The sequence below is a fragment of the Tatumella sp. UCD-D_suzukii genome, assembly GCF_000611875.2.
Classification (GTDB): domain Bacteria; phylum Pseudomonadota; class Gammaproteobacteria; order Enterobacterales; family Enterobacteriaceae; genus Tatumella; species Tatumella ptyseos.
Genome location: NZ_JFJX01000064.1, coordinates 115,344 through 173,014 on the forward strand (window position 1 = coordinate 115,344; position 57,671 = coordinate 173,014).

General features: G+C 51.4%; 53 protein-coding genes (1 of these 53 only partly in view). 5 read left to right on the forward strand and 48 right to left on the reverse strand.

The genetic code is table 11. The features are described 5' to 3' along the window. Together CG67_RS18425 and CG67_RS14435 are read left to right on the forward strand one after the other, a co-directional pair. A protein-coding gene (locus CG67_RS18425; protein ID WP_200910043.1) for a hypothetical protein crosses the window boundary here: on the forward strand, positions 1-226 show its final stretch. It extends 848 nt beyond the left edge of the window; only the last 226 of its 1,074 coding nucleotides appear in the window; the start codon falls outside the window, past its left edge; it ends in the stop codon at positions 224-226. A gap of 35 nt (positions 227-261) precedes the next feature. Then, entirely contained in the window at positions 262-741 is a 480-nt protein-coding gene (locus tag CG67_RS14435) for a hypothetical protein (protein WP_025903643.1), read from the forward strand. 378 nt (positions 742-1,119) lie between these two features. Here CG67_RS14435 and guaA read toward each other — a convergent pair whose 3' ends face one another. Together guaA and guaB are read right to left on the reverse strand one after the other, a co-directional pair. Further along, the gene (gene guaA, locus CG67_RS14440) at positions 1,120-2,700 is read right to left on the reverse strand and encodes a glutamine-hydrolyzing GMP synthase (protein ID WP_025903644.1); all 1,581 of its coding nucleotides are present in this window, start codon (positions 2,698-2,700) and stop codon (positions 1,120-1,122) included. 69 nt (positions 2,701-2,769) lie between these two features. Continuing rightward, entirely contained in the window at positions 2,770-4,236 is a 1,467-nt protein-coding gene (gene guaB / locus CG67_RS14445) for an IMP dehydrogenase (protein WP_025903645.1), read from the reverse strand. A gap of 158 nt (positions 4,237-4,394) precedes the next feature. Here guaB and xseA point away from each other — a divergent pair, with 158 nt between their 5' ends. After that, positions 4,395-5,786, forward strand: coding sequence for an exodeoxyribonuclease VII large subunit (gene xseA, locus CG67_RS14450; protein WP_025903646.1), 1,392 nt, complete (start codon positions 4,395-4,397; stop codon positions 5,784-5,786). A 98-nt stretch (positions 5,787-5,884) separates the two neighbouring features. Here xseA and CG67_RS14455 read toward each other — a convergent pair whose 3' ends face one another. The 11 genes from CG67_RS14455 to ndk all read right to left on the reverse strand — a co-directional run bounded on the left by CG67_RS14455 (position 5,885) and on the right by ndk (position 16,372). Then, positions 5,885-6,373, reverse strand: coding sequence for a DinB family protein (locus CG67_RS14455; protein ID WP_025903647.1), 489 nt, complete (start codon positions 6,371-6,373; stop codon positions 5,885-5,887). Next, entirely contained in the window at positions 6,373-6,630 is a 258-nt protein-coding gene (locus CG67_RS14460; RefSeq protein WP_235501141.1) for a zinc-ribbon domain-containing protein, read from the reverse strand. Before CG67_RS14460 ends, CG67_RS14455 begins: the two co-directional genes overlap by 1 nt. Before the next feature lie 47 nt (positions 6,631-6,677). After that, the gene (der, locus tag CG67_RS14465) at positions 6,678-8,165 is read right to left on the reverse strand and encodes a ribosome biogenesis GTPase Der (protein WP_025903649.1); all 1,488 of its coding nucleotides are present in this window, start codon (positions 8,163-8,165) and stop codon (positions 6,678-6,680) included. A 171-nt stretch (positions 8,166-8,336) separates the two neighbouring features. Continuing rightward, positions 8,337-9,518, reverse strand: coding sequence for an outer membrane protein assembly factor BamB (bamB, locus tag CG67_RS14470; RefSeq protein WP_025903650.1), 1,182 nt, complete (start codon positions 9,516-9,518; stop codon positions 8,337-8,339). Between the two features lie 19 nt (positions 9,519-9,537). Next, the gene (locus CG67_RS14475) at positions 9,538-10,155 is read right to left on the reverse strand and encodes a YfgM family protein (RefSeq protein ID WP_025903651.1); all 618 of its coding nucleotides are present in this window, start codon (positions 10,153-10,155) and stop codon (positions 9,538-9,540) included. A gap of 40 nt (positions 10,156-10,195) precedes the next feature. Then, complete coding sequence (gene hisS, locus CG67_RS14480) at positions 10,196-11,470, reverse strand: histidine--tRNA ligase (RefSeq protein WP_025903652.1); 1,275 nt, start codon at positions 11,468-11,470, stop codon at positions 10,196-10,198. Between the two features lie 110 nt (positions 11,471-11,580). Further along, complete coding sequence (ispG, locus tag CG67_RS14485; RefSeq protein ID WP_025903653.1) at positions 11,581-12,702, reverse strand: flavodoxin-dependent (E)-4-hydroxy-3-methylbut-2-enyl-diphosphate synthase; 1,122 nt, start codon at positions 12,700-12,702, stop codon at positions 11,581-11,583. Between the two features lie 32 nt (positions 12,703-12,734). After that, the gene (gene rodZ / locus CG67_RS14490; protein ID WP_025903654.1) at positions 12,735-13,775 is read right to left on the reverse strand and encodes a cytoskeleton protein RodZ; all 1,041 of its coding nucleotides are present in this window, start codon (positions 13,773-13,775) and stop codon (positions 12,735-12,737) included. Continuing rightward, positions 13,765-14,505, reverse strand: coding sequence for a type IV pilus biogenesis/stability protein PilW (gene pilW / locus CG67_RS14495; RefSeq protein WP_111678624.1), 741 nt, complete (start codon positions 14,503-14,505; stop codon positions 13,765-13,767). Before pilW ends, rodZ begins: the two co-directional genes overlap by 11 nt. A 74-nt stretch (positions 14,506-14,579) precedes the next feature. Beyond that, positions 14,580-15,755, reverse strand: coding sequence for a bifunctional tRNA (adenosine(37)-C2)-methyltransferase TrmG/ribosomal RNA large subunit methyltransferase RlmN (locus CG67_RS14500; protein WP_025903656.1), 1,176 nt, complete (start codon positions 15,753-15,755; stop codon positions 14,580-14,582). A gap of 185 nt (positions 15,756-15,940) precedes the next feature. Further along, a complete protein-coding gene (gene ndk, locus CG67_RS14505) occupies positions 15,941-16,372 on the reverse strand; it encodes a nucleoside-diphosphate kinase (RefSeq protein ID WP_025903657.1) in 432 nt (143 codons plus the stop codon). 323 nt (positions 16,373-16,695) lie between these two features. Between ndk and sseA the strand changes: the two genes are divergently transcribed. Continuing rightward, positions 16,696-17,538 carry a 3-mercaptopyruvate sulfurtransferase gene (gene sseA / locus CG67_RS14510; protein WP_025903658.1) on the forward strand — a complete coding sequence of 281 codons (843 nt, stop codon included), beginning with the start codon at positions 16,696-16,698 and terminating at the stop codon, positions 17,536-17,538. A 197-nt stretch (positions 17,539-17,735) separates the two neighbouring features. Here the strand turns inward: sseA and CG67_RS14515 are convergent, their stop codons facing one another. From CG67_RS14515 to trmJ, 35 genes are all read right to left on the reverse strand, one after another. Continuing rightward, positions 17,736-18,065, reverse strand: coding sequence for a chorismate mutase (locus tag CG67_RS14515; protein WP_235501142.1), 330 nt, complete (start codon positions 18,063-18,065; stop codon positions 17,736-17,738). Between the two features lie 95 nt (positions 18,066-18,160). Further along, positions 18,161-19,285 carry a VasL domain-containing protein gene (locus tag CG67_RS14520; RefSeq protein WP_025903660.1) on the reverse strand — a complete coding sequence of 375 codons (1,125 nt, stop codon included), beginning with the start codon at positions 19,283-19,285 and terminating at the stop codon, positions 18,161-18,163. Continuing rightward, a complete protein-coding gene (tssH, locus tag CG67_RS14525; protein WP_025903661.1) occupies positions 19,272-21,806 on the reverse strand; it encodes a type VI secretion system ATPase TssH in 2,535 nt (844 codons plus the stop codon). The genes CG67_RS14520 and tssH overlap by 14 nt, the downstream gene beginning before the upstream one ends. 19 nt (positions 21,807-21,825) lie before the next feature. Further along, positions 21,826-25,260, reverse strand: a complete 3,435-nt coding sequence (locus CG67_RS14530) for a type VI secretion protein IcmF/TssM N-terminal domain-containing protein (RefSeq protein ID WP_025903662.1) — start codon at positions 25,258-25,260, stop codon at positions 21,826-21,828. A 6-nt stretch (positions 25,261-25,266) separates the two neighbouring features. Next, positions 25,267-25,881 carry a DotU family type IV/VI secretion system protein gene (locus CG67_RS14535; RefSeq protein ID WP_025903663.1) on the reverse strand — a complete coding sequence of 205 codons (615 nt, stop codon included), beginning with the start codon at positions 25,879-25,881 and terminating at the stop codon, positions 25,267-25,269. Further along, positions 25,878-27,257 carry a type VI secretion system baseplate subunit TssK gene (gene tssK / locus CG67_RS14540; RefSeq protein ID WP_025903664.1) on the reverse strand — a complete coding sequence of 460 codons (1,380 nt, stop codon included), beginning with the start codon at positions 27,255-27,257 and terminating at the stop codon, positions 25,878-25,880. The genes CG67_RS14535 and tssK overlap by 4 nt, the downstream gene beginning before the upstream one ends. 1 nt (position 27,258) lies before the next feature. Beyond that, positions 27,259-27,912: a type VI secretion lipoprotein TssJ gene (locus CG67_RS14545; protein WP_025903665.1), complete on the reverse strand. Its 654-nt coding sequence runs from the start codon at positions 27,910-27,912 to the stop codon at positions 27,259-27,261. Continuing rightward, positions 27,909-28,988: a type VI secretion system protein TssA gene (gene tssA / locus CG67_RS14550; protein ID WP_025903666.1), complete on the reverse strand. Its 1,080-nt coding sequence runs from the start codon at positions 28,986-28,988 to the stop codon at positions 27,909-27,911. The genes CG67_RS14545 and tssA overlap by 4 nt, the downstream gene beginning before the upstream one ends. A gap of 24 nt (positions 28,989-29,012) precedes the next feature. Beyond that, a complete protein-coding gene (locus CG67_RS14555; protein ID WP_025903667.1) occupies positions 29,013-29,309 on the reverse strand; it encodes a PAAR domain-containing protein in 297 nt (98 codons plus the stop codon). Further along, on the reverse strand, positions 29,309-29,758 hold the full coding sequence (locus CG67_RS14560) for a hypothetical protein (RefSeq protein WP_025903668.1): 450 nt from the start codon (positions 29,756-29,758) through the stop codon (positions 29,309-29,311). The genes CG67_RS14555 and CG67_RS14560 overlap by 1 nt, the downstream gene beginning before the upstream one ends. A gap of 23 nt (positions 29,759-29,781) precedes the next feature. Then, positions 29,782-31,743 carry a type VI secretion system Vgr family protein gene (locus tag CG67_RS14565; protein WP_025903669.1) on the reverse strand — a complete coding sequence of 654 codons (1,962 nt, stop codon included), beginning with the start codon at positions 31,741-31,743 and terminating at the stop codon, positions 29,782-29,784. Positions 31,744-31,808: 65 nt separating this feature from the next. Then, positions 31,809-32,747 carry a type VI secretion system baseplate subunit TssG gene (gene tssG, locus CG67_RS14570; protein WP_025903670.1) on the reverse strand — a complete coding sequence of 313 codons (939 nt, stop codon included), beginning with the start codon at positions 32,745-32,747 and terminating at the stop codon, positions 31,809-31,811. Continuing rightward, positions 32,738-34,534 (reverse strand): type VI secretion system baseplate subunit TssF, encoded by a 1,797-nt coding sequence (tssF, locus tag CG67_RS14575; RefSeq protein WP_025903671.1) that lies wholly within the window; start codon positions 34,532-34,534, stop codon positions 32,738-32,740. The genes tssG and tssF overlap by 10 nt, the downstream gene beginning before the upstream one ends. Next, complete coding sequence (locus CG67_RS14580; RefSeq protein ID WP_025903672.1) at positions 34,527-34,943, reverse strand: type VI secretion system baseplate subunit TssE; 417 nt, start codon at positions 34,941-34,943, stop codon at positions 34,527-34,529. Before CG67_RS14580 ends, tssF begins: the two co-directional genes overlap by 8 nt. Positions 34,944-34,996: 53 nt before the next feature. Next, complete coding sequence (locus CG67_RS14585; RefSeq protein ID WP_025903673.1) at positions 34,997-35,479, reverse strand: hypothetical protein; 483 nt, start codon at positions 35,477-35,479, stop codon at positions 34,997-34,999. Positions 35,480-35,506: 27 nt separating this feature from the next. Beyond that, positions 35,507-36,988, reverse strand: a complete 1,482-nt coding sequence (gene tssC, locus CG67_RS14590) for a type VI secretion system contractile sheath large subunit (protein ID WP_025903674.1) — start codon at positions 36,986-36,988, stop codon at positions 35,507-35,509. Further along, on the reverse strand, positions 36,985-37,473 hold the full coding sequence (gene tssB / locus CG67_RS14595; protein ID WP_025903675.1) for a type VI secretion system contractile sheath small subunit: 489 nt from the start codon (positions 37,471-37,473) through the stop codon (positions 36,985-36,987). Before tssB ends, tssC begins: the two co-directional genes overlap by 4 nt. 728 nt (positions 37,474-38,201) lie before the next feature. Beyond that, positions 38,202-38,927 (reverse strand): hypothetical protein, encoded by a 726-nt coding sequence (locus CG67_RS14600; protein WP_152975072.1) that lies wholly within the window; start codon positions 38,925-38,927, stop codon positions 38,202-38,204. Between the two features lie 173 nt (positions 38,928-39,100). Next, positions 39,101-39,643: a fimbrial protein gene (locus tag CG67_RS14605; RefSeq protein ID WP_025903677.1), complete on the reverse strand. Its 543-nt coding sequence runs from the start codon at positions 39,641-39,643 to the stop codon at positions 39,101-39,103. Between the two features lie 54 nt (positions 39,644-39,697). Next, on the reverse strand, positions 39,698-42,421 hold the full coding sequence (locus CG67_RS14610; protein WP_025903678.1) for a fimbria/pilus outer membrane usher protein: 2,724 nt from the start codon (positions 42,419-42,421) through the stop codon (positions 39,698-39,700). A 32-nt stretch (positions 42,422-42,453) separates the two neighbouring features. Continuing rightward, complete coding sequence (locus CG67_RS14615; RefSeq protein ID WP_025903679.1) at positions 42,454-43,155, reverse strand: fimbria/pilus periplasmic chaperone; 702 nt, start codon at positions 43,153-43,155, stop codon at positions 42,454-42,456. Between the two features lie 104 nt (positions 43,156-43,259). Further along, positions 43,260-43,850, reverse strand: coding sequence for a fimbrial protein (locus tag CG67_RS14620; RefSeq protein ID WP_025903680.1), 591 nt, complete (start codon positions 43,848-43,850; stop codon positions 43,260-43,262). 503 nt (positions 43,851-44,353) lie between these two features. Next, positions 44,354-45,091 (reverse strand): hypothetical protein, encoded by a 738-nt coding sequence (locus tag CG67_RS14625; protein ID WP_025903681.1) that lies wholly within the window; start codon positions 45,089-45,091, stop codon positions 44,354-44,356. 182 nt (positions 45,092-45,273) lie between these two features. Beyond that, positions 45,274-45,888 (reverse strand): Crp/Fnr family transcriptional regulator, encoded by a 615-nt coding sequence (locus CG67_RS14630; protein ID WP_025903682.1) that lies wholly within the window; start codon positions 45,886-45,888, stop codon positions 45,274-45,276. Positions 45,889-47,692: 1,804 nt separating this feature from the next. Further along, entirely contained in the window at positions 47,693-48,442 is a 750-nt protein-coding gene (locus CG67_RS14640) for an enhanced serine sensitivity protein SseB C-terminal domain-containing protein (protein ID WP_025903684.1), read from the reverse strand. Between the two features lie 60 nt (positions 48,443-48,502). Continuing rightward, on the reverse strand, positions 48,503-49,786 hold the full coding sequence (gene pepB / locus CG67_RS14645) for an aminopeptidase PepB (RefSeq protein WP_025903685.1): 1,284 nt from the start codon (positions 49,784-49,786) through the stop codon (positions 48,503-48,505). Between the two features lie 18 nt (positions 49,787-49,804). After that, on the reverse strand, positions 49,805-50,005 hold the full coding sequence (gene iscX / locus CG67_RS14650) for a Fe-S cluster assembly protein IscX (protein ID WP_025903686.1): 201 nt from the start codon (positions 50,003-50,005) through the stop codon (positions 49,805-49,807). 51 nt (positions 50,006-50,056) lie between these two features. After that, positions 50,057-50,392 carry an ISC system 2Fe-2S type ferredoxin gene (fdx, locus tag CG67_RS14655; RefSeq protein ID WP_025903687.1) on the reverse strand — a complete coding sequence of 112 codons (336 nt, stop codon included), beginning with the start codon at positions 50,390-50,392 and terminating at the stop codon, positions 50,057-50,059. Positions 50,393-50,394: 2 nt separating this feature from the next. Beyond that, positions 50,395-52,245: a Fe-S protein assembly chaperone HscA gene (gene hscA, locus CG67_RS14660; protein WP_025903688.1), complete on the reverse strand. Its 1,851-nt coding sequence runs from the start codon at positions 52,243-52,245 to the stop codon at positions 50,395-50,397. 14 nt (positions 52,246-52,259) lie between these two features. Continuing rightward, positions 52,260-52,775, reverse strand: a complete 516-nt coding sequence (gene hscB / locus CG67_RS14665; protein WP_025903689.1) for a co-chaperone HscB — start codon at positions 52,773-52,775, stop codon at positions 52,260-52,262. A gap of 77 nt (positions 52,776-52,852) precedes the next feature. Further along, complete coding sequence (gene iscA, locus CG67_RS14670; protein ID WP_025903690.1) at positions 52,853-53,176, reverse strand: iron-sulfur cluster assembly protein IscA; 324 nt, start codon at positions 53,174-53,176, stop codon at positions 52,853-52,855. A 13-nt stretch (positions 53,177-53,189) separates the two neighbouring features. Next, positions 53,190-53,576 carry a Fe-S cluster assembly scaffold IscU gene (gene iscU / locus CG67_RS14675; protein WP_025903691.1) on the reverse strand — a complete coding sequence of 129 codons (387 nt, stop codon included), beginning with the start codon at positions 53,574-53,576 and terminating at the stop codon, positions 53,190-53,192. Positions 53,577-53,597: 21 nt separating this feature from the next. Then, positions 53,598-54,812 carry an IscS subfamily cysteine desulfurase gene (locus tag CG67_RS14680; RefSeq protein WP_025903692.1) on the reverse strand — a complete coding sequence of 405 codons (1,215 nt, stop codon included), beginning with the start codon at positions 54,810-54,812 and terminating at the stop codon, positions 53,598-53,600. An 86-nt stretch (positions 54,813-54,898) separates the two neighbouring features. Next, positions 54,899-55,399 carry a Fe-S cluster assembly transcriptional regulator IscR gene (iscR, locus tag CG67_RS14685; protein WP_025903693.1) on the reverse strand — a complete coding sequence of 167 codons (501 nt, stop codon included), beginning with the start codon at positions 55,397-55,399 and terminating at the stop codon, positions 54,899-54,901. Between the two features lie 154 nt (positions 55,400-55,553). Continuing rightward, positions 55,554-56,291 carry a tRNA (cytosine(32)/uridine(32)-2'-O)-methyltransferase TrmJ gene (trmJ, locus tag CG67_RS14690; protein ID WP_025903694.1) on the reverse strand — a complete coding sequence of 246 codons (738 nt, stop codon included), beginning with the start codon at positions 56,289-56,291 and terminating at the stop codon, positions 55,554-55,556. Positions 56,292-56,411: 120 nt separating this feature from the next. Here trmJ and suhB point away from each other — a divergent pair, with 120 nt between their 5' ends. Further along, positions 56,412-57,215, forward strand: coding sequence for an inositol-1-monophosphatase (gene suhB, locus CG67_RS14695; RefSeq protein WP_025903695.1), 804 nt, complete (start codon positions 56,412-56,414; stop codon positions 57,213-57,215). The last annotated feature ends 456 nt before the right edge of the window (positions 57,216-57,671 follow it).

A 57,671-nucleotide genomic window follows, 5' to 3' on the forward strand; every position in this document is an offset into this window, starting at 1 on the left:
AGTTAATAACAGAACATATGGTGACAGTAGAGTAAGAGCTCCGTACAGAACAGACTATAAACGAGATTCAGTAAGAGTAAAAGGTGGAATTTATGACACTTACGTGATCGCTGAAGTTAACTATAAAGAACTTAGGAAGTTTCAAAATAAATTTAAAATGACAGATAAAGAATCCGAATTTAAACCCGTCCCCATTGGATTTAAAATGTCAAAATCCAGAAAATAGATTTATTTACAATCACATTAAATTAAAGGTTTTAAATGAAAAATTTAACATGTTTTAAAACTGGTTTGTCTGCTTTACTCGATATTAACCTCTGGGTTAAATGGATTAGTATTGCTTCCAATATTGCAACAGTGATAACAGTTATAGTTGCAATCATCGCTGCAGCTATCGCATATAAACAGTATCTGTCGAATATCAAAGAATCTAAAAATTCAACAGCAAATAGTATATACCAACAATATTTACAATTATGTATAACTTATTCAAAGTTTTCTTTCGGTTTGAAAAAACCTGCTGTTAGGAATGAGGAGTATTCAAAGTACTGTTGGTTTGTTTCTTCTATGCTTTTTTCATTTGAGCAAATTCTTGAAATAAATGAAAATGATGATAAGTGGGCGAAAGCTATCGAGTCACAATTAAAAAGACATGCAAATCACTTGAAAATTTCGAGTTCTGTTTCTGATGAGCACTGGAGTAGTAGTTTAGAAAAAATAATTGATAAAGTGATAAAGTGATAAACGTATAAGGTTTATTATATCAGGCTTAGCCTGGCAGTTATCGAGTATTTATACTAGTGCCTGTCAGATTACATCTAGACTAAATTAGTCTCCGCCCAGATATACTTTCCATCAAGTTACGTTTACATTAGTGTACGGCTGCAACATATTTTTCCTAGTGCGTTAGGTAGTTATTATAGTGCATGATATATTCATAATAATATGATTTTAATGCATCAGGATTGATATATAAAATTTTGCATAATGTAATTTGATAAAACTTTTCTAGTATAGTTTTATAAAAATTAATGAGGTGGTTAAGGGGTAAAAAAGCCCGCAATGCGGGCTTAGAGGTACTTTACTACTTTCACGTGCAGGCTATTGCCAGACGTCAAATCATTCCCACTCAATCGTGGCCGGGGGCTTACCGCTGATATCGTAAACCACACGGGAGATCCCGTCGATTTCGTTGATAATGCGGTTAGAAACACGACCCAGGAAATCGTAAGGCAGGTGTGCCCAGTGCGCCGTCATAAAGTCGATAGTTTCAACTGCACGCAGTGAAACCACCCAGTCATACTTACGGCCATCACCCATAACGCCTACCGAACGAACCGGCAGGAAGACCGTGAATGCCTGGCTGACTTTGTTATACAGGTCAGCTTTATGCAGTTCTTCAATAAAGATAGCATCGGCACGGCGCAGCAGGTCGCAGTACTCTTTCTTCACTTCACCCAGAACACGCACACCTAACCCCGGTCCAGGGAACGGATGACGGTACAGCATGTCGTAAGGCAGGCCCAGTTCCAGACCAATTTTACGGACTTCGTCTTTGAACAGTTCTTTCAGCGGCTCCACCAGCCCCATCTTCATTTCTTTCGGTAAACCGCCCACATTGTGGTGTGATTTAATCACATGCGCTTTACCGGTCGCGGATGCCGCAGATTCGATAACATCCGGGTAGATGGTGCCCTGGGCCAGCCATTTCACGTTGTCCAGTTTCAGTGCTTCTTCGTCGAAGACTTCAACAAAGACGCGACCGATGGTTTTACGTTTGGCTTCCGGCTCATCGATACCTGCCAGCGCGTCCAGGAAACGGTTTTCTGCAGGAACATGCACAATATTCAGACCGAAACGATCACCGAACATCTCCATGACCTGCTCAGCTTCATTCAGACGCAGCAGACCGTTATCCACAAACACACAGGTCAGGCGTGAACCGATAGCACGGTGCAGAAGCAGCGCCGTCACTGAAGAGTCAACTCCGCCGGATAATCCCAGAATGACCTGATCATCACCGACCTGCTCGCTCAGACGGGCAACCGCGTCATCGATAATTTTCGCCGGCGTCCATAAGGCTTCACACTGACAGATATCGATGATAAAGCGTTGTAACAGTGCCATCCCCTGACGGGTATGTGTCACTTCCGGGTGGAACTGTACGCCGTAGAAACGTTTCTCTTCGTTCGCCATAATGGCAAACGGGCAGGTTTCCGTGCTGGCAACAGTGACAAAATCATCAGGGATAGCGGTGACTTTATCGCCGTGGCTCATCCAGACATCCAGCTGAGGCTGCCCGGCCGCATTCAGGGTATCCTGGATATCCTTGACCAGTGCGCTGTCTGTTTTAATGTCGACCTGAGCAAAACCGAATTCACGCTCTGAAGATCCCTGAACTTTCCCCCCCAGCTGCATTGCCATGGTCTGCATACCATAACAAACACCCAGTACAGGAACGCCAGCGGTAAAGACATATTCAGGGGCACGCGGGCTGTTTTCTTCGGTGGTGCTTTCCGGGCCGCCGGAAAGAATAATGCCGTTTGGATTAAACTGGCGGATCTGCTCTTCGGTAACATCCCAGGCCCACAGTTCACAGTAAACGCCCAGTTCACGGACACGGCGTGCCACCAGCTGAGTGTACTGAGACCCGAAATCGAGGATCAGAATACGATGTTTATGAATATTTTCCGTCGTCATTACAGTTTTCCAGGCAATAAATTTACTTAAAACGCCCGGCATGACCGGGCGATGAGGATAAGAAAGAGATTAAGAGCCTGTACGGTAGTTAGGCGCTTCTTTGGTGATGGTCACATCATGGACGTGGCTTTCAGAGATACCCGCGCCGCTGATACGAACAAACTCAGCTTTGGTACGCAGGTCATCAATTGTCTGGCAACCGGTCAGGCCCATACATGAACGCAGTCCGCCCATCTGCTGATGGATAATCTCTTTCATACGGCCTTTGTAAGCCACACGGCCTTCAATACCTTCCGGAACCAGTTTGTCAGCCGCGTTATCAGACTGGAAGTAACGGTCAGAAGAGCCTTTAGACATGGCACCCAGTGAGCCCATACCACGGTAAGATTTGAATGAACGTCCCTGGTAGAGTTCAATCTCACCCGGAGATTCTTCTGTCCCGGCCAGCATTGAGCCTACCATGACACAGGAAGCACCCGCGGCAATCGCTTTAGCGATATCACCGGAGAAACGGATACCACCATCGGCAATCACAGGGATCCCGGTGCCCTCCAGCGCATCGACAGCGTCAGCCACGGCTGAAATCTGAGGAACACCGACACCAGTCACGATACGGGTGGTACAGATTGAACCAGGGCCGATACCCACTTTAACTGCGCTCACGCCTGCGTCAGCCAGCGCTTTCGCACCGTTTGCTGTCGCAACGTTACCGCCAATAATTTCCAGGTCAGGATATTTAGCGCGGGTTTCACGGATACGTTGCAGAACACCTTCAGAGTGACCGTGAGAGGAGTCGATCAGCAGAACATCAACACCTGCAGCCACCAGCGCATCCACACGCTCTTCGTTACCGGCACCGGCACCGACAGCGGCACCAACGCGTAAACGTCCCTGTGCATCTTTACAGGCGTTAGGTTTACGTTCGGCTTTCTGGAAGTCTTTTACGGTGATCATGCCTTTCAGATGGAATGCTGCATCCACCACCAGCGCTTTCTCGATACGCTTTTCATGCATTTTCTGCAGAACGACTTCGCGGGATTCGCCTTCTTTCACGGTGACCAGACGCTCTTTCGGCGTCATCACCGCAGAAACAGGCTGATTCAGGTCAGTAACGAAACGAACATCACGGCCGGTAATAATCCCTACCAGTTCGTTTTCGGCGTTCACCACCGGGTAACCGGCGAAACCGTTGATTTCGGTCAGGCGCTTAACATCCAGCAGTGAAGTGGTCGGCAGAACGGTCTGAGGTTCAGTCACCACACCACTTTCATATTTTTTGACTTTGCGAACTTCGTCGGCCTGACGTTCGATAGGCATGTTTTTATGAATAAAGCCGAGGCCACCTTCCTGTGCCAGCGCAATTGCCAGACGGGCTTCGGTGACGGTGTCCATTGCTGCGGAAACCATCGGAATGTTTAAACGTATATTTTTAGTCAGTTTTGTACCGAGTTCTGCGGTGTTCGGCAGGACGGTAGAGTGAGCAGGAACGAGTAAAACATCGTCAAATGTGAGGGCTTCTTTAATGATTCGTAGCATAGCAATATCTCGACCTGGAAGTGATAAAATATTGCCGCGGCATTATACAGGAGGGAACCGTTTGCCTCCAGCTTTTTTATAAAAAACTCTTGATACTTCGTTCAGGCAATGTAGTATCGGTCAATTAACCCGCTGATTTATTATTTGATCTTCATCACATGTTGAATGACGAAAACACTAAAATTTTCTCAGTCAGTCGCCTGAATGCGACCGTCCGTCGGTTGCTGGAACATGAGATGGGTCGTGTCTGGCTGACTGCCGAAATATCCAATTTTACCCGGCCGGCCTCCGGACATTGGTACTTTACCCTGAAAGACGATAACGCTCAGGTGCGCAGTGCCATGTTCCGTAACAGTAATCAGCGGGTCAGCTTTCGCCCGCAAAATGGCCAACAGGTACTGGTCCGGGCCACCGTTACCTTGTATGACCCGCGGGGTGACTACCAGCTGATTGTCGAAAGTATGCAACCCGCCGGCGAAGGACTCCTTCAGCAGCAATTTCTTGAACTGAAAACCCGTCTGGATACCGAAGGCCTGTTTGCGACACAGCATAAACAACCGCTGCCCTCGCCTGCCAGTCAGGTCGGGGTCATCACCTCTGCCAGCGGGGCTGCTCTGCATGATATTTTACAGGTGTTAGGTCGCAGGGACCCTTCTTTACCGGTGGTGATCTACCCTACCGCCGTGCAGGGTAACGAAGCCGCTGCCGGGATCGTCCGGGCCATTGAACTGGCTAACCAGCGCCGGGAATGTGATGTACTGATTGTCGGCCGGGGTGGCGGTTCTCTGGAAGATCTCTGGTGCTTCAACGATGAGCGTGTTGCCAGGGCTGTTTTTGCCAGCAAAATCCCGGTAGTGAGTGCGGTAGGCCATGAAACCGACATCACCATCTGTGATTTTGTGGCTGACCTGCGCGCACCGACCCCTTCCGCCGCAGCCGAACTGGTCAGCCGTAATCAGACCGAACTCCTGCGTCAGTTGCTGTCACAGCAACAGCAAATGGAAATGGCGATGGATTACTACCTTGCGCGTCGTCAGCAGAGTTTCAGCCAGCTCGGACACCGGCTTAACCAGCAACATCCGCAATTACGCCTTTCACGCCAGCAAACGCTGTTATTACAACAACAGCGTCAGTTACAGTCGGCCATCCAGCAACAGTTGCAACAGCATAGCCAGCATTTTGAACAGCTCTCACAACGGCTGCAACGCCGTCAGCCTCAACCCCTGATCTACCAGGGCTCCCGGCAATTGAGCGAGGCCCGCTACCGCTTGCAACAGGCGCTGGAAAAGCAACTCAGTGAGAGCAGGCAGCGCTTCGCTACCCTGGCCGTACAACTGGAAAGTGCCAGCCCGCTGGCAACGCTGGCGCGCGGGTTCAGTGTAACGACCGGAAGCAACGGGGATGTCATAAAAGAAACCCGGCAGGTACAGGCGGGGGAAACTCTGCGAACACGGCTGAATGATGGCTGGATAGAAAGTGAAATCACGGCGATCACACCACAAAAAGCAGCAAAACGTCCGCGCAAACCCCGCGCCCCCTCCGCAGACTAATCACGTCCCTGCTGAGATATGCGGCTGCCGGGAAACCCGCCCGGCGGCAGACCGGGGTCTTCCCTCCTTTCCTGCCTGACCAAGGATATCAGAAGGCCTTAAGACTGATAGTCACGAAGGAACACAGTCAGGACATCTTTCGGGGCGACACCTCCGCAACTCTGGATCAGCCAGCCAACCGCGCCGCGATGATAGGTTCCGTGGAACAAAATATGATTGACCATATCCATCAGCCGCATTTCGCCTTCACCGCCATCGACAAAGGTAAAGCGGATCACTTTCCCGAATTCATCCTCAGATAGCGTCGTGATAAAGGCTATATATTCGTCTGTACTCTCCCTGAACGCCGTGATCAGCGCTTCTGCGGTCGGGGTTTCCGGGGTATTCAATGCCTGGTATCCATGCGGCAGGCCAGCCATATTGGCCCGGAAGATCCTGTCCACCACATAAATATGATTCATCAGACGCAGCATCAGATGATGCTCTTTCGCAGACGAGGCCGGATCGATCCGTTTTATCGCCTCTAATGTTGCGGTATCAGCCCAGCGCTTATAAGCCAGTAATTTTATCAGGGTCTGTTTGTCCATCAGTCACCCCTTTTCATCTGTTGATCATGACAGATTTTCTCTGCACCTGCCTGATACAGAACCGTCGACCGGGACTGCAGACCGTCCTGCGGGCAAAAATAGTCTACGGCACCACACGCCTTAAGGACCTCCAGCGCCTGATGACAAACCGGACAACAGGGTTGCTTCAGATAGTGTCGCTGACACTGCAGACAGACAAACTCATTCTCTTTTTCCGACAACGGGGTCTGGCAGTGAATACAGACAGAATTCATCATTTCCTCCGGGGCATAAAAAAAGAGGACCCTCAGGCCCTCTTAATCAATTAACGCTTATTCTTTTTCAGATGCGACATCAGACGCTGACGTTTACGCTGCTGTGTTGGCGTCAGCAGGTTACGTTTTCCGGCGTACGGGTTTTCACCCTCTTTAAACTGAATACGGATCGGCGTACCCATAACGTTCAGCGAGCGACGGAAGTAATTCATCAGATAACGTTTATAAGAATCCGGCAGATCCTTCACCTGATTACCGTGGATAACCACAATCGGCGGGTTGTATCCACCGGCATGGGCATATTTCAGCTTCACACGACGACCACGCACCAGCGGGGGCTGATGGTCTTCTTCTGCCATTTTCATAATACGCGTCAGTAACGAGGTGTTCACACGACGCGTTGAGCTGTCGTAAGCCTCAGTAATGGATTCGAACAGGTTACCCACGCCGCTGCCATGCAGTGCAGAGATAAAGTGAACACGGGCAAAATCAATAAAGCCCAGACGATAATCCAGAGCTTCTTTAACTTCGTCTTTAATTTCCTGCGAAAGACCATCCCACTTATTGACCACAATCACCAGTGACCGGCCACTGTTCAGAATAAAGCCCAGCAGTGACAAGTCCTGATCGGAAATACCTTCACGCGCATCGATCACCAGCAGCACCACGTTGGCATCTTCAATCGCCTGCAACGTCTTGATCACGGAGAACTTCTCAACCGCATCATTGACTTTACCACGCTTACGTACCCCGGCGGTGTCGATCAGCACATACTCACGCTCATCACGTTCCATCGGGATATAAACGCTGTCACGGGTCGTCCCCGGCATATCGTAAACCACCACCCGGTCTTCACCGAGAATACGGTTAGTCAGTGTCGATTTACCCACGTTCGGACGTCCGACAATCGCCAGTTTGATCGGCAATGTGGTCGGGTCAAAGTCGTCTTCCTCATCTTCCGGGATCAGATCCTGCTCTTCAGCTTCCACCGCGGCCCAGTACGCTTCGTTCTCTTCTTCTTCAGTCAGTGGCTCGATGACCTCTTCCTCTGCCCAGGGTAAGAGTACCGTTTCGAGTAACTGAGTGACACCACGACCATGAGATGCGGCAATCGGGTGGATTTCACCCATTCCCAGTGAGTAGAAATCGACAACGGCATTATCCGGGTCCATTCCGTCGGTTTTGTTAGCCACCAGGAAGGTGGCTTTTTCACGGGCACGCAGATGACGGGCAATCTGCTCATCCGCGGGCATCACCCCGGCACGGGCGTCGACCATAAACAGTACGACATCCGCTTCTTCGATAGCCATCAGCGACTGTGCGGCCATCCGGGTTTCGACACCCTCTTCGGTGCCATCAATACCCCCGGTATCAATAACAATGTATTCCCTGCCTTCAACTTCAGCGCGCCCGTATTTACGATCACGTGTCAGACCAGGGAAATCCGCTACCAACGCATCACGGGTACGCGTTAAACGGTTAAAAAGTGTGGATTTTCCTACGTTGGGACGTCCAACCAGCGCGACCACAGGTACCATAATAAAGCCTCATGACAAAAAAATTCGACCGAATCCGGTGATTATAACGATTCCTGATACAGAGTTCAGGCTATTCACAGGAAAAACTGTCAGCCGAAGAAAAACGAAACGGCCCCTGCATCACAGGAGCCGCCATTAACAGGTATTTGACTACCGGATTTTTACTTACCCTTAACGGGTAAAGGCATAAACCTCGCCGTTTTTCGCCTGAATTAACAGCTTATCACCGGCGACGACCGGCTGGGTCTGGAACCCGGAACTGTCAACTTTCTGCTGAGCGACAAAACGACCATCGGTGGTATCCATCCAGTGCAGATAACCCTCACCGTCACCGACGACCAGATAGCCATTATACAGCACCGGGGAGGTCAGGTTACGGTGTAATAAACCGCTCTGACGCCAGATTTCCACACCACCGTCCATATTTAACGCATCGACGCGGTCATTCTGATCGACCAGGTAGATACGGCCGTTATCGACCACCAGGTTTTTAACCCCGCCGATATCACGTTTCCACAGGATCTGACCTGAACGCAGGTCCAGCGCAGACAAGGAACCGTTATAAGCTATCGCATAAACGACACCGTTAACGATAACCGGCGTGGTATCAACATCGCTCAGACGATCGATTTCGGTCGCACCGCTGGGCTGGGAGATACGTTGCTGCCAGATAATCTGTCCCTGGTTCATGATAACAGCACTCACGCGCCCGTTATCACCACCGATAATCGCACCGCCGTAAGCGGTCGCCGGGGCAGATTCACCGCGCAGAGAGAGTGCAGGCACATCCAGGTTGACCACCCATTTGCTGGCACCGGTGTTCTGGTCCAGGGCCTGGAACATACCATTACTGGTATGGATCAACACTAAACCATCGCTGACCACAGGACGTGACAGGGCTTCGCCGGCAACCTGAGTCTGCCAGGCGATCGAACCATCACTGCTGTTCAGTGCGAAGACTTTACCGTGTTCTGTACCAATATACAGCAGGTTACCCTGTACTGTGATCCCGCCGGATAACAGCGCCGGTATATTGGAAGAGAAGAAACCGGTACGGGTAGAAAGATCAACTTTCCATTTTTGTTTACCCGTGTTCGCATCCAGTGCTTCAACAATACCGTAGCGATCTGCCGCATAGACAGTATTATCCTGCCATGCCGGATGCAGATTCGAATAAAAATCACCCACACCATCGCCAACCGATTTATCCCACACCATTTTAGGGGTGAACTGATTTACAACTTTTGGCAGGGGTGCCATTTTTACGACATCTTCTTCGCCACTGAATAGCGAACAACCGCTGAGCAAAGTGACCGAAACGAGTCCCGGCAGCAGGTATTTACGTAATTCCATGCGCTCTCTCTTTACTGGCTTAGCTTAAATTATTCAATTTCATTTGCATCATCTGCTTCATTGCCGGTGATGCATCAGAATCAATACCTTTACTCCAGGCAGCGCGGGCACCCTGTTTGTCGCCTTTGCTGAGCAACGCTTCACCACGGATATCGGCCATCAGCGCCGTCCAGCCATCGCCTTTGATACTGTCCAACGTCTTCAGTGCATCATCCGGATGATTTTGTTGCAACTGCAGACGGGCAAGACGCAAACGCATCACTGCCTGCAGATTAGCATCATCGCTATCTTTCAGCCCCTGCTCCAGTTGCTGAGTCGCTTTATCCAGGTGGCCTCCGTCAACATAAACCTTAGCAAGGTTCATCGCTGCCAGAGCACCATAAGATCCGTGTGTCTGGTTCACAAAAGCAGCGAGCGCATCCAGCGTTTCCGGCTTATCTGCATTCATGGCTTCAGACAACTGTTGGTAACGGGCCGACGTTTCCAGGGCATTACTTTCCTGATGGCTGACCCAGATACGCCAGCCTCCCAGGGCAGCAATACCGATCACCAGGCCGGCGGCCAGCGCTTTACCGTTGCCGGTAAAGAAGTTTCTGAGAGCCGCAGTTTGCTCTTGTTCGTTACTGTAAACTTCCACGCAATCCTACTCCTGTTAAAACTTAATACTTATCCCTGGCTTACTGCAGTGCGCTCAGTAAAAACCTGGAGACGTCATTCCGGTTAACGGTTTGCTGGTCGCCGGAGCTCAGATTCTTGATAACAACCTGCTGGTTGCTGACTTCATCTTCGCCTAACACCAGAGCCAGTTTCGCTCCCCACTTATCCGCACGGGCAAACTGTTTTTTAAAGTTTCCGCCGCCAAAGTTGGTCATCAGTTTAATCTCCGGGGCTGCATCGCGGACTTCTTCCGCCAGCTTCATGGCCTCAGACTGAACCCCTGCGCCGGAAGAGATAACATAGACATCCACTTTACGGTTCGGTTCAAATTCCGGGTTAACGGCCTGCACTAAAAGTACCAGACGTTCCAGACCCATCGCAAAACCGACAGCAGGCGTAGCACGGCCACCCAGTTGTTCCACCAGACCGTCGTAACGGCCACCGGCACAGACTGTACCCTGGGAGCCCAGGCTGGTCGTCACCCACTCAAAGACCGTACGGTTATAATAATCCAGACCACGCACCAGGCGTTGATTCACCGTATAAGCGATACCCACGTCATCCAGCAGTGCACACAGGCCGTCAAAGTGTTCACGGGACTCTGCGTCCAGATAGTCACCCAGTTGAGGTGCATCGTTCAGGAGTTGCTGGATATCAGGGTTTTTACTGTCCAGTACCCGCAGCGGGTTGCTGTACATACGGCGCTGACAGTCATCGTCCAACGCTTCTTTATGTTCTTCCAGGAAGGCGACCAGCGCATCACGGTAGGCTGCACGGGCTTCCAGGGAACCAATGGAGTTCAGTTCCAGGCTGACATGGTCAGCAATACCCAGAGCCTTCCACCAGCGGGCGGTCATCATAATCAGTTCCGCATCAATATCCGGCCCGGTCAGGCCGAAAACTTCTGCGCCAATCTGATGGAACTGACGGTAACGGCCTTTTTGCGGACGTTCGTAGCGGAACATCGGTCCGATATACCACAGACGCTGTTCCTGATTGTACAACAGACCGTGTTCAATACCGGCACGTACGCACCCGGCAGTCCCTTCAGGGCGCAGAGTCAGGCTATCGCCGTTACGGTCGTCGAAAGTGTACATTTCTTTTTCGACCACGTCGGTCACTTCGCCGATCGCGCGTTTAAAAAGAGGCGTTTGTTCAACAATAGGCAGACGGATTTCACTGAATCCGTAACCTGCCAGTACCTGTTTCAGAACCTGTTCAATTCGTTGCCAGAGTGCGGTATCTGCTGGCAGATAATCGTTCATTCCGCGGATAGCCTGGATATTCTTTGCCACGTCAAAATCTCTTAACACAAAAAACCTGTCCGGCATCATACCTTAATAGGGCCAATACCGCACAGGTGCAATCATCAAAGAAATGTCTTCCCTGAGGAAGACATCAACCCTTATTTCTCAACCTGGCGGACATTAATTCGCTGGTTTTCGTCGAGCATCGAGGCTTTAGCCCGGATACGCGCTTCAAGCTGGTCGACCATATCGAGGTTATCCAGTCGCTCACGCTGACGGATACCATCTTCATAGAAGCCGCTCTTTTTATTGCCGCCGGTCACACCCAGTGTCGACACCGTGGCTTCGCCCGGGCCGTTCACGACACAACCAATAATGGAGACATCCATCGGGGTAATAATATCTTCCAGTCGCTGCTCAAGAGCATTCACGGTACCGATGACATCAAATTCCTGACGGGAACAGGTCGGGCAGGCGATAAAGTTGATACCGCGGGCGCGGATACGTAATGACTTCAGGATATCGAAACCGACTTTAATTTCTTCAACCGGATCGGCGGCCAGAGAAATACGCAGCGTATCGCCGATCCCTTCAGAAAGCAGTAAGCCCAGGCCGATAGCAGATTTTACTGAACCGGCACGGGCACCACCCGCTTCCGTGATCCCGAGGTGCAATGGCTGATCGATCTGTTTTGCCAGCAGCCGGTAAGACTCAACCGCCAGGAAAACGTCCGAAGCTTTAACGCTCACCTTGAACTGATGAAAGTTCAGACGATCCAGATGATCAACGTGGCGCATCGCGGACTCAAGTAAGGCCTGTGGCGTCGGTTCACCATATTTTTCCTGCAGATCCTTTTCCAGTGATCCTGCATTCACCCCGATGCGGATCGGGATATTTTTATCACGTGCGCAATCCACGACCTGGCGGATACGTTCATTATTGCCGATATTACCCGGGTTGATCCGCAGGCAATCAACGCCGTATTCAGCAACTTTCAGCGCAATACGGTAGTCGAAGTGAATATCAGCCACCAGCGGTACATCGACCTGCTGCTTAATCAGACGAAAAGCCTCAGCCGCATCCATCGTCGGAACTGAAACACGAACAATATCGGCACCCACACGTTCAAGTGCCTTGATCTGATTAACAGTAGCTTCCACATCGGTAGTGCGGGTATTCGTCATTGACTGAACGGCAATAGGCGCTCCGTCGCCGACTGGCACCTTACCAACATAAATCCGGGTAGATTTACGACGGTTTATTGGAGCCTGGTTATGCATATTTTCTCTCCACAAGTCCCCGGGATGGCGTATTAATGCGCGCCAATCGTCAGGCGAGCGACCTGGTTAGTACGAACAAAACGACTTAAATCAACGGGCTGACCTCGGAACTGTACAGAGACAACCGCAGGCGCACCGATTTTGACACGGTAAGGTGTTTTACCGTTAAGGTTCAGCTGACCGCCCTTATGCTGTAATCCGCTGAATAATTTTTTACCCTGAGCATCTGTCACTTCCAGCCAGCAATCGCCACGGAAATTCATCACCAGTGCATTGGTGGTGGCCACCGTTGCATCGGTCGTGACCGGAGAGGCTGCCGGTGCCGAAGGTGCCTGTGTTTCCGCAGGACTCTGTACCGCCGGTGTCGCTGGCTGAGTCGGCGCAGGGGCTGCCTGAGACGGTGTCACAACCGCAGACGGAGCCGCACTGCCGGCAGCATCAGAAGAGGCAGGTGTCGTGTTATCGGCTGCTGCCGCGTTACCGGTCGCAGCAGGTGCAGTCGTGTCCGTTGTGGCTGGCGCAGCACTCCCGGTATCCAGTGGGATCGCATTACCGCCGGCCGGGGCATCATCACTGCCATCAGATAACGGAATTGATTGTTCATTACCGCTGCCCGCCGTGGTACTGGTCATGGCATTAAGATCGGCCTGTGAGGCTTTATGATTTTGCCACCACCAGGCCACTGTCAGGCCGACAACCACAACGATGACCAGCAGAGTGAATGTCATTAACATTCCGTCACGCTTTTTCCGTCGTCCGCTGCTGCCGAGGGCGATGTTGTGCATCGGCGTAATTTTCGCCGCACAGATGGGGGCCTGTTTGGACAGCATCGGTAAAATTTCATCTTCCGGTACCTGCACAAGACGGGCGTAAGAACGGATATAACCGCGCAGAAACGTCGCTGCTAAATCGGCCGGAGACTTATCCTCCTCGATATCGCGTACCGTGGAAAGTTTCAGGCATAGACGTTCTGCAACATTTTGCTGACTCAGTCCTTTGGCTTCGCGCGCTAAACGCAGGCGCTCACCGGTGGACTGAACGGCTGATTTTTCTTGGGTGGCTTCAGTATTCATTAGCTAAATAACGCTGGTACTGTATCGAAAGTGGAAAGATCCGCGCTAACTGCTCACCATAACGTTTCACGTCACTGGCGTCATTCTGTTGCACGGCGTAAAGAATCTTTAACCATAAGCTTTCTGCACTGGCAGAACGAAACTGGTGATAAATCTCCAGCAGAAATCCGGCATCGGCAAACTTCTGTCGTTCAATGCGACGCCCCGCTTCTGCCAGTAACTTATCTGCTGCAGCGGGTTCACTACTGATCACAGCCGTCAGTTTTTCTGCTGCCTGGCCTCGTTTCCCCTCATCAAGAAAACAATACCCCGCTGACAGCATCGTCTGAGTCCGGCCGTCCCCTGTTGTTGCAAGAGTTGCCAGTAAAAAACGCGACTGCGCTTTATCATACTGCCTTAAAGCACAGAGAAACGCACCGTAATTATTTAGTACATAACCATTTTCAGGTGCCAGCTTCTCCGCCCGAGTGTAGCAGACTCCGGCCATCGCATCATGGCCCTGAGTCTGATAAAGCCTGGCAAGCCCCAGTAATGGGCGATAATCGTCCGGCGATGCCTTGACGGCACGCCGTAAATTACGTTCAGCTGCAGTATATTCGCCAGCCGCCAGATACTGCAGGCCCAATTGTAAGCGTATCTCTCCGGCCACGGGGCCGGGATGTGGCGTACAGGCGGTGAATAAAAACACCACCGGCAACCCACAAACTATCCCTGAATATCTGAGCATCATGCCTCTCCCTGCTGATGGTTACGGTGTCATCAGCAGAGTTACACAGCGCTCAGACCAGGGAAAGCCTGCTTTGGTTACGCCTGAACCGTCTTCACAGAGATTTCTTCCCCGGCGATTTTTTTACGCATTGTCCGCTTGGTCCGGTCAATAACGTCCCCGGCTAACTGACCACAGGCGGCATCAATATCATCACCACGGGTTTTACGCACAATGGTGGTAAAGCCATATTCCATCAGCACCTTAGAAAAACGGTCTACGCGGCTGTTAGAACTGCGGCCGTAAGGTGCGCCCGGGAAGGGGTTCCAGGGGATAAGGTTAATCTTGCAGGGCGTATCTTTCAGTACTTCAGCCAGCTGATGTGCATCATCAGTGCTGTCATTAACGTGGTCCAGCATGACGTATTCCACGGTCACGCGGCCCTGATTGGCATTCGATTTTTCCATGTAGCGTTTGACCGACTGCAGGAACGCTTCAATATTGTATTTTTTGTTGATCGGTACGATGTCATCACGCAGCGCGTCGTTCGGCGCATGCAGAGAAATAGCCAACGCAACATCGATCATATCGCCCAGTTTATCGAGTGCCGGCACCACACCGGAAGTCGATAACGTGACACGACGTTTAGACAGCCCGAATCCGAAGTCATCCAGCATGATTTCCATCGCCGGGACGACATTGGTCAGGTTCAGCAGGGGTTCACCCATTCCCATCATCACAACGTTAGTAATGGGGCGCTGACCGGTGACTTTCGCTGCACCGATAATTTTAGCCGCACGCCATACCTGACCGATAATTTCGGACACACGCAGGTTACGGTTAAAGCCCTGCTGAGCGGTTGAGCAGAATTTACACTCCAGTGCACACCCTACCTGCGAAGAAACACACAATGTCGCACGGTCGTCTTCCGGGATATATACCGTCTCGACTAACTGGTCACCCACGCGGATAGCCCACTTGATGGTACCGTCAGAAGAACGCATCTCTTCAGCCACTTCCGGCGCCCGGATTTCCGCAACCCGGGCCAGCTTCTGGCGCAGCACTTTGTTGATATCGGTCATTTGCTCGAAATCATCGCTGCAGTAGTGATACATCCATTTCATGACCTGGTCGGCACGGAAAGGTTTTTCACCCATTTCAAGGAAGAATTCACGCATCTGCTGACGGTTAAGGTCCAGCAAGTTGATTTTGGTGTTTTTAGGGGTCACGGTTACGGGGGTATCGGACACAGGAGTAGCTGCAGGTTCGGACATAATAATCTCTGGCCTCGTTGTTACACGTTATGGCGCGGTAATGGATAGTTAAAAAGGAACACCCCCGCAGAAAACTCTGCGGGGGTGTTCATTGTACATTATCTGTTGCGGGATGCCATCGGGGGTCCCCCTTTCGATGACAATTTTGTCACTGTATATTTACAGTGAATTCCCGCACCGACAGATTAACGGGTGCGTGCGCAGACTTCACCTTCACCGAAGAAGTAAGCAATTTCACGTGCTGCAGATTCTACAGAATCTGAACCGTGAGTTGCGTTTTCGGTGAAGCTGTCAGCGTAATCGGCACGTAAAGTTCCTGCCAGTGCGTTGTCCGGGTTAGTTGCACCCATCAGGTCACGGTGACGCTGGATAGCATTTTCACCTTCCAGAACTGAAACAACAACCGGGCCTGAAGTCATGAATTCAACCAGACCATCAAAGAAAGGACGTCCTTTGTGTTCTGCGTAGAAGCCTTCAGCCTGCTCTTTAGTCAGGTGCAGCATTTTAGCACCAACAATTTTGAAGCCAGCGCTTTCAAAACGGTTGTAGATAGCACCAATCACGTTTTTAGCAACAGCATTTGGCTTGATGATAGAAAAAGTACGTTCGATTGTCATTTTGACCTCAGTCTGAACTTCCAAAGTATGTCGCGTGGAATGGCCTGGTATTCTTATTAAAAGCGTACGAATTAACCATTCCGGCGAAGAAACGGCGCAAATTATAGGGGGCTAAGCGCTCATTGCCTACGGGTAATCACATTTTTTTTAAAAAAAAAGTCAGCAGACCGCCCGGGGAGGTCAATTAGTAAACAGCGCAGCCAGTCACCGGGATCAGGCCAACGCCTGTCGTCACCGTTGGCCTGCTTTTTTTGCGGCACAAGGCTTGAGCTGCCTCTTAAAATCACCGACACTCAAAAAAATGCTCATTCACAGGAGAGGCTATGAGTCAGACGCTTTTTGTTACCCCTGAATGGCTGGCAGAACATCAGCATGACCCACAGGTTCAGGTGCTCGATGCACGTATGTTACCGCCAGGACAGGAACAGACCCGCAATATTACTCAGGAGTATCTGGCGGAACACCTGCCTTCAGCTCCCTTCTTTGATATTGAAGCGTTGTCTGATCACACCAGTCCCTACCCGCATATGATGCCCCGACCGGAAGCATTCGCGGTTGCGATGCGTGAACTTGGCATCTGCAGTGATAAACATCTGGTGGTCTACGATGAAGGCAGTCTGTTTTCTGCCCCCAGAGCCTGGTGGATGCTGCGTTATTTCGGCGTGGCTGAAGTCTCTATCCTTGCGGGCGGGTTACAGGCCTGGAAAGCCGGCGGCTACGGGACAGAGCAGGGCCAACCGGCACTGACAGACGGTATTTTTGAGGCCCACCCGCAACCGGATCAAATTAAGCGTCTGAATGATGTGCTGCTGGTGAGCCATGAAGGGGGAGCACAGATACTGGATGCCCGTTCAGCCCCGCGTTTTCATGCTGAGGTGGATGAACCTCGCCCGGGACTGAAACGCGGCCATATTCCGGGCAGCCTGAATGTGCCCTGGAATACCCTGGTCAGTGACGGACGCCTGTCAGATAACGCCCGCCTGAAAACGGTCTTTGAATCGGCAGGCGTAGACCTGCAAAAACCGGTCATCGCGTCCTGCGGGTCCGGAGTGACTGCGGTTGTCCTGATTGCAGCCCTGACACAGCTCGGCCATAAACAGGTCTCGCTGTATGATGGTTCCTGGGGGGAATGGGGAAGCCGGGACGATTTACCTGGTGTTCAGTAACCGGTCAGTGATTTCCGCAGGGCGGTCTGCCGGTATCCGTCCGGGTTTTACTCAGCAACACCGGATGGGCAGCACCTTTATTACCGGGCGAACCGCCTGTCTCTCCCCTCTCCCGCCCATGATAATGATGCGGCGGGAGCGGGGAAAAGTATCGTGCGCCCAACCCGCATAGCGGCACTCTGCAACTGATGCCGGGATTATCGGTCAGCAGCAGACTGTTGCCGTGACCAGTGCGTCATTTCCTCTGAAATAAACCAACCCACGAGGTCGCGATACAGGGCCTCAATCACATCCGGTTCCAGACCGCACTCCACCGCCCATTCCCGACGCTGCCGGAGCATGGACTCAAACCGGGAGTTTGCCTGCACCTGATCCGCCGTTTTTTTAAATTTTGCCGCAGCTTTGACAAACTGATAGCGCTCTCCGATCAGCGAGATCACCTGCTGATCGATACGATCGATTTCGTGCCGGATTTCGGCCATGTCACGGCACGACTCCGGGGATATAATCGTTGCAGAAGACATCATTCAGGTTCCTTTTTCGCGGGAATTTTCGTTCCGATCACAAAACATCACGGACAACATACCAGAACGATGCTCCCCCGTCGAAGGTAAGTCCTGACCTATAAGAGATCATGTTCGCTTTTGAGCTCGGTTAAACGGCTGTTCAGCGCTTCTAAATGCTGTGAAATCGCGTTAATTTCCGTTTCGCTCACCGGATGATGGTTATCGAGTTTTCGTTGTACCTCATCAAGTTGCGCAAACACCGGCTGACCGCCCAACTGGAGTGTCTGACGCATCTGATAAATTGCGGTTTTCAGCTCTGAGATCGTCATATAGGACTTACGCTTTTGCTCGGCATCAAGCAGGCGTTGCTCCAGATGTTCAAGCTGACGATTTACCCTCACCCAGCTATTGATGGTCGGCAGACGGGCTCTTTGTTCAGCGAAATAGCTTTGCCAGCGGAGGGTCAACGGATTATCCGGCCACAGGACGTTTAAACGCACTGCTGCAGAAGGTTGCTCCAGCCAGTGAAAAATACTCATCGCGCAGAGAGTCAACGCGATCCCGGCCATACCACTGACAAGCCAGGACTTTCGGGAGCGGCAATGCGGCTGTACCACCACAGGCTCCGGAAGAGGCTCTCTGGCGGCCTGAACACCCGGCGATGCCGGTGCGGAAACCGCCGGGGTTACCGCCAGCGCCCGTTGTTGCAACGACCGGCGGCCTGAGCGGAGATAATCGAGCAGATGACTCAGCGCCGCCTGACTGCGCGATTGCAGGCTCAACGCATGGCTGAGCATCATCGATACGGCTTCTTCAAGCTGTGTCAGCGTGTCAGGTTCTGCACTGGTGAGCGGCAGGCTGTAAACACTGGTCGCAGCATTCGTGGCATACCATTCGATAATTTGCATGCGAAGATCTGTGGCGGCTAAGGGTGGCCAGCACTGGAGCTGTTTTCTGCCAAAGGCTTCCGCCAGCAATAACGTGGCATTGGCCATGCCAATCCAGCCGTGGCGATGGCCGCTGATCAGGCAATACCAGACCCCGCTTTGCAGGTCGTAACCGTGGCGTTGAAAGATCTCCAGGCACTGGTTCTCTTGCGTCAGCCACCATGACCGGTCGTGAACGTGGCGCTTCCAGCCATTGACGTGGTTACTGAGCAGCAAAAACTCATGGTGATGGCGAGGATCGTGGCAACTGATTTTCACATCAACAGGTTTTAAAATTGCATTAGCCTTTGTCATGGTGTTTCCGCGTCACGAGTTTATTTTTGCTGAGGGTAAGTTTCAGGCCGCCTTTCATGACCTTGTCTTCCTGAAACAGGTGATCTGCCAGCAATGGCAGTGTATGCCGGTTCAGTACCTGATCGATATCGCGGGCACCGCTCTGGTTCACCTGACACAGTCCGGCTATCCGGGTGACAACGCTTTCGCTGTAACTCAGTTGACCCTCGCCGTTGCTGGCGACGTGATAACGATGGCAGATTTTGTCCAGCTTAAGCCTGATGATCTGCGCAAGCGTTTGGGGTTTTAACGGCAGATACGGGATTAACGTGATGCGCCCCATCAGCGCCGGGCGGAAAACATGCTCGAACTCCGGGCGTATCAGCTCACAGAGTGCCTCTGGCGAGGTCTCTCCTCCCTCGCAGGCTGCGATGATCTTCGCACTCGCCAGGTTTGATGTCATAATAATCAGGGTATTACGGAAGTTGATGCGTTGACCTTCCGCATCCTCAATCATGCCTTTGTCGAACACCTGATAAAACATTTCCATCACATCCGGATGGGCTTTTTCCACTTCGTCGAGCAGGACCACGCTGTACGGATTGCGTTTCACTGCCTCGGTCAGCACACCGCCCTGACCATAACCTACATACCCCGGTGGCGACCCCCTCAGGCCAGAGACGCTGTGCGCCTCCTGATATTCTGACATATTGATCGTTACCAGACTTTGCTCACCACCGTACAGCAACTCCGCCAGCGCCAGCGCAGTTTCCGTTTTTCCGATACCGGAGGGGCCGGCTAACAGGTAGACGCCCGTAGGTTTTTGCGGGTCACTAAGGTTGGCGCGGCTGATACGGATTTGTGTGGCGATGGTTGCCAGTGCGTGACTCTGGCCGACGATGCGCTGTTCCAGCCGGTGATGTAACTCACTCAGTTGATGATGTTCTTTTTCCATCATCCGTCCCAGCGGGATGCCCGTCCATCCGGAGACCACATCGGCGATACAGGCGGTGTCTACACAATCAAATACCAGCGCGTGGGTTTCATGTAACTTCGCCAGTTCGCTGCGCCAGCGGGCAATGGCGCTTGCATCGTCGCTTTCCTGCAACTGTTGCACCAGCGCTTTTTGTTGCTTCCACAATTGCCGGAGATGGGTTCGTTCGGCCATCAGTTCAGTTTCCCGCTGAGCCAGCGTAGCCAGCCGCTTCCCGTGCTGCCCTTCTTTATTCAACGCATCACGTTCAGTGTGCAGATGAGTAAGCTGAGCCTCGATATCTTCAATCTCTTTCGGAGAATATGACCGGGATACTGCCACGCGGGCGCAGGCGGTATCGAGCAGGCTGACGGATTTGTCCGGTAACTGCCTGCCGGTAATGTAACGGGAAGAGAGGGTTACCGCGGCGTGAATAGCGCTTTCAAGGATCTGTACGCCGTGATGACGGGACATGGCGGGCGCGATGGCTCGCAGCATAGCGGTAGCGCTTTCTATGCACGGCTCGGCAACCTCCACCGGCTGGAAACGGCGGCTCAGGGCGGCATCTTTCCCGAAATACTTTTTATATTCTGCCCCGGTGGTCGCCGCCACGACGCGTAGCTCGCCGCGCGCCAGCGCGGGTTTCAGCAGATTCGCTGCATCGTTTTGGCCGGTCTGACCACCTGCGCCAATCAGCATGTGCGCTTCATCAATAAACAGGATGACAGGCTGCGGGGCACCGGTAATTTCCTCCATCAGCACCTTAAGGCGGTTCTCGAACTCACCTTTCACACTGGCCCCCGCCTGTAGCAGGCCGAGATCCAGCGTCAGGACTTCCATGGATTTCAGCACATCGGGGACGTTACCCGCAGCGATGCGCAGCGCCAGGCCTTCCACCAGCGCGGTTTTTCCCACACCTGGCTCGCCGGTCAGGATCGGATTGTTCTGACGGCGGCGCAACAGAATATCAATCATCTGGCGAATTTCTGCTTCCCGTCCCGGCACCGGATCCAGTTCGCCATTACGCGCCTGTTCAGTAAGGTTTCTGGTAAATGTAGAGAGGGTGCTGTGCTTCGTCTGTGCCGGTGAAAGCACACGACTTTCTGCGGGCTGGCAGGCGTTAAGCAACACATTTTCTGCAACCTCCGGTGTACAGTGAAGCGCTTTCCGTACGCCGCCGGCCAGCTCCGGTGCAGTATTTTCATCCAGCAGACACGCCAGTAATGCAGCGGGGGCCAGTTGCGTTAGTCCCCAGCCCGCACTGGCGCAAACCCAGGCTTTTTCCAGCCACTGAACCAGCCCAAAGGAGAACACTGGCGCATGGCTGTTACCGTTTCGCAGCGTGTTCAACGTTTGCTGTGTCGCACTGAGCAGGGCATCACCGGACAGCCCTGCACTCAGGCTGAGTGTTTCCATCAGGCTGCTGTGGCGAACAATGATCGCCAGTAAAAGATGTTCAACGTCGACTTCATGATGGGTACGGGAAATCGCCTGACTGACGGCGTCGTCCAGACACGCACGGCTTTCCGGGGTCAGTTTATCAACGATGTGTTTTAAATAGCGGCTCATAAATATTCCATTTCGTAAATTACCGGCATTCAGAGACAGTTTCCGGCAGGCCGGAGAGTCGGCCGCGTAGCGCGGCAGAAGGTTCGAGAGTTTGTTTTGTTGTTTCCAGACGCTGTTTTTGTTTTTTAAGATCCGCCAACTGACTGTCCAGCGCTTTCCAGCCCATCCATGCGTTTCGCAGTTGAGTCGGGTCGGAAATCCTGAAGCGCAGCAGTATTTGTCTGATATTCAGTGCCGCCATAGCATCCGCGTTGTCATCAAAATCACGGACGTCAATCAACGCTTCGCCACGCACAAAATCGTTAAGGAAGTCAGGCCAGGCGCTGTTACCGTTATAGTGGTAGGCAGAGGTGAAATCAGGGAATTTCACTTCCAGTGTCACTCGCTTGCACTGTCCCGGCCGCCAGATAAATTGCGTTTTCTCGGCAAAATTCATGCTATCAAGCACGCTGACACCACTCTGACATTCCAGTGTCAGGCGCGAGCCTGTCGGGATCAGGCGTGCGCCTTCCGGCACGGTCGCCGGCTGGCTGACGATGCTGATACTGTAGGGGGTGCTCTCCATGGCCTTTTGCTGCAGGGTCAGTTGTGCCATCTGATCATTGAGCACTGCCAGCCGATCGGCATTCTCAGTGAACGGTCGCTGCGGGACGTCAAGCACATCTTCCGGATTTAGCAGGTGACGGGCAATGTTCAGAAACTCGTCACTCAGCGGTAACGTCTGCCCCTGATATGAGCCGGCCTGTGGTCCCTGCTCATTAATGATCAGTAAGTTTTTGGCCGGGCCACGGAAGAAGTCCGCCAGATACTGCCCCGTCAGCACCACCTGAGCGTCGTATTCAAGTCTCTGAGTATTTTTGCGTATCGGCCACAGCACGTTACTTTGCCACTGCTCGTTGAGCCAGCAGCCAGAGCGAGACAGTGAGTGGGCCAGAAGCGCCCCGGCCTCGCTTTGATATAACGACCAGACCGCATCCACACCGATTTCCTGGCTGCGGGGATCTGACGTTTTACGCAACTGTTCAAAACCGGCGAAGAGTGTGACCAGCGGATTGTTTTTTTGGGCGTCCGTCTGCGCGGCGAAAAGACCGTCGGTCAGCGCCGGGCTCAGGGCCCCCTGATTCAGAGCCTGACTGATCACCGTATTCAACGCCGCCTGCCATTTCTGCCATGCGATAATCACAGGCGAACCGGGCGTGGCGGCAGAGAGTGATTGACCGCCTCCCAGCCATGCCCTCAATCCCTGACGAAATGTCGCGTCAACGCCCTTTAATGTCTTCAGCGCAGGGTTTTCTGCAGCCTGTGCAGGCAGACGTTGTAAGCGTTGCAGTTCTGCCAGCCAGGGCTGGAGGCTTTGCTTCGGAATATCCTCCAGGTCGAGGGCAACACGCCTTGCAAACTGCATCGCGGGGCTTTGCCCTTGAGCCATATCAATCAGTTGGTTTTGCGACAGCGAACGCGGGGCCTGATCCTGAAGATAAGACGCCACGGAGAACAACATCCTGCGCCAGGCGTTTTGCCGCAGGACAGGCAGAGCCTGCATAAACTGTTGAAGTGCGGCCCCGGATGGCGATTTTCCTCCGGCCTGTACGATGAGGTTCACCCATTCGGTAAGCTGCACTTCGCCCTGTCGTGTCCAGATACCGGATAATCTGACGGTGTCAGGCAGTTGCGGCCAGTAGTCGCTGGCCAGGACATCATGCAGAGTGTCATCCGGCGCGGTCAGCCAGGCCAGCGTGTGGTCATCATTGATAAGCGCGGTTAGCAGACGATGCAGCGCCGCCAGATGTCTGGCACCGGTGGGTTGTTGCATCTCCCGGCGTTCAAGTGCCAGCCTCGCGTACGGGGATGCCGAAGGATCGACAGAGTAAAGCCGCAGGGCATCAGGGATGGCTGGTCTCAGGCTCAGCGCCGCCAGCGTGGCACCGTCACGCATCGCCTGACGGGTCAGCAGGGTCTGAGCCAGACTGAGCACCATCTGACGCTTCACGGGCAAGGACGCCGTCAAAAATTGCTGCTCATACGCCGGGAGCTGAGCATCGACGTTCAGTAACTGAGACGGTAGTGTCTTCCGCAGGCGTGCTTCAGCCAGCCTGTGCTGGTCGTTAAGCACGTGCGCAAAAGGCAGATATACCAGCGGGGAATCGTGGTGCGTTTCGTTTTTCATCAGTGCATCGACCAGTGCTCCCGGGGGCAGCGTCGCCATGTTGTGCTGCATCAGCAGGGTACTTTTCAGTGCGCTGTAACCCAGCGCCATCACGCAGCCCAGCAGTAACAGGCGGCCCGTCACTGCGCGCAGTTTCCTGCGGTAATGCCATTGCACATCGCGCGTTTTACTGAACGCCGGAAGGTGGTATGCCAGCAAGTCGTGAACAAATAAGGTGGTGCGGTGACTTTTATTTTTATCCTGTTGCTCACTTGCCGTGAACCACACGCCACCGAGCGTTGCCGGGGTGAAGTAAGCATTGGGTTCACACAGCGACCCCACAAAAAGCCGCAGCGGATCTTCCAGCCGGGCGAACGCTTCCGGGAACGCCAGCAGCGCGACCTTGTCCTGCACTGAATCGGGTGTGCTGACAATGCTGAGCCGGGCGAGATCAAACCCTTTTTTCAGCGCGGTAAAAAGCGGCAGCAACATCGAGGTGTCTTTACCATCGATTTCCGGCGGCGTCGGCCAGTAATATCCCAGCGCCTGCTGTTGCTGAGCGAAGGACAATTGCCTTGCCCACAGGCTGAACGCCGGAAATTTATCGCACTGCGTCACCGTAATGTAGAGCGGCAGCCGGCGCTTAAGTTTGCGGGTCAGAGGATCTATCCGGGTACGGATTTTGCGCGCCTTTTCATGTAGCGCGCTGATGTCTTCGTTCATGAGTTCGCTGACCGACAGGCAGATCAGGATCCCCGCAGGTGCGGGCGCTCGCGTGATCCAACCGACCATTTTCCCCCAGGCACGGTGGAATGCCGGAGCGCCGTTGAGGAAATTGCCGGAGATGTCCAGGAAGCCGGCGTTATGGAAAAACCACCAGCGCAAGGTGTGAGTCGGTACAACGTTATTGTCCTGTTTATTCCCGGAGAACACCGGCAGTCCCGATCCGGCCAGCAGTGACGTTTTGCCGCAGCGGTCGCCGAGCAGCAGATACCTCGGGATCGGGGGGCGTTTACGCTGTATGCGCCTGACCACCGCCGCCCCGGATTTCCAGTGTTCGAACAGCACAAACTCCCGGCGTGACAGGCGAAATTTACGGAAAAAACAGCGTGCTTTATTATCTTTAATCAGCTGTGTCAGCCAAAGCAGTGAGACCCACAGCAGGACGGCTGCGATCAGCACACTCACCCAGACCGCGAAAATGGTGACCGTACTCCACTCATGCCAAAGCCCGGTGATGCAGCAGAAGAGAAACACCAGACACAACAGCAACAGCCATCCGGCAAAAACGAATAATTTTTTCAGCATACGTTCTTATGAAAAATAAAGGGTCAGAAGAAGTACCAGAGCGGCGTAAAACAGCACCAGCCCGGGGATCGCAAATACCACGTTGTATCCGGAAGAGGTCATTAAGCGTTCACCGACATTGACCGGGGTAAGTGGCGCATCGTTCGGCCACGTCTGCCACGCGGGCGGCAGGCACAGCCGGAGCTGTTGTTCGATGAGGGCGTTGAGCGTCTGACGATCCTGCTCCCCGCCGTATTTCCCACAGAATCCGTTATGCAGACAAAACAAAAACACCTGCCGCGCCGCCTGCTCTTCTTCTTTCAGGTCACTCAGTCGGGAGAAAAAAAGCTCGCCGCCGATGGACGTCCGGAAATACTTGCGTTGCAGCAAGTCGGAACGCCAGTGTTGCACCAACGGTTGCGCCGAGCACAACAGGGTTTCATCGAGCCAAACGACCACGGCGAAGAACGCATGCTCCCGTTCGGATTCGGAAATATCATGACGGCAGGCCTCCTGCATCGACTCTTCGAGCCGGGTGATGCAGAGGGCGCGAAAGGTGTCGTAATCGGCAAAAATCTCAGGCTCATGGGCGAATCGGGCCGCCAGTTTGAATACCGGCAGATAGCAGTCGAGTAGTTTCATTGTGAAGGGTCCATAAAGACCAGTTGTACCTGTAAGTCATCGGGAGCATCAGCCCAGTAAAAGGCGATATTCTTTTCTGTTTCGGCCTGTTTCCACGCCTCCTCATGCTGGTTAAGCATAAAGTAGAAGAAATCTTTGCGATCAGGTACGCCGCGTGGTGAAGGGTTCATCCGGGTTGCGGTGATGCCCGGGAGTGCGTGCTGGATCAGCACATTGATGGTGTCCTGAGAGGCGATTTTAAATTCACAACCGGCGGAAAAGCTGACCTGCCGCGATGCCAGCTTTTCTGAACGTAACAGCAACAACACCCGGCTGGCTGGCTGCCTTTCGATAGCCAACATCTCGCAGCGATAGATCCTTTGCTCGTCGGATTGAAGCGTGACGTAAGTGTTATCTTCCAGTGCCAATCCGTTGAGCAAAGTGATCAGCGTATTTTTGACACGAGTAAAGGAATCGATCAGGCGATAGTGATCGTAAAGCAACGGTGACGCACCACCGTCGAGCCATTCGCCGGTGTACGAGCACATGTCGTTAAAGGACGAAATCTCCCCGACCACTTGTATCAGCAGGCCATAGATGTGCCACGGATGAAGGGTCGGCGCACGGCAGTAATGCTCAAGCAGGGGCAGTGCGCGGTTAAGAGAGCGCATCGCCAGAAGCTGCGTGATGTCACTGGCGCTTTTAATGCCATTGCTGAGCTGGTCGCGACGTTTATATTCTTCGAGTTTTCGGGCGCGACTGCTGAGTTCGGCGCGCAGTCCTTCAAGCAGATTTTTGAGTGCCGGGGAGCCCGCAAGCGCGACCGTTGGCGGACTGAAACGCGGATCAAATATAACCCGTTCGTTGTCATAAAGTAGCTGAAGTAACGGCAGACACTCACAATCGACTGCGGTTTCTTTTTCTTCGTCGCTCAGTATACGAACGTTATAGACGATGCGCGGCACGACACTTTCCGGGCCGTTGTGATAAACGTCTTTCATCACTCCGTCATCGGCAGGGTTGATCCAGCGGCTACAGGTGCCGGTACCCACATTCTGATGGCCCGGGTCAAACCGGCGCAGCGCCACCCACAAGGTGAGCGGCTTTTCACGTTGTTTCCATGCCTCCCGGAACTGGTACGGCTCAATCAGGCAATTCCCCGGGTATTCCAGATAATAGCCAGAGGGCAGGATCATCTGTAGCTGGTCGATTTTCAGTGAAAAATCGACCAGCGTTTCCTGGTTAATATCGCACTGTATTACGCCGACGTTCCATGGCTGCGCAATCTGCCGCTGCTGTGCCAGCATGTAACTGTGATGGAGGTCCACCGACTGAAAATGCTGAGGTTGCAGATACAAACCGGAGTACCAGTAAATCTGTTGTTGTTCAGGATACATGCTATTTATCTCCCTTCGCGGGGGCGGTTTCAGACGGGGTCTGCGCGCGCCAGGCATTCGCCGGCTGCACCACGTCTTGCGCGGATGAATTCGTCGTCAGTTGTGTGATGCTTTGGCTACCGAGGGTCACGTTCAGCGTCAGTGGCGAGAGGCTTGCGGTCCATATTTTGTTCCACCAGCCCGTGCTATTCAGAGTGACCGGAACGCTCACTATCGCCATATGCTGCTTTTTCGGGAACGGGTAGTACCCTGCGACAATCGCTACCTCCCGGGTGTTCTCGCTGCGGTCGATATGCAGAGTGGTACGCTGGCCGGGCATCGCGGGATACCGATCCACCTTCAGGATGTCGTCTTCGGCTCCCGCTCCGCTAAACAGACTTTTCAGCTGTGCCGGATTGGAGAGGATCTTATTGAGCGAACTGGCCTTTTTCGCCTGGATCACCAGCACGGTGCAACTGTTGGCTATCTCATTCCAGCTGTTCAGGCCGGGCTCTGCCGTGATGTTGAGGGTAATTGCCCCCTGCGCAAACGGCGCGTTCATTTGATCGACTGCCTGCTGTTTAACAGAGACTGTCTGACTGCCCTGGTAGCCCGGGCAACCGGAAAGCAGGACGCCGGTAACGAATAAAACAACTGACTGACGGACGACGTTCATACCTGCTGTCCTTTTAGTACCTGATTGATTTCACGAAGACTGCCGCTGTCACTCACCATTTCCTCGAGCCACTCGGTCAATGTCATGTTGGCCCAGCGGGCGGCGCGTTCCATCAGAAACGGCACCGGGCTTGAAGGCTCGGTTTGGCGGAAAAAATGCGCGATGGACAGCATCTGGCTGATGGCCAGATCCCGTGAGAGTGGCTGCTCCCTCTGCGGAAACCTGTAAGTTTCCCCCGCCTCAACGGCGGCGGTTTCCCCGGTGATTTCGGTGAAATTCATATTCAGCGTGTCACCGCCTGTCGGGATCGCCCGCTGGGCCAGACGTTGCAGAAAACAGGTACTGTCGGTCAGGTACTGCCGGGTCTGTGCAAACAGGGCGTGTGGCTCCTCCTGACTCAGCGAGAAATAGCAGGTCTCCAGCCGGTCGAGCTGAATTTGCAGACGTTCAAGGACACCGGCCTGCTGGCTGATTTCGATGGAGGAAAACGCCGCGGCGAGCGAATCAAATGTCGCTACCGTCAGATCGCCTTCTTTTGCAATCATGTCGTCCCGCGACTCCGGCCATGTGCAAACTTTATGTTCGAAGGCCAGCACTTTATGCCAATGTGCCAACGACGACTCCGGCTGACGAAGCAGCGGGAGGGTATATAGCGCCTGACTGATATCCCGATCGAGCCGGCTGAGTTTGCTGTAGCGGAACGTCGCGCCGTCTTCATCCGCCAGAGGCCAGCAGTGAAACCAGAAATGCGTGATGAATTCACTCAGAAAATGAAAGCCGGTTTCCGTGCCCTCAATGCCCTGTAAGTGAGTCATTGCCTCCACCAGCCAGCAACCGATCTGCAGATCCTTGCTTTGCTCTGACAGGGCGGCAACAGACAGCGACCTTACCTTGTGCCAGTCCGCACGCAGCGGCTCTGCAATAGTCCATTCATCCTGCGGCAGATAGTCCGGGTCGCTCTCACGCGCCTGACGGATATCATTATAAATTTGCTCGTATTCAAGATTGATCCCTGCCGGATCCTCCGGGCTAATCGGTATCAAAAGCGCGGCTATTTCGGGTTGCATTGTTGCCATGTCTTTCATCCAATGAAAACAGAACTATCCAATAAAAACTTTCGGGCATCCCATCACGATGGTGCCGCCGTGGGCGCAACTGTCACCCATGCGGGCGGCAGGTTTTTTGCCAATGAATACTTTTACGCTCCCCATAACAACACTGTCCGGTGGCCCCACACAGATGGCCATTGAACCGACAGTGGCCGCTGGCATACCGCCGATCAACACCATCGGGACGCCGGTGGTGATCGGGCCGCCGGTGTGAGGAATGGGCGGCAGGCCGGGGGGGACCATCGGGCAAACATGCATATCGGAAACGCGAGCTGCGGGTTGTGCCATTACGCTTTCTCCTGTGCCCATTGCATCAGCAGGTGGCGGGTGCCGTCTGCCGGATTGTCAGCGTTGCGCGTCGCCAGCATCAGCAACGCGCAGCGCAGCATTCCGGTGCTGAGGTGCGGTTCGGGATACACAGCTTCCAGCCCCTCCGGGCTCATGCTGCCCTGCGACCAGAACAGTGACAGCGCCAGTGCACCTGCCGGGGTATCGAAGCCCAGGGTTTCGGCCTGGTGAAAAATCTGCCAGCGCAGTTTTTCATCGGGCACGGCAACCCAGCGCTGCATGTCGTCCAGCAGCGGTGCGCTGGCCGGTGGCTCGCAGCGGCGTAAACGACCGAGCAGCCAGAGGCTCAGTGCACGCGGTTCGGCCTGCTTCACCCAGCGCGTCAGTACCTCTTCCCACTCATCGTCGGCGAACTGCTGCGCTAACGGGACATAACCGTCATCAGACATGCTCTCTCCTTACTCCGTCGTTGTTAGCCAATGTTGATTATTCCGCCTTTGATTTGCGTCATACCGCTTCCCTGCACCGTGGTCATCGCGCCCTTGAGTTCGGCGGTACCGGAGCCTTCGATTTTGATTAGGGTGCCGGTGATGTTGATGCCGCTGGGCGAAATCACGATTTTGTTAGACCCGACTTTCAGTTCGATCGACTGTGTCGATTCGATGACGCAGGTTTTGTCGGTTTTGATGTTTCCACTGCCACCGGATGCCGTGAGGGAGTAATTGCCGTTGCTCAGGCTGGTGGTGACGTTACCGGTGACTTTTTGCTCCATATCACCTTTATTCAGGGTGATATGCAGAGAGCCTTGTTTGAGCACCAGCGTGTCATTGCCCTTGGTGATTTCCGTGTCCCGGTTCGCGCCGATTTTGCTTTTCACCTCGTGTTTTACCTCGCTGGTGACATCGTTTTTTACGGTCAGCAGCAGGTCTTTTTGTGCGGTGAGGGTCAGCTTCTCTTCGCCTTTTTTATCGTTAAAACTCAGCCGATGGCCGTCTTCCATAGCGCCTTTGCTGGTGCTGCGCGTGGCAAAGCCGGATTCAGTTTTCTCCTCCGGCAATGTGAAAGGCAGCTTATTCTGGCCGTTGTAGACCGAACCGGTGACTAACGGAAAATCAGGGTGCCCCTGAATGAAGCTGACCAGCACTTCACTACCGATGCGCGGAATAAACTGAAAACCGAATTTGCTTCCGGTCCAGGGCTGAGAGATGCGCACCCAGCATGAACTGGTGTCGTCATTATTGTTTTCTGTGTCCCACGGAAACTGGATTTTGATACGGCCGTATTGATCCGTGTGAATTTCCTCAGAAGAAGGGCCGACCACTTTGGCGATAAGGACTCCGGGAATTTCCGGCGGGACGCGGGTGCACACCGGCCGCCAGTTCACGCTATGGCGTAGTGACTGGATTGCACAGTGATAACTGCCGGCACTCTCTTCAAAACTGTTCGTCGCCTCAAGGCTCAGGGACTGAATGCGATAACTGTCATTGTCCGTGGGGTGGCCGGTCAGACTGAACACTTCGCCGCAACTGAGCCAGTAAGCGTTAACCGTCGCATCGTACAGTTGGGTATTCGCCTCAAATGCCGCTATGGCCTGTGAGACTGTGCCGGTCAGCGCGGTGCGTTCGGTGGCCGGGGTAATATCAGTAAACTTCAGGTGGTCAATGCGCTGCTTTGTTGATGCAGTATCCTGATTATCGGTGACTGCCGCCGCTTTCTGCATGTTGTAACCGTACAGACCGACTTCGCCCGGGATCAGTCGCGAACTGACGAACCAGCTATTGATGTTGCCGGAAGTGAGGGGTTGCCCCGGCGAGCGCCACGGCAATGTGCCCATGTTGGCGGACGGATGACCGCCGGGGTGATCCACAAGCACCATCTGGTGCTGATCCTCCTGATGTGTAAAGAAGTAGCCGATGCCCTCTTCTTCCAGCAGACGGCTGATAAAATCGAAATCGGATTCACGGTACTGAATACAGTACTCCCGCTTCTGATAGGTATTTCTCAGTTGCAGACTGACCTGACTGATCTGGTGCTCGCTAAGCAGTTTTCTGACAAGATCCGGCACCGCTATGTTTTGCCAGACGCGCGTCGAACGTCCGGACTTTAACAGCGCAAAAGCAGGCTCAAGCCTGAAAGTGCACACCGCCTGATCGTTAGCATCCCGGCCGCGCTGAATGTGGGTCACGACCCCGTGCAGATAGCGCCGGGGCCGGTTGTGCAAGCCGTCGCCAATCTGGCAAGACACCGTTTTGCCATGCAATGCCGCAATGCCTTCCTCATCAAGTGCTGTCACAGAGCGCAGTTCATAGCAAAAAGGTGTGGAAATCGTCTCCTGACCACTGACGGACAACAGTAAGAAATCCGAGGCAACGGCGCCGTTCCAGTGCAGAAAGTGATTTTTCTGCATATCTTTTAGCTGTGCGGTTAATAACATTCTCATCTTCCTTTTCAGAGACTCGTGATGACGAAAGGGGCGCGACAAACGGCGGTATCGCTGACTTAATCGGGCTGCGGCAAACTAACGTGGCGCAGGGCGGTGGGGTCACGCTGGCCAATACAAATATCCAGCCCCAATTGACCTGCACCCAGCGGTACGGGCGGGCTGTTACCACTGCTGATGCGCAGGTGAACCGAAAAATCCAGCCCGGGCCCGACGTATTCCCGAATGCGACTCCAGATTTCCTGATAAAACGCCCCCTGCGGAATGAAGTGCAGCGAACGTGCCTGCGGCATCGGCCCGAAGGTGACATCAAAGTTCGACAGGATCTCCCTGCGCACGCGGCCAATCATCGGTGCGGTTTCCAGGGTTTGGCACGGATTTCCCAGCTGGCAATGTTCCGTCTCATCTACCGTTTTCCAGCCACCGGTGAAGGGGGTGATCTCTACGGGCACGGCGTAGTAGTGGCTGAGCCAGACTTCCAGATTGACCATCGAACGGACCGGTGACGAGAACAAATGGGCGTAATTCTCCCCGCCGGAGATAGACTGCGACGTAAGTAAGCCTGTCAGTGACAGCGTTGCCTGCTGTAAAGGCGACCCGGTTTGTGCTTCGGCGAGGGCATACAGATGATTTTTCTGCCACGCCAGGAAATCGAGGCAGTACAGGCGATGGCCGAAAATATCCAGAAATGCCTTGGCGCTGTGGTCACCATAACGATACTGGCGGCCAATCATCCATTCGGTGTAAGCCGTCGGTAAGGCCCCCTGCGCCCCCGTCAACCCATTCTGCCAAACGGTGATGCATAGCGGATCGTCCGGCGTCGCCTGCTCTATGCTGGCAATCTGCCCGACGGGTGCCTCAAGGGAAAGGGGGGAAACCATCCAAAGCTGAGTGTCCAGCGTATCTGCCGTCGCTTCGTTGCTACCGCGTAGCTTACGCAGCAGCGTTCGCACCTGCTGGCAGAAACTGAACCGGCTGGTAATACGCGTTAAATCCATGACAGTTTTCCTGCCCGAACCGGCCAGATACGTCGCGTATGCTCTTCATTTTCAATCACCGTGGTGACACGGGTGAAACTGTTGACCGGCGCATACAGCCCGAGGAAGTGATCCAGAAAACAACACAGCAGAAAGTATTCCGGTTCGTTGAGTGCTTCATGGGTAAAGGTGATCGTCAGCGCGATACCGCGCGCCAGCGTCTGAGGATCGTTGGACACCAGCCGGGTTGTCACTGGCTGTACGTCGAGATGCAGGATCATGTTGATCATGCGCGTAATGGCAGGAGCATCGTGAAAATTATATAGCATGAGTGTTTCACGCAGTACCTGTACGCCCTGACTGCCGCTGAGCAGCATGTGATTAAGGGAGAGCTGGGAAATCAGACGCCAGCGAACGGCACTTTTATCCGGCGGTGGCATGGGCCGCGTCGGGCGGTTGAGTGCGGTAATTTTCAGGCCCGCCAGGGGTAAGTCGGAATCAAAATCGCCATCAGGATGACCATTTTTCATTCCGCAGGGGATGGCGTGATTGGTACAGGTCAGATTGAGGGTGACCAGGTCGCCTTTCGGTGTATCCGGCTGGCTGTTGCGGTTGGCAAAGGCGATAAACAGGTTACGCTCAGCGCCTCCCTCGCCCACGGTTTCGCGCTGAAAACTCTGCCAGTAAATACCCGCATCCCCCTCAATACGCGAGTGATCAATACCAAACAATGGCTGAACGGGTACCATCGCCCGGTTTTTATCTTCTCTGTCCTGAATAAAAACATGGTTGATGGCCCAGACGTCAATCTGCTGTTGGCGGCGGATGTCAGGAACCACCTGATATTCCGCAGTGTTTTCCGTCAATACAATGGGTTCTGCCCGCTGAACGAACAGGTTGATGGCCGGCGTGCAGTTCAGCCGAAAAAAGGAGGCGTCGATGATCTTCGCCAGCTTCTCCAGATGATGCCCCAGGTGGGTGCGGTTAAACACCACCCGCAAGCTGAAGACAGAATTCGCGGCCGCGTGAAAACTCTCCGGCAGGCGGATATCCAGAAAATAGAACTTCTGCGGGAAGAAAAAATAATCCTGTAACTGCGCATGAATCGGTGCCACGCGCGGATCCTGTTCCAGGAGCCCCTCCTCCTGCGTAAAGCCAACCGGGCTTATCGCTGTACTTTTCAACGGGCAGGACGCGTCACCCTGATAAACGCTCAGCTTATGGATCTCAGAGCACAGCAGAGTGTAGATAATGTTGACGGCGTTGCCCGGGCCATGCAAAAACAGCCGCACAGCTCCCCCCGCCACTGCCGCACCAGACCAGACCTGAAAACTGAGGTTTAGATGCCATTTAAGGTCTTCCTCGTCAAAACGCAAACACGCCTCAGATACCGATAGCGGTAACAGGACGACGGGGTATACCGTCTGAAACTGGCACACCACATCGTTGATATTCCGTGTGAACAACGAGGAACCGGCGGCAATAGTATTCTTATCGGTTAAGCCGCTATTCAGCCTGTGCGGTTCAATGGCAACGATGCACGTTGACGGCATCACCCGCAAAAACTGCGGTGCGATAGTGGTGAGCAACGCCTCCGTGAACTCCGGCATATCGTCGTCCAGGCGCTGATGAATGCGGGAGGTGAGTAACGCAAAAGATTCAATGATGCGTTCAACGTGCGGGTCTTCTGATTCACCTTCGAGCATGCCCAAACGACGGGCAATCTTGGGGAAACGGCTGGCAAACGCTTTGCCATGCTGTTTCAAAAAGACCAGTTCTTTCTGATAATACGACAGCAGCCTATTCATCGAAATAAAACTTACCCGTGCAGTCATCCCACACCAGTTCAAATTTCACTGGCAATGCATTATGCAAAGCATGTATTTCAAAAATGACGTGAGATGAATTATTCGTTTTAGTCATAATTGCCACGTCGGATAAACGAGGCTCAAAGCGCTGCAAGGTCATTGCAATCTGTTGTTCGATGATTTTTTTTCGTCGTTCGGTGTCATTAATTTGAGAAACCGAAGAATTGATACCGTAATTTAATACCGATGCATTCACCAACGGCAAGGTTTCAACATGAGCTAAACGCGAACGTGAAGACAAAAGCATCCTGAGCTCATTCAGCAGCCAGGGGCTTTTTTCTTCCGTCCGGTAAGTTTCTTCTTCAAGCTGAGGATTGTCATCACTCAGGCGAAGCAATAAAGAAGGCATGGTTTATTCTCATGTGATATAAAGCAGTGCTTGCACACTGCTGTTGATAAATATTATTTAAGATTTTTTTCCGGAATGTCGTATTTGATTGGTCCGATTTTATCCAGCCCCGTTTCTTTGACATCAGGAACATTGAAAGTCACTTCAACCATGCCTTCATAGGTGAAGGACAAATTCATAAATAACTTTTCACGCATGTCGAAACTCAGGCTACTGAACTTGCAATCGTTATAGACAGTACGCTGGATTTCATAATCCTTATCGAACTGGTCTGAGCCACGATGAACAATAGTAATGGCAATTTTTTTATAACCACGTTTCAGATACTGTTCGTATAAGCTACTGGTTTCTTTTGTCACCTGAATAGATGCATTGCAGGATTCAAAATACGTCCCGTCAGGACCGGAATACGTCGTTAATCCGGCCGGGGAATACCCTTCCATCCAGCCTTTATACGTTTGTTCTTCAGACGAACCGGCAATATCCTTGCCATCAATCGTTATTTTAATGAACTGACAGTCTTTCAACTTTGCCATTTTTTATTTCCTTTAAGTAAATGACGATTAAGCACTGGCCGCCGCGGGTAAATCAGCGACTAAACGCAGTGACATACTTAACCCTTCCAACTGGAAGTGCGGTTTCAGGTAAGCAATTGCGCGGTAAGTCCCCGGGAAACCAGGCACTTCAACGACTTCAATACTGGCTTCACGCAGAGGGTAACGTGCTTTGGTTTCCGGCCCGGCGTTATCCGAAGCCACCACATATTGCATGATCCATTTCTGCAGATATTCTTCACATTCACTACGTGACATAAAGCTGCCAACTTTGTCGCGAACGATAGATTTCAGGTAATGAGCAAAGCGGGAGGTTGCCAGAATATATTGCAGCTGGCTGGACAAACGGGCATTGGCATTGGCTTGTTCGGAATTATACAGACGGGGTTTGTTGACTGATTGTACTGCGAAAAATGCAGCATAATCGGTCCCCTTGCAGTGCACCAGCGGTATAAAGCCAAGGTCTGACAGCTCTTTCTCGCGGCGGTCGGAAATAGCGATTTGTGTCGGGCACTGCATGACGCGTTCACCGCTTTCAGAAACGTAATTATAAGCAGGTAACGCGTTGACCAGCCCGCCGCCTTCCACGCCCCGAATAGAAGCACACCAGCCATACTCTTCGAAAGAATCGACGATACGCCCGGCCAATTCATAGGCTGAGTTGACCCACAGATAATCGGTACCGACATCATTTTCCTGAATGTATTCTTCAAAGCCAAAGGTCTCAACCGGCACGGTTTTCGCACCATATGGCATGCGACCGAGCACCGCGGGCAGTGTCATACCAATGTAACGGCTGTCATCCGTCTGGCGGAACGAGCGCCAGCGAGCGTAATCCGTGGTATCAAACATTTTCACCAGGTCCCGCGGCCGGGGCATTTCGGAAAAATCGTTCATCGATAACATTCCGGGCGCGATGGCACTCAGGAACGGAGCGTGTGCGGCAGCGGCAACGTGAGAAATCTGCTCCAGGAGATCGATGTCCTGCGGAGTATTATCGAACTGAAAATCTCCGACAAATGCGGAGAAAGGCACTCCGCCAAAGGTCCCGTATTCGCTTTCATACACGCACTTAAACAACATTGACTGATCGAAATCAGAAGCTGATTTAAAATCTTTGATCAACTCCTGTTTGGTACAGTGCAGCAGACGGATCCGGGTATTTTCCGTCACACTCGATTTCACCAGCTTGTGTAAACCCCGCCATGAGGATTCCTTTTTCTGAAATTCGGGGGCATGCATGATGAGGCTGATCTGACGGGAAAGTAGCTCATCAATCTCACTGATGCGGGCTTCGATACTGCCGATAAGATCGCTGGATATCACCACTGCACCGGAAACCACCTCTGCCAGGAAGTTATTTAACTGAGACTTCATGCGGCCACGGTCTGATTCACGACGTATGGCCTGAGTGGTATCAATGATTTTATCCAGCTGACCTTCGCTCAGTGTCAATGGTTCAGGGGCACTGAGTTGTTTTTCAGAAATCATTCCGAATCTCCCTGCGCTTTATTAACATCCGGGGACGCCATGTTTTGCTGTTGAAAGAGCTCTGAAAGCTGTTCTTTCAGCCGTTCGTTGCTGGCAGTGCGATTGCGCAGATCACACAGTTGTTCACGGAGTTCAATCAGTTTGCGCAAAGGTTCAACCTGACGGGCAATATTGTCCGGTGAGAAATCTTCCATACTGTTGAAGGTCAGTGAAACAGCCAGCTCCCCCTCATGTTCAGGTAAGACATTCTTCACTAAAAACTCAGCATCAGGCTTCATTGAAGACATCACACTGCCAAAGTTATCTTTATCGATACTGAGAAATTTTCGGTCACGTAAGTTATCGCAACTCCGGGTAAAATCGCCCATCACACCGATCACTAATGGCAGTTCTTTAACCGTCTGTGCATTGCCAATATCAACGTCATAGGTAATTTGCACACGCGGCGGCCTTGCTTTATCTAATTTATGCTGTGTATTTCCCATGAAAACCTCCATGTAAAAATCTTATTTTCAAATCATCGTCTCAGGAACTTCTTAATTCAGAAGGCCATGTGAAATCTTATAACTTCTTTAATACATAAATGCCGACAGACGTTCAGGAATCCGTGGTTTCTTAAGCTTATACTTCCTAAGATAATCACAAACAAAATTAATTATGGGAAACCCATGCTTACCAGGATAATGACCATGAGCACATATTAACTCAATGATACTCAACAAACTTACAGCCCCTATAAATACCCCCCCATTTACCCATCCAAATACAGACGGAAGAAGGCGGTTAATTCACACGCTACAGTAAGAATCTTAGCCTATGTTTTTTTATATATTAATCGAGTTGATTTACAAAACATTACCCCCCACATTTAAATACACCTCCCCCACCCGATCACAGGTTAAGAAGTCAATGAACATCATCAAACTTACCATAAAAACAAATAAAACCCGGTCTCATATGAGACTATCTATTTTTATTCTAATAAAAAACATCTCATTTCAGATGACGATAAAACACCTGACAAAAATATCATCAGCAACTCTTTCCGCATGAGCGGAAAAATGAACCCGGCGGGTGACCATTGTTAATATGAGTTTTCGACAAAGGATAAATAGTATAGTGACAAATATCAGCCCGATGGCCATTCACTTTGACAGAGTTTCATTAGGATGCCGTAAACATAACCGGAGCCACTGTCCTCCCTCTCTGAAAGTCATTCGCATGTCAGGGTCCATGTCGTCGTGACCAGCGACTTACCAATGGCAGCGTCCTTTGCAGCGCTAAATTGATACGTCACAGTATTTGTCTGGGCAACTGACGGCCCGATAGGGATAGCGGACTGAGTGGTAAACCCGCCTGTCACCCCCTTCCCGGACGGGGTACTTGCGGAGTACGTCAGTGTGGCCGGAAGGTATGAAGACAATGTGAGTATTCTAAACAACGAGTCCTTCGTAGCCCCCGGCTTTAAGGTCACTTCCTCATTCAGTGCATACACTTCCACCTTCGCCGAATCCGTTTTGTTTGTCACTAAGTTACTCCAGCTATGCAACGCTCCTGTAATAAACCCGACTGACACATTCCCGTCAACGCGTATACCGCTATCGAGCGTTATTTCCAGTTGCCCCGATGAGAATTCGTTGAAGCCACTTCCGGACGGCGGGGTGAATTTGGTCCATCCGTTTTGCTGCTGACATGTCGCTGTAACCCAGCTGGTGCTCCACATGACCTGCACGGCATATCTCGCTTTGCTGATTGCACTGCACGGAATATTCGTAAGTTTTATAGGCTCTTCAAGTTTCCACGTACCGTCTTTGAACACAGGCCCCTGATATGTTCCTGCATTGACGTACAGATATGAACTATCGCATTGCAGGGTTGGCCCGGCCATGGCAAATAAGGACCAAATCATGCCGGAGACTACGATGGCGGATTTATACATTTTTCCTGATTCCCGTTTTTTTTATACAGCGGATAACACGGACTACGTACCTGCCCTTCAGACCCTTGCCTGAAAAATGTTCTCATGGCATCGCAGCATCCCCCACCAGCGAACTCAGCGCACAACCGCACAGACTCCTTCGCCTCCTCCCGGTTCGGGAGAATGCAGTCCGCTCAGTTATAGTTAAAACTCAGATTTACCACTGAGGTGAAAGAACCCGGGGTGATGACATCAGCCGTTTTGACATAACCGGCTTTAAAGGTATATGTCCCTGCATGATTACTGTCTAACGTAATTTTACTCGTAGAACTGGTACCATTAGGCTTCAGCACTGTGGTGCCATTATTAGCCAGAAGGCGAAGCGCAATCCCCGTCGAGCCACCAAAATTTTTGAATGCTGTGGCGTCGGTACCGTCCTGGTTTACTTCTCCGGCCACACTGATTTTTACCCCTGTGGAGTCACTTCCACATGTGAAACTGACAGGTACCTCTTTTACGAACATCGTATCGCCCACCGCCTTAAATGCAGTGTCTGCCACATTATCCAGTGTTGCAGTATAAATATCCGTATTGAATTGACAGGTCGTATCCTGGACGACTCCCGATATCGTGATAGTGGCGCTATCTGACTTAGCGGCATGGGCAGTCATTGCAGACATCAGCAGGGTCGTGGATAACAGCGTAAAACACTTCTTTTTGTTAAAAACAGTTCTCATATTTAAAATCACCTTGTGAGTATAAAACAGAGGTTATGACGTTAATTTTTCTGATTAACGGTGACAGGTTTCATTAATTCTGATCACCGGTGAACTGTCGGTGCTTCCTTCTTTTTTCGGAAGATGATAACGGACAGTACAGTGCTGGTCCGGTCCACTTCCCCACTGTGCGGTTAATATGCCATCAGTCTGCATACCGGACAGGTAAACCAGTCCGTCGTCGCCAACAATTCCGGTAATGTCGCCGGCCGTGACCGTACTTCCCATAGGTAAAGGTTTGCCATCATGGGTCAGTGTCATCAGTACCCGCATACCGTGGCGGGTCACAAAACGGGCCTTAACCACCGCGCCTTTGGTCGGTACCACACGCGACACAGTCCCCTCAATATCGGTGTCGTCATCAAGTGTTTTCGTGTCCAGAGCAATGCGGTTTTCACGATAAGCAGACACGTAAGGCTTAATGGCATATCCCCGCCAGTCTGTCTGCACACCGGTCCCGCTATCAACCGAAAGCCCTTTGGCACCTGGTGCCACTATCAGGACGTTTGTATCCCCCAGGGGTTGCCCGAAGGTTAGTCCCTCACTGTGCAGTAATGCACCACCGGAAACACCATAACTGATCTGACGATAGTCATTACTGTAGCTGTAACCCACATTACTGCTGCCATACCCCCCCTGATAATTCAGGCTGGTACTGCCGCTCTGTCCGTCATGGCGGGAATACCCCTGTGACACACTCCAGTTAAGGTTCTTATTCTCCAGAGCAGATCCACTCAGCCCGACACGCTGCAACGAACTTCCACTACTGTCATGACTACTATTAAATGTGGCGTACACGGAGCTATGTCGACGGGCAGACGACGGCGGTGACAGCAATGAATCCAGCGGTACCGATAAAGACAGATACACTGACTTGTCTGCCCCCGACTGGCTGCTTTGTCGGCTGTAGTTGTATGAAAGGCCGTACGTTACCGCTCCCAAAGAACTGCTGAATCCACTCTGCAGCGAGTTGCTAACCTCATCGCTGTTCCAGTAAGTCTGGCGAATGCCACTCAGATACAGAGAACCGGTTCCCAACCGTTGTGACACACTCGCCTCAAAACGGGCGCGTTTGACTTTATTCAGATCATAATATCCCCCCCGGTTGTATCGGGACGGGCGACCATCAGGGTCAACCGTATCATCATCATAGCGCCAGCCATTCATACCTTTCAGCGCGGTTTCTTCCAGGGTATGAAACCCCTTCGTTGAATAGCGGTAACCGGTCAACCGGAAAGAGGTTCCGAGTGAGTTCAGTGAACGGGCATACAGAAAACGCAGCGATTGTCCCTGATAATGCGAACCATCAGAAAGCGTGCTGTTAGCCTGCGTAATATCAGCAGACAGCGCCCCCAAAGTCCCCAGACTTATCCCGGCCCCGAGCGCTGCACTGAAATAATTTTCCGAATACTGCAGGCCACCATAGACCGTTACATCATGTGGCTGTCCACGGATAAAGGTCCCTTCCGCAAAGGCCGGATTATCATAGCGACTGCTCCCGCCGCGAAAACGCCCTGCGGTCACGCTGTATTTAAGGTGCCCTTCACGCTGCAGCACCGGCAAGGATGAATAAGGGACAGTGAAAGTATGTTCACTCCCGCTGGCCTCCTTCACGATCACTTCGAGGTCACCACTGGAATACATGGGGAACAAATCCGTAATGGAGAAAGCACCGGGCGATACATAGGTCTGGTAGATAATGAACCCGTTCTGGCGGATGCTGACCCGGGCATTGGTTGCTGCACTTCCCCGGATAACCGGCGCAAAACCACGCATAGTATCCGGATACATACTGTCATCCGAACTCAGTCTGCCCCCCCGGAATGCCAGCGAATCAAAAATATCGCTGTCCGTCGTGCCTTCACCCATAAGCAGTGAACTCTTCCAGGGTGTGATGGTGCGTTCCGCATAGGTCGACAGATGCTGCCAGCTTCGGGAGTGACTGCCCGGGCTACTGTAGTCGCGCCAGGTACGGGAGTCACGCAGACGCCAGGCCCCGATATTAATGCCGCCCCTGAGGTTCAGGTAATGGCTCTGCGAGTTACCGTAACGTCCATGGTTATTACTGCCATTAAATGAGTAATCCAGCAGGACAGCATTAATGCCCTCATCCCAGAGTTCAGGGTCGATATACCCGTTCGCTGTATTCTTCATCGCAGCCTGAGGAATACTGATGTCGAGGCGCATTTTCTGGAAGTTAAACCTGGTGAACGCATCGGGAATATATAACCCCGGAGATACGGCCTGCTCGTCCGTGAGAGCCATCAGCGCCGGAAACAGGCTGACGTTAACACCTAGCTTTTCCATCTCCTTACGGTTCAGCACGGCTGTCAGTCCTGTATTATCACGGACATACGCCTTTCTGACCGTTGGCTTTTCATCGGCAGCCTGTGCTGTATTCTCACTTCCCTGCTGAGAGCCTGAGAACCCTCCGGCAGGTGCTTCCGTTATCTCCGAAGAGTCAGACGACTCACCTGCATCGTCAAAACGTACTGTCCTGGCAGAAACATAATAACCATTCAGATAGATATCGACCTGATACATCCCCGGAAGCTGCTTTCCCTCCGTTGAAAAAAGTGATAAATCAGCCACTGTCTGTAAAGCGCCGGACACCAGTTCTGGCGGGAAATATAACTCTGCATACCCATTTGGCGAAAACAGACCCAGTAACACCATAGCAACAGGTGAGATGGTGAGATTATTTTTGCTGAGGTATTCATTTTTTCCGGATGCGTTCATTTTTAAGACTACCATCAATTAAAATGAAGATATTACTTTATCGAAACTGTCAGCTCTGGCGTCAGAGCACCATAATCATTAATGGTTCTGAACGTAACACTGTCTTTTCCGCTAACAGGAAACGACTGTGTAATACTTTCTCCCGGCGGTACCATGACGTCTTTTAATGGGGTATCACCTGTTTTTAACTGAGCGATAGTAATATAATAAGGCGTCGGGTTTTTTATCTTAAGCTGATTATCGGAGTGATAAAACTCCAGCCCGGATGGCGCATCACTCATCGGTATTTTCAGTCCATCGGGACGCACAAATAATTTAATTCTCGTCACTGCCGAAAGCAGTAGTAAATTTTTTCCTTCCATCTTTTCTTTATCAACAGAAGGGATCGCTTTGGCATTAAAATAATACAGCGTTTCTTTATCCTGAGGCAGAGGCTCCCCGGTATACATCACGCGAAGAATATTTTCATTCAAGGGTCCGCTCACATAAAGTGGCGGTGTGACAATAAAATCAGTCGTTTTTTTTCCCTCAGCATCCTCAATCCAGGACTGCACCAGAAAACTTGATTTATCAGAGGTATTGTTGATGGAGACATTAGCCTGTCTGGCCCCGGACGGATAGATTAACCGGGTACCCCCAATCACTATTCCCCCGGCATTCGCAAAGACAGATGCGAAGCAGGCAACTGCGAATATAAAATTAACGAAGGTTTTTCGTAATGAATTACTGCTCATATCGGCTTCCGTCAGATTGAAATAAGAGGTTATCTGTCCATAGACTGCCGCCTGAGCCAGGCAGCTTTTCCGGTAACTGAGATGCCAGTTACCGGAAAGTATTATTACTCGTAGGTTACAGAGAAGTCTGCGGTCGCATTAGCTGCACCCGCAGTAACCACATTGGCATACGAAATATAGCCAGCAGTCAGTTTCACTTCGTTGTCGCCATTGGCGAGTGCTGTCGGTGCAAGCGCAGTAGCACCATCAAATTTAGCGGCAGTACCATTCTGTCTGATTTGAATCCCGATACCGTCAGCCACTGAGTTTGCAGCACCCGTGGCGCCGGTAATCGCCAGTAATTCGGCGTTATCCTGAGCAGTATCACCTTTAAAGACGATGGAGGCTTTGGTGTAGTTACCTGTAGCATTAGTGCCTGTCAGGTCACAGCCGGTCAGCTTAATGCTGAACGGAACGAATGATGAGGTGTCTCCCGCTGTTTGAAACGTCTTGCTGGTCACCTGACCCAGCGAGACGGTTTGATTCATGGAATCATTGTCAATAGCACAAGGGGCGGCAACAACAGATCCCTCAAAATTAACCTGCCCTCCCTTTATGGTGACCTTTTCCGGAGCCAGATCTTCAGCAAATGCGGAAACAGAGCCAGCCAGTAAGACAGGCAGTAACGCTGCACATAATGTGGTTTTAAAGTTCATTTTTTATTCCTTAAACAGAACACATCAACAAATACATTGCTATCCGGTAATTATTTTTACCCGCCAGCAATGCCACTTAGGCCCCTCAATAAAAGCAGCCCCCAAGATGACACAGGTAAATATTCCTTTATTTAAAATAAAGTCTGCTCATCTGAAGTTGCGGGGATGAGTTAACCCAGGCCACTTCCCGATGAGTGACCAAACCCGAAACCATCCCAAAAAAAAGAACACTCAGTAAACTTCGGAAAGATCTCCCAACCTTAGCAGTTGCATGGTTTTTATTCAGCCTCACCTGTTTTTAACTTTATATGGAGACTATCGAAAAACCTTATTATTTAAAAATCGCTCCCGTCAGAGAATAAGCATTCCTGAATATGATCAGTCTGAAATTATATTGACTCACACTCATAACCCGCGAAGTCGAGAGTAAATGGAATCAAAACTCACCCCGAACACCGTAGTTATAAAGTTCAAATCGCGATTTAATTATTACCAATTACATTTCAGCTCATATAATCCGATAACGCTTTACGGATATCTCCTGAAGAATGCTGGATAAAAATTTCAGTTTTGTCGATTTTACTGTACTTAACCCGACCCAGTTGAAATCGATGTATATTTAAGGCATTCAGCGCATCGTTAAATGGCTTACCTGGATCATAATGTCTGAACGTTTTCAAACTCAGCATATCATTCTCAGCCTGAGCATCAAATCCGACCGTGTAGGCATCAGGTGCTTTGAGCTTCTCGAGAAAACCCACGGCTGGATTATATCGTTCGGTAAATCCGCCATAGCACGTATACAGGGACACCACCTTGACGGATGGTTTTATTTCAAGCATAGAAATATACTGTTTATCCAAAAGCTCAGTGGGAGTGATGAAAATTAAGCTTTGATGACCTCTTTTGGCGCTAATGGCTCCATGATAATCAATAATCACTTTATTTATATTTTGTAGCTGTTCTTTCCCAATAGCGTTCCACGTTTCAATAAATTCCGCCACACTGGAGGCATATGCCCCTGTCACGGCATGACCCTTATGCATTAAATAACTCATTTTCTTCTTTGAAAATTCTGTGGTAGCTTCCAGGTTTCGATCAAAAGAAGAAGGATCGGGTTTCGCGCTGATATACAAGATATTGTAGCGCATTTTTCCTATTTTCGTTTTCTGCTTTTCAGCAAAAATTTCACTTAAATCAGATGGAATATTAAATTTTTGTGGCGTGTATAAATTCAGCATATGACACCTCTCCTTTCGCGATCAAACAACAATCACGCTAATGATTAGTGCTGACAAAGATAATATGCAGATCACCAACCATTTTCTAATAGAAATATTCAAGTTATATTACAAGTAAACATTACATCTGCGACAAAAAAAACAGGCATTCGATAACGATAATATGACTCCGTAATGAATACCTAAACAGTAAACTTCGGCATTGTTGATAACCTTCCTTTATCTAACTTTATGACACCTTCATCCTTTAATTTTTTTAATGTTCTGGATGCCGTACTTTTTGATAAAAAAGAACTATTCGTCAGGAAGAAAAGCAGAGAAAACCTTTCCTTTATATGGCAAGGAAACGAGTTCCATTTGCGTATAAGATTTAGCGTATATTCCTCTGAATCCGGACTTGCTATTTGTAAATAACTTAAAAGATCGGAGTGATAGGAAGAAATAATATCCATAACATCTGATCGCAACTCTTTTTGATGCACAATACGCCAGAATTTATTATATTCGATAGCGTCAATTCGCCCATGATCGACTTTTTCAAGCCATATTGGCGGTGGATCAATAGAGGGTAATACCCCTATGACGTGCGGAGCTGAAACGATATTTATTATCTTACTTCCATTTTCAGAGCGAACTATAAAGTCCCCCTCCATAATAAGAAAGACCTTTCTTTCACCATGATTGCAAAAATAATAAAACTGCTTCCCTCTTGAGAGCTTGTCTGCTGAAACCGGCGATGCAAAATTTGACAACGAAGCGATAACACGTCCATGATTTATCATTAGTCTTTTAGGCATCGATTCCTTCCCTGCTAAAAGTTAATCCATATATAATATGATATTATACTGAATTTTTTATTGCATTAAAGATTTGGTGTTAAACAGAAACCTCGCCAGATGACTACCATTTTTAAAAACCCATCAAAGGAGGAATAATACTTCAATGAATGTTATGTATTTTTTAAGCCATCATAAGATTAGCCTCCCGAATAAAATCCGGTATCGGTACAACGACGAACAGCATGAAAACTCTCTGTGATCACATGACTTCCTGTTGTGGTACGCTTTACCTTGTTGAGAAGAGAGAAGTATTCTCCGCCGAAAGTTTAAGTTTATGGCTTTGTGCTACCTTTCTCTCAGAATTAAATTTTTATTTCCCATCTGTCTGGTAAAGACCTGTATCTGAAACGCCGTTAATCTTCTTTACTACAGAACTCCTGAAAGCCTTATAATCATCGCTACTGAAAGCCACCGGACGGAAAAAACTCTGTGAGTCACCTCTGTACTGCAGCTTTTAGAAACATATAGCTCTTTTTCACCGGTCATTGATTTAATATTCCCGGACGGAAATATGGCTTAGGTTGATCATCTGCTCTGCTGACCGTTGTTCAAAGTTCAGGTGTCAGCTAACCCATGCCCTTCAGGGTATTACTGACAAGTTTATAGAGGAATGATTAAAATTCCTTACCCTCTATAAATCCGTAAAATCAGCCAACCTCTATCAGGTCTTTCCGGATTAATTCCTCAATTACATCCGCTATTAACTTGTGGAATATTCTGAATGTTCCAGGCCACATCGTCAATAGTGATCGATAATGAGAGGAATATACTCATTAGCCTATCAATAATGCTCAATATAATTGCTAAAAACGATCAAATAAAACAGTGCATATAACGTAACCATCTATTACAGAAAGACTTTTTTATTTATTGATTATTTTATCAGTTCTCTGTCTGAGACAAAAATTAGTGACTACAGTGATATTATGAATATGTTTTACGAAAAAGAGATGGTCTCATATGGGAATATTTATTTCAAATCACCAATACAGGTAAAAAAAAACCTGAGTCCATCCCGCTCTTTCAGGACGTTCGGAGAGCTTATAACCTCGGGACTATCAACATCGCAACTCAGACGATTGGCCAATAGCCAGAGCCCATAAATCGGGGGTCCCGTTACAGACGAAATATCTGACGTTGACGGGACTGCTGTAATTTATTCTCACCATCATTTCACCGCGGCCGGTACGCCGATGAAACGGTAGTCCGCAATCCGCTTTAGTTTTTTAATGTCCTCATGATATGCCAGTCTGAAAGACTGCTGAATTACGCAGTCAGATTCAGGAAAGATAGAGCATCAGCCATAGATCAATCGGGGTAAGGAATATCGCGGTAATGGCAATGCTCAAAGGTTTTCGTATAGGCTACCGGCTTACCGGCAGAATAACGCCGCGGTCCGGATAAAAGCAGAGTATAAATGGATGCGGAAACTACCGGGGTAACAGGCTGATAGCGCGCTTCTTCAGCGTCTGAAGAATGATCAGGTATCAGTGGCAGGTTATGTTAGCTTCAGCGATGCGGCCCATGAAATTACAGATTATATATCCGGGTATGGCAGCGCGTTCAGGCCACACGAATATGACGGCAGGTTCCCTCGCACTGACATATGACCCTGAAAAAAAGTGCATCATTGCTGCGCAAGCGTTGATCCTTAGCGCCCGCCAGCGAAAAGAATAGCCCCCGGAAAACGGGGGCGCTGACGCCGTTTGTAAATCAGCGGCCGGGGCTCTGTCTCCCCGGCAGAAAGGAACCCGTTCCCGGGCTAGGCGTGAGTAGCGCCCCGCAAAAAACTGCCCTGAGGTCGCTGGTAGAACGGCGGAATGTGGGCCACAAAAAAGTGGCTGACGCCTGAAGATGGGTCACTGATCTCACAGAAATCAATCAGGGCATTTTCCGGTAACGTATCCAGCGCCACATGACCTGCCGCCTGAATAATTTCATCAAGATCCGCACTGGCCTCGATACCAATCAGCAAATTCCCCTCTGCACCCGCCTCTTCCCGGCACCAGGCGACAAATGCCCGTCGTACCGGTTTATAGCGGCTGAAAAGCTGTTTCAGGGAGTCTATCAGTAAAGGCGGAGGATCTTCTGTCGCCGACAGTAACAGAGTCTGGCCCTCTGCCGGGATGCTGATTTCCCCCAGGGCATTGCCTTGCCCGCTGCACAGAGACCGGATCTCCGTGGCAGTGAAGATCTTACTGCTTTTAAGTGAAGGGTTAAGGCACAGTGTATGACCCGAAGTCATCGCAAACAGCTCATTCACCGGCAGCCTGACCGCAGGAAGATCACCGCCCGTCACTTCGGTAAACGCAGCCTCCGTAGTAAAAAAGGGAATAACTGCTGTGCCATCAAGCTGCTGGCGGTAGTCCGGTGCGAACACAAAAGAGTGACCCGGGGCCGGTTTGCCGGCTACCCAGACATCAGACTGCATCAGTCGCCGGAAGAAGGCCGGGCGATCTGCCGGACCTGTGGCTGCTTTTTCTAAAAGCTCGTCGAGGGAGAGTTCCATCATTGACCTGCCCTGAAAATAAAGGCAGGCCTGTGCCTGCCTCGCGAAAAAATCTGACGCTTTTTATTTCAGCAGCAGATTAGCCAGAGTACGAACGCCCAGACCGGTAGCACCGGCAGACCATTGATCGACAGCCCCTTTACGATAGGTGGCAGAACAGTCGATATGTAACCAGCCTTGCTGATAGCCTTCTACAAAGTAAGAAAGGAAAGCTGCTGCACTGCTTGCACCGGCAGAATGTGACGGGCTGGCAATGTTATTGAGATCAGCAAAATTCGACGGCAGGTGCTGGCGATGGAATTCTGCCAGCGGCAGCCGCCAGAACAATTCGCCCTCACGTGCGGCACTGTCCAGCAGTTCACCGGTCAGCGCATCATCGAAACTGAACAGTGCATGATAATCGTTACCCAGCGCCGTTTTCGCCGCCCCGGTCAGGGTTGCCGCATCGATCAGCAGGCGCGGTTTCAGCTTACTGGCATCGATAAGACCGTCAGCCAGAACCAGACGGCCTTCCGCATCAGTATTCATCACTTCTACCGTCTTACCATTACGGTAACGGATAATATCGCCAAGACGTAATGCACCGCCGCTGACCATGTTGTCTGCACAGCATAAGATCAGTTTCACACGTTTGTTCAGACCACGACTGATAGCCATCCCCAGCACACCGGTCAGCGTTGCAGCACCGCCCATATCCGCTTTCATCGAGTCCATAAAGGTACTGCCTTTCAGGCTGTAACCCCCGGTATCGAAGGTGATGCCTTTACCCACCAGGCAGATGTCCACAGGTGCAGAATCATCCCCCGTCGGATTAAAATCCAGGGTCAGCAGTACCGGCGGGCGGCTTGAACCTCGTCCGACCGTATGCAGGCCCATATACCCCTGCTCACGCAGATCTTCGCCTTTTGTAATACGATAGGTCACCGCATCTCCGCCAAGGTCACTCAGCAGATCGATAGCCGCACTGGCCAGATCTTCAGGCCCGAGGTCTTCGGCAGGCAGATTAATCACGTTTCTGACCCAATCCACCACTTTCAGGCGATGTTGCAGTTCAGTTTTTTCTGCATCGCTGAGTGCAGGCCAGTGAACATCACGCTGTCCTTTCGGCGAACGGAACCCCTGCCAGAATGCCCAGCAACGTTCCAGATCCCAACCGTCACCGGTCAGTTCGACGGCACGGATCCCCTGCCCGTCAATTTTATGCGCTGCACGCTGGATCACCGGTAAAGCATCACCCGTGAGATGAATAGTCATGCCCTGATCGGCATAGGAAATCGTGGCATTCTCTCCCCAGCGGGCATCGGCGGCCTGCTGGCTGAGTCGGATTTGCATGGTTTGTGTAGTCATGACATTGCTCCTTAATTATTACTCGTACTCGTCCATCCAGATTAGCAAAATTGCTTCGAGGATCTTTTCATTGGAGGCCTCAGGATTGTCATCAAAATCCTCAAGCTCACAGACCCAGCGATGTAAGTCGGTAAAACGGACGGTTTTCGGGTCAGTGTCGGGAAACTGGTCGTAAAGTGCTTCGCCGATAGGCCGGCTGTCGGTCCATTTAAGTGACATAATGACTCCTCAGAAACAACACGGGCCGGAATCCTCCGGCCCGTTCGGGGATCAATGTTCCCGTGCGTGGTTAATGGTGTAACGCGGGAATTCAACCACCAGGTCTTCATCCGTAACACGCGCCTGGCAGCTCAGGCGGCTGTCCGGCTCCAGGCCCCAGGCCTTATCCAGCATATCATCTTCATCTTCACTGCTTTCTGCCAGTGAATCAAATCCTTCACGGACCACACAGTGGCAGGTCGTACAGGCGCAGGATTTTTCGCAGGCATGTTCGACTTCGATACCATTGCGCAGAGCCACATCCAGGATGGTCTCTCCCGGGGTGGCATCATAGACACCGCCTTCCGGCAGCAGATCTTTATGGGGTAAAATTACAATCTTAGGCATGCTTAAACCTCATCCACAGAGTGTCCGGTCAGCGCGCGTCGGATAGAGTTATCCATACGGCGTGCCGCAAACTCCTGAGTCACGTGATCCAAATGTTTTATTCCGGCAGCAATCTGCGCCTCATTATTATTGTCCAGCGAGTCACGCAGTGCCTGCTGTGCTTCGCGGATGGAATGCAGTTCCTGCTCTGAAAGAAGAGCCTGATCCTCACTCAGTGCACCTTCAAGACTTTCCAGTACCCGAAGTGCATCTACCTTTTTCTCTGCCAACTGGCGGGCTTCCACATCATCACGGGCGTAGGTCATCGAGTCGGTGATCATGGTCGCGATTTCATTTTCAGTCAGCCCGTAAGAGGGTTTAACCTGAATAGAGGCTTCCACGCCGGTGGATTTCTCCATCGCAGTCACACTCAGCAACCCGTCAGCATCCACCTGGAAGGTTACGCGGATATGTGCGCCACCGGCCGGTAATGCGGGTAAGCCCCGTAATGCAAAACGAGCCAGAGAACGGCAATCGCTGACCAGCTCACGCTCACCCTGTACCACGTGAATACTCATCGCCGTCTGCCCGTCTTTAAAGGTGGTAAATTCCTGAGCACGTGCGACGGGAATGGTCGTGTTGCGGGGGATGACTTTTTCGGTCAGCCCTCCCATGGTTTCCAGCCCTAAAGAAAGCGGGATCACATCCAACAGCAGCATTTCACTGTCAGGTTTATTACCGGCCAGAATATCGGCCTGAATGGCAGCACCCAGCGCCACGACGCGATCCGGGTCAATAGAGGTCAGAGGTTCACGGTCGAAAAACTCACCCACACTTTCCCGCACGGCAGGCGTGCGTGTTGAGCCGCCGACCATCACCACTTCCATCACTTCATCAACGCTGACACCCGCATCTTTCAGGGTACGACGACAGGCAACCAGCGTCTTTTTCAGCAGCGGCGCAATCAGAGCCGTAAACTGTTCACGGGTTACCTCACCCTGCCAGCCTGCGACACAAACGGTCGTCGTTTCATTATCACTCAGCGCAATTTTAGCCGCCGTGGCAGCATCAAGAATTTCACGCTGAATACCGGCATCACTGAAATCAGTGATCCCTGCCTGCTGGCTAATCCACTCCGCCAGCAGCTGATCGAAATCATCGCCCCCGAGCGCAGAATCCCCGCCGGTCGCGAGGACTTCAAACACCCCCCGGCTCAGACGCAATACGGAAATATCGAAAGTCCCGCCGCCTAAGTCATAAACGGCAATAATGCCTTCTTTGCCCGAGTCCAGGCCATAAGCCACCGCTGCTGCGGTCGGTTCATTCAGCAAACGCAGAACATGTAATCCGGCCAGCCGGGCAGCGTCTTTTGTTCCCTGACGCTGGGCGTCATCGAAATAGGCCGGCACCGTGATGACGACGCCATCAAGCTCACCGCCCAACGATTCACGCGCACGATTTGCCAGCTCATTGAGAATATCACCGGAGACCCGGATCGGATTCACCTGACCCGACGGGGTTTCCATCATCGGTAAACCATTTTCACTGGCAGTAAACAGGTACGGCAGATGCGGGTAACGCTGGCGGATATCAGCCAGAGAACGGCCTATCAGACGTTTCACTGAACTGAAGGTATGACGCGGATCGCGGGCGGCCTGCGTACGGGCATCCCAGCCAACGCGGGTCTGCGTCGCCTGGTAGTGTACAACCGAAGGCAATAAATGCCGTCCGTTTTCATCAGGCAAGGTTTCCGCCAGTCCGCTGCGGACTGTCGCTACCAGAGAGTGGGTGGTTCCGAGGTCAATACCCGCCGCCAGCCTGCGCTGATGGGGGGCTGCGCTTAACCCGGGTTCACTGATTTGTAATAACGCCATAACGAGCTTCCCGTTTAAAAGTCCAGCAGTTTTTCTTCCAGCTTTTCTGCTTCGACCCGCAGTTTAGCGAGAAATCTTAGCTTACGCACGGTATCTGCCGCTTCCGGCCACTGCTGATCAGCAAACTGCTGACGCATTTGCTGACTGCGTTGCTTTTCCATGGAATCCAGTCGATGGAAATAAGGGGTCAGTGCGTCACTGTTATTTTGCTGATCAATGGTTTCAAGCTCTTCCCGCAGTTCGAGTTGTTCCATCAGAAATGCCGTATCACGCAGGGTATGTTGTTCATTATTGATATCGAACCCGTGAAGTGACAACAGATATTCTGCCCGGGAGAGAGGCTTGCGCAGGGCCTGGTAGCCCTGATTGATGGTTGCGGCGTGCTGTAAGGCCTTCAGCCGTTCGGCTTCAGGTGCAGTCGCAAACCTGTCAGGATGATACTGACGTTGCAGAGACTGAAACTTGTCAGACAGCGCTGTCGTGTCAAGCTCGAAAGATTCTGGCAAATCAAACAGGGTAAAATAATTCATAACCGGTCCGAAGCGTGGAAATAATAAAAAAAACGCCCCAGCAGGCTGGGGCAGATATTCAGAGTATGATACAGAGATTATACGTTGAAACTCTCGCCGCAACCGCACTCGTCTTTCACATTAGGATTAATGAATTTAAAGCCTTCGTTCAGGCCTTCTTTTACAAAATCCAGTTCTGTACCATCGAGGTAGACAAGGCTTTTGCCATCAACAACAACTCTGACGCCCTTCTCTTCAAACACAGTATCTTCAGGCTGGGGTTCATCCACAAATTCGAGGACATAAGCCATACCCGAACAACCTGATGTTCTGACACCTAACCGTAAACCGTAACCGGAGCCACGATTTGCCAGAAAAGAACTGACGCGGGCTGCCGCTGAATCGCTCAGGGAAATCGCCATCTATCACCCTCGCTTATTTGTCGGTTTTCTTACTCTTATAGTCAGCAATTGCTGCTTTAATCGCATCTTCAGCCAGGATAGAACAGTGGATTTTTACCGGGGGTAATTCCAGCTCTTCGGCGATCTGCATATTCGAAATGCTCTGCGCTTCGTCCAGTGACTTCCCTTTCACCCATTCAGTGATCAGTGAACTGGAAGCGATGGCTGAACCACAGCCGTAAGTTTTGAAACGGGCATCTTCGATAATACCGCTATCGCTGACTTTGATCTGTAGTTTCATCACGTCACCACAGGCAGGTGCACCTACCATGCCGCTGCCGATGTTCGGATCAGCATTATCAAATGAGCCAACATTACGTGGGTTTTCGTAGTGATCGATTACTTTTTCGCTATAAGCCATTTTTTATTCTCCTGAAGACTATTAATGATGCGCCCATTCAATGCTATTCAAATCCACACCCGCTTTGAACATTTCCCACAGCGGAGAAAGGTCACGCAGACGGCCGATAGATTTGCGTACCAGATCAATGGCGTAGTCGATCTCTTCTTCAGTCGTAAAACGTCCTAAAGAGAAACGAATCGAACTGTGAGCCAGTTCATCGTTCATTCCCAGGGCACGCAGCACATAAGAAGGTTCCAGACTGGCAGAAGTACAGGCCGAACCGGAAGATACAGCCAGGTCTTTCAGGGCCATAATCAGTGATTCACCTTCCACGTAGTTAAAGCTGATGTTCAGGATATTCGGCGCACCGTTCTCCAGATCACCGTTTAAATACACTTCTTCCAGATCTTTAACGCCATTCCACAGACGGTCACGAAGCACCCGCAGACGGGCCATTTCGCTGTCCATTTCTTCTTTCGCTATGCGGTAGGCTTCACCCATACCCACAATCTGATGTACTGCCAGTGTCCCTGAACGCATACCGCGCTCATGACCGCCACCGTGCATCTGGGCTTCCAGACGGATACGTGGCTTACGGCGAACATACAGTGCACCAATCCCTTTCGGTCCGTACAGTTTATGCGCGGAGAAAGACATTAAATCAACTTTCAGCTGACTCAGGTCAATAGGGAGTTTACCGACGCTCTGAGTCGCATCAACATGGTAGATAATTCCGCGCGCGCGGCACATTTCGCCGATCGCTGCGATATCCTGAACCACGCCGATTTCATTGTTCACATGCATGATTGAAACCAGGATGGTGTCTTCACGCATGGCGGCTTCCAGCGCGGCCAGGTCAATAATACCGTTGGTCTGAGGCGTCAGATAGGTGACTTCAAACCCTTCTCTTTCCAGCTGACGACAGGTATCCAGCACCGCTTTATGTTCAGTTTTACAGGTAATAATGTGCTTACCTTTCTTCTGATAAAATTGTGCAGCCCCTTTGATAGCCAGGTTATCGGCTTCAGTGGCACCTGAGGTAAAGACGATTTCACGCGGGTCAGCCCCCACCAGCTCAGCAATCTGATTGCGTGCAATATCAACAGCTTCTTCAGACTGCCAGCCAAAGCGGTGAGAACGGGAAGCCGGGTTACCAAAAACCCCATCCAGGGTCAGGTATTGCATCATTTTCTCAGCAACGCGTGGATCCGCTGGCGTAGTCGCAGAGTAATCCAGATAAATCGGTAATTTCATTGCTCTTAAACTCCGTACATCACTTCAATGCAAAATTTATGGTCGGACGGTAAAGGATCAGCCGGCCAATCACAGATTAATTATAATTAGCTGTAGGCTCGCAGTTTGACGTCAATCGTCTCAGGAATACGGTTATCACGGAAACGTCGGTTATCATTATTTTGACGGTCCGCTACCTTAAGGATATCCTGATTATTCACCAGCTCAGCCAGCGTGATATTGTTCAGAAAGTCACTGATGCGGTCACTCAGATCACGCCACAGTACGTGCGTCAGACAGCGCTCACCGCCCTGACACCCTTCTTTACCCTGGCATTTGGTCGCATCGACAGACTCATCAACCGCAGTAATGACGGTACCGACGGCAATTTCGCCGGCGTCTTTACCCAGTAAATAACCGCCGCCCGGCCCACGCACGCTGGAAACCAGTCCGTTTTTACGCAGGCGGGAAAATAGCTGCTCAAGGTAGGAAAGTGAAATACCCTGACGTTCAGAAATATCGGCCAAAGGCACCGGGCCCTCATTGGAATGAAGTGCCACATCTAACATGGCTGTGACAGCATAACGCCCTTTGGATGTCAGTCTCATCGTTACACGACCTCGATCAGTATCCGGTTACCGGAGTGTTAATAAAGTTCATGAGAATCAGTCTGACATTCCCGAGTGATTTGGTCAACTATTTAACCGGGTAATTTACTCAGGTATTTAACCTATCGTGTGCTTCCGGCCGAATCCCTTGCTATCACTGGCTTTCCTTGTCCTTTTTTTCGAAGGATGAGAGCATTCCGCGCAGAATATTTAGCTCATCACGCTCAGGACGAGCGCGGGTAAACAGACGACGAAGTTTACTCATGACCTGGCCTGGCTGATCCTTACGGATAAAGCCACTGTTCAGCATCATTGCTTCCAGATGCACATAGAAACGTTCCAGATCGTCCACCAGCGGATACGGTGATTCAGCATACTGAGGTGCCGGCTCTGCGGCTTCCTGCGCCTGCAGCCAGGCCATACGCACTTCATAGGCAATCAGCTGTACGGCCATCGCCAGGTTCAGCGAGGTGTATTCCGGATTGGCCGGGATAGCCACGTGATAGTGGCACTTCTGTAATTCTTCGTTAGTCAGACCGACGCGCTCACGACCAAACACCAGGGCCACCGGAGCCTGGCGACCTTCTTCCACGCTTTTTACACCACATTCTCTGGCATCCAGCATCGGCCAGGGCAGTGAACGGGAGCGTGCGCTGGTCCCGACCACCAGGCTGCATCCGGCAATGGCTTCATCCAGCGACTCGACAATCGATGCATTACCGATTAAATCGCTGGCACCGGCAGCCAGAGAGATCGCCTGTGAATCGGGCTTGATCAGCGGATTCACCAGGTAGAGATTCGAAAGACCCATGGTTTTCATGGCGCGGGCAACGGAGCCCATATTCCCGGTATGAGAGGTCTCTACCAGGACGATACGAATATTCTGCAACATAGATTGGGAGCCAGTGTAAAAATGTATAGAAGGATATTAACATAAAAAGAGACATTGTCTGAACACACTGCTATACTTCCAGCCGTTTTTTCGTTCTTTAACATCCAGTGGGAATAACTGATGCATCCGATGCTGAACATTGCCGTGCGCGCTGCGCGCAAGGCCGGTAATTTAATCGCCAAAAATTACGAAACTCCTGACGCGGTAGAAACCAGTCAGAAAGGCAGTAACGACTTTGTCACCAATGTCGACCGTGACGCGGAACGCCTGATTATTGAGGTCATTCGTAAATCTTACCCTCAGCACACCATCATCACCGAAGAAAGCGGTGAGCTGGCTGGCGAAGACAAGGATGTTCAATGGGTTATTGATCCACTGGATGGTACCACCAACTTCATCAAGCGTTTCCCTCACTTTGCAGTGTCTATCGCCGTACGCGTTAAAGGCCGTACCGAAGTTGCCGTGGTCTATGACCCGATGCGCAATGAACTGTTCAGTGCCGCGCGCGGTCAGGGCGCACAGTTGAACGGTTACCGTTTACGTAGCAGCACTGCACGTGATCTGGACGGTGCTATTCTGGCTACCGGTTTCCCGTTTAAAGCAAAACAACATTCCGTGCCTTTCATCAATGTCGTAAGCAAACTGTTTACTCAGTGTGCTGACTTCCGTCGTACCGGTTCAGCAGCACTGGATCTGGCCTATGTTGCAGCCGGTCGTACCGATGGTTATTTCGAAATCGGCCTGAAGCCATGGGATTTTGCTGGCGGCGAACTGCTGGTCCGTGAAGCGGGCGGCCTGGTCACCGACTTTACCGGCGGTCACGGTTACCTGCAATCAGGTAATCTCGTTGCCGGTAACCCGCGTGTCGTTCGCGCAATTCTGGCTTCCATGCGTGATGAATTAAGCGAAGCGTTAAAACGCTAAGCTCCCCTCCCCGGGCCGCCGTGCCCGGGGAGATCCCGACGGATTTCCGCAGTGCCCTTCCGCCATTGCATTTTTCGCAGGCATCGGCCTCCCCACGCGGTTATTCCTTTACTGTCTCAGGCATTCCTTATCCCTGGTGTTTCCTCACTGGCAGACGACCTCTCCCTTGTACCGCGGTGACAATCACCCTGGCAGCACTCAGGCAAAGCCCGCAATGCTGCGTCCCTGAATTTCCACCAAAAGCGTGCAGGAACATACGTTGACCGGTCAACGTAAAAGCCGCTCTGTTATTTCAAAATTCTGCAGGAAAGTCAGCGGAGTATAATGGCCTGGCGTCACTTCACAAGAATGTATCGTCGGAAATACCGGAGGGTCGGATAATCAGGATATTCTGAGACACCGGAATCAGTGCAGGGATATGGCAGGCAGGGTTTGCAGAGACAACGCCATCACGCT

What these genes read in the sequence shown, in the direction of transcription:
- CG67_RS14435 (WP_025903643.1), top strand. Translation starts at nt 262, where the DNA reads ATGAAAAATTTAACATGTTTTAAAACTGGTTTGTCTGCTTTACTCGAT.
- guaA (WP_025903644.1), bottom strand. Translation starts at nt 2,700, where the DNA reads ATGACGACGGAAAATATTCATAAACATCGTATTCTGATCCTCGATTTC.
- guaB (WP_025903645.1), bottom strand. Translation starts at nt 4,236, where the DNA reads ATGCTACGAATCATTAAAGAAGCCCTCACATTTGACGATGTTTTACTC.
- xseA (WP_025903646.1), top strand. Translation starts at nt 4,395, where the DNA reads ATGTTGAATGACGAAAACACTAAAATTTTCTCAGTCAGTCGCCTGAAT.
- CG67_RS14455 (WP_025903647.1), bottom strand. Translation starts at nt 6,373, where the DNA reads ATGGACAAACAGACCCTGATAAAATTACTGGCTTATAAGCGCTGGGCT.
- CG67_RS14460 (WP_235501141.1), bottom strand. Translation starts at nt 6,630, where the DNA reads ATGATGAATTCTGTCTGTATTCACTGCCAGACCCCGTTGTCGGAAAAA.
- der (WP_025903649.1), bottom strand. Translation starts at nt 8,165, where the DNA reads ATGGTACCTGTGGTCGCGCTGGTTGGACGTCCCAACGTAGGAAAATCC.
- bamB (WP_025903650.1), bottom strand. Translation starts at nt 9,518, where the DNA reads ATGGAATTACGTAAATACCTGCTGCCGGGACTCGTTTCGGTCACTTTG.
- ispG (WP_025903653.1), bottom strand. Translation starts at nt 12,702, where the DNA reads ATGCATAACCAGGCTCCAATAAACCGTCGTAAATCTACCCGGATTTAT.
- rodZ (WP_025903654.1), bottom strand. Translation starts at nt 13,775, where the DNA reads ATGAATACTGAAGCCACCCAAGAAAAATCAGCCGTTCAGTCCACCGGT.
- pilW (WP_111678624.1), bottom strand. Translation starts at nt 14,505, where the DNA reads ATGATGCTCAGATATTCAGGGATAGTTTGTGGGTTGCCGGTGGTGTTT.
- CG67_RS14500 (WP_025903656.1), bottom strand. Translation starts at nt 15,755, where the DNA reads ATGTCCGAACCTGCAGCTACTCCTGTGTCCGATACCCCCGTAACCGTG.
- ndk (WP_025903657.1), bottom strand. Translation starts at nt 16,372, where the DNA reads ATGACAATCGAACGTACTTTTTCTATCATCAAGCCAAATGCTGTTGCT.
- sseA (WP_025903658.1), top strand. Translation starts at nt 16,696, where the DNA reads ATGAGTCAGACGCTTTTTGTTACCCCTGAATGGCTGGCAGAACATCAG.
- CG67_RS14515 (WP_235501142.1), bottom strand. Translation starts at nt 18,065, where the DNA reads ATGATGTCTTCTGCAACGATTATATCCCCGGAGTCGTGCCGTGACATG.
- CG67_RS14520 (WP_025903660.1), bottom strand. Translation starts at nt 19,285, where the DNA reads ATGACAAAGGCTAATGCAATTTTAAAACCTGTTGATGTGAAAATCAGT.
- tssH (WP_025903661.1), bottom strand. Translation starts at nt 21,806, where the DNA reads ATGAGCCGCTATTTAAAACACATCGTTGATAAACTGACCCCGGAAAGC.
- CG67_RS14530 (WP_025903662.1), bottom strand. Translation starts at nt 25,260, where the DNA reads ATGCTGAAAAAATTATTCGTTTTTGCCGGATGGCTGTTGCTGTTGTGT.
- CG67_RS14535 (WP_025903663.1), bottom strand. Translation starts at nt 25,881, where the DNA reads ATGAAACTACTCGACTGCTATCTGCCGGTATTCAAACTGGCGGCCCGA.
- tssK (WP_025903664.1), bottom strand. Translation starts at nt 27,257, where the DNA reads ATGTATCCTGAACAACAACAGATTTACTGGTACTCCGGTTTGTATCTG.
- CG67_RS14545 (WP_025903665.1), bottom strand. Translation starts at nt 27,912, where the DNA reads ATGAACGTCGTCCGTCAGTCAGTTGTTTTATTCGTTACCGGCGTCCTG.
- tssA (WP_025903666.1), bottom strand. Translation starts at nt 28,988, where the DNA reads ATGGCAACAATGCAACCCGAAATAGCCGCGCTTTTGATACCGATTAGC.
- CG67_RS14555 (WP_025903667.1), bottom strand. Translation starts at nt 29,309, where the DNA reads ATGGCACAACCCGCAGCTCGCGTTTCCGATATGCATGTTTGCCCGATG.
- CG67_RS14560 (WP_025903668.1), bottom strand. Translation starts at nt 29,758, where the DNA reads ATGTCTGATGACGGTTATGTCCCGTTAGCGCAGCAGTTCGCCGACGAT.
- CG67_RS14565 (WP_025903669.1), bottom strand. Translation starts at nt 31,743, where the DNA reads ATGTTATTAACCGCACAGCTAAAAGATATGCAGAAAAATCACTTTCTG.
- tssG (WP_025903670.1), bottom strand. Translation starts at nt 32,747, where the DNA reads ATGGATTTAACGCGTATTACCAGCCGGTTCAGTTTCTGCCAGCAGGTG.
- tssF (WP_025903671.1), bottom strand. Translation starts at nt 34,534, where the DNA reads ATGAATAGGCTGCTGTCGTATTATCAGAAAGAACTGGTCTTTTTGAAA.
- CG67_RS14580 (WP_025903672.1), bottom strand. Translation starts at nt 34,943, where the DNA reads ATGCCTTCTTTATTGCTTCGCCTGAGTGATGACAATCCTCAGCTTGAA.
- CG67_RS14585 (WP_025903673.1), bottom strand. Translation starts at nt 35,479, where the DNA reads ATGGCAAAGTTGAAAGACTGTCAGTTCATTAAAATAACGATTGATGGC.
- tssC (WP_025903674.1), bottom strand. Translation starts at nt 36,988, where the DNA reads ATGATTTCTGAAAAACAACTCAGTGCCCCTGAACCATTGACACTGAGC.
- tssB (WP_025903675.1), bottom strand. Translation starts at nt 37,473, where the DNA reads ATGGGAAATACACAGCATAAATTAGATAAAGCAAGGCCGCCGCGTGTG.
- CG67_RS14600 (WP_152975072.1), bottom strand. Translation starts at nt 38,927, where the DNA reads ATGTATAAATCCGCCATCGTAGTCTCCGGCATGATTTGGTCCTTATTT.
- CG67_RS14605 (WP_025903677.1), bottom strand. Translation starts at nt 39,643, where the DNA reads ATGAGAACTGTTTTTAACAAAAAGAAGTGTTTTACGCTGTTATCCACG.
- CG67_RS14610 (WP_025903678.1), bottom strand. Translation starts at nt 42,421, where the DNA reads ATGAACGCATCCGGAAAAAATGAATACCTCAGCAAAAATAATCTCACC.
- CG67_RS14615 (WP_025903679.1), bottom strand. Translation starts at nt 43,155, where the DNA reads ATGAGCAGTAATTCATTACGAAAAACCTTCGTTAATTTTATATTCGCA.
- CG67_RS14620 (WP_025903680.1), bottom strand. Translation starts at nt 43,850, where the DNA reads ATGAACTTTAAAACCACATTATGTGCAGCGTTACTGCCTGTCTTACTG.
- CG67_RS14625 (WP_025903681.1), bottom strand. Translation starts at nt 45,091, where the DNA reads ATGCTGAATTTATACACGCCACAAAAATTTAATATTCCATCTGATTTA.
- CG67_RS14630 (WP_025903682.1), bottom strand. Translation starts at nt 45,888, where the DNA reads ATGCCTAAAAGACTAATGATAAATCATGGACGTGTTATCGCTTCGTTG.
- CG67_RS14640 (WP_025903684.1), bottom strand. Translation starts at nt 48,442, where the DNA reads ATGATGGAACTCTCCCTCGACGAGCTTTTAGAAAAAGCAGCCACAGGT.
- pepB (WP_025903685.1), bottom strand. Translation starts at nt 49,786, where the DNA reads ATGACTACACAAACCATGCAAATCCGACTCAGCCAGCAGGCCGCCGAT.
- iscX (WP_025903686.1), bottom strand. Translation starts at nt 50,005, where the DNA reads ATGTCACTTAAATGGACCGACAGCCGGCCTATCGGCGAAGCACTTTAC.
- fdx (WP_025903687.1), bottom strand. Translation starts at nt 50,392, where the DNA reads ATGCCTAAGATTGTAATTTTACCCCATAAAGATCTGCTGCCGGAAGGC.
- hscA (WP_025903688.1), bottom strand. Translation starts at nt 52,245, where the DNA reads ATGGCGTTATTACAAATCAGTGAACCCGGGTTAAGCGCAGCCCCCCAT.
- hscB (WP_025903689.1), bottom strand. Translation starts at nt 52,775, where the DNA reads ATGAATTATTTTACCCTGTTTGATTTGCCAGAATCTTTCGAGCTTGAC.
- iscA (WP_025903690.1), bottom strand. Translation starts at nt 53,176, where the DNA reads ATGGCGATTTCCCTGAGCGATTCAGCGGCAGCCCGCGTCAGTTCTTTT.
- iscU (WP_025903691.1), bottom strand. Translation starts at nt 53,576, where the DNA reads ATGGCTTATAGCGAAAAAGTAATCGATCACTACGAAAACCCACGTAAT.
- CG67_RS14680 (WP_025903692.1), bottom strand. Translation starts at nt 54,812, where the DNA reads ATGAAATTACCGATTTATCTGGATTACTCTGCGACTACGCCAGCGGAT.
- iscR (WP_025903693.1), bottom strand. Translation starts at nt 55,399, where the DNA reads ATGAGACTGACATCCAAAGGGCGTTATGCTGTCACAGCCATGTTAGAT.
- trmJ (WP_025903694.1), bottom strand. Translation starts at nt 56,291, where the DNA reads ATGTTGCAGAATATTCGTATCGTCCTGGTAGAGACCTCTCATACCGGG.
- suhB (WP_025903695.1), top strand. Translation starts at nt 56,412, where the DNA reads ATGCATCCGATGCTGAACATTGCCGTGCGCGCTGCGCGCAAGGCCGGT.